Origin of the sequence: Streptomyces rugosispiralis (genome assembly GCF_024505145.1) — a bacterium.
Classification (GTDB): Bacteria; Actinomycetota; Actinomycetes; order Streptomycetales; family Streptomycetaceae; genus Streptomyces; species Streptomyces rugosispiralis.
Genome location: NZ_JANIAA010000019.1, coordinates 1 through 56,325, shown reverse-complemented (window position 1 = coordinate 56,325; position 56,325 = coordinate 1). Strand labels below are relative to the sequence as shown.

Here is a 56,325-nt window from a genome sequence, read left to right as displayed (position 1 = left end):
CGAGCGGCTACCCCACCCTCACCGACGACAAGCTGAACAGCTTCTTCAACGACTCCTCGTTCGGAGTCCCCGCCGACCAGGTCGCCTCGGTGACCAAGCCGCGCGACGACGTCACGATCACCCGCGACAAGAAGACCGGCGTCCCGCACATCCAGGGCACCACCCGCGAGGGCACCGAGTTCGGCGCCGGGTACGCCGCCGCCCAGGACCGGCTGTGGCTGATGGACCTCTTCCGCCACGTGGGCCGCGGCGAGCTGACCTCGTTCGCCGGTGGCGCCCCCGCCAACCAGGGCCTGGAGCAGGACTTCTTCCGCCAGGCGCCGTACACCGAGGAGGACTACCAGGCGCAGATCGACTACATCCTCAGCCACGGCGGAGAGCGCGGCCGCCAGGCGCTGGCCGACGCCCAGGCGTATGTCGACGGCATCAACGCCTACGCCAAGAAGTCCAAGGACGGCCGGTACTTCCCCGGGGAGTACGTGCTCACCGGCCATATCGACGCGATCACCAACGCCGGTGAGATCCAGCCGTTCAAGCTCACCGACCTGATCGCCCTCGCCTCGGTCGTCGGCGCGCTCTTCGGCAACGGCGGGGGCGGCGAGGTGGAGGGCGCGCTCTCGCTGCTCGCCGCCCAGCAGAAGTACGGCCTCGCCGAGGGCGCCAAGGTGTGGGAGTCCTTCCGGGAGCGCAACGACCCGGAGGCGGCGCTGACCGTGCGGGACGGCAGCTTCCCGTACGCCGGGAAGCCCGCCGACCCCAAGGGCACCGCGCTGCCCGACGCCGGCTCGGTCACCCCCGAACAGCTTGTCTACGACCGTGAGGGCGGCGCCGCCACCAAGGCCCGCACCAAGGTCAAGGCCCCCAAGTCGTCGCTGGAGCCGCTGCGCGGCATCTACGACGACGGGGTGCTGCCCCGCGATCTGTTCAGCCGCAAGAAGGGCATGTCCAACGCGCTCGTGGTCTCCGGCAAGTACACCTCGAGCGGCCATCCGGTGGCCGTCTTCGGCCCCCAGACCGGCTACTTCGCCCCGCAGCTGCTGATGCTCCAGGAGATCCAGGGCCCGGGGATCAGCGCCCGCGGCGCCTCCTTCGCGGGGGTCGGGATGTACATCCAGCTCGGCCGGGGCCAGGACTACGCCTGGAGCGCCACCACCTCCGCCCAGGACATCACCGACACCTACGCGGTCGAGCTGTGCTCCCCGGACGGCTCCGCGCCGTCCAGGGACTCCACGTACTACCGCTACCGCGGCGACTGCGTGCCGATGGACAAGCTGGAGCGGCGCAACGCCTGGAAGCCCACCCTCGCCGACTCCACCGCCGCCGGCTCGTACCGGATGCAGGTCTACCGCACCAAGTACGGGCTGGTCACCCATCGCGCGACGGTCGGCGGCAAACCGGTGGCCTACACCATGCTGCGCTCCACCTACCGCCACGAGGCCGACTCCATCATCGGCTTCCAGATGCTCAACGACCCCGGCTATGTGACCGACGCCAAGTCCTTCCAGAGCGCGGCGCAGCACATCAACTACACCTTCAACTGGTTCTACGCCGACTCCCGGCAGACCGGGTACTACAACAGCGGGCTCAACCCGGTGCGCGCCGCGGACGTCGACTCCTCGCTGCCGGTGAAGGCCGAACCCGCCTATGAGTGGCGGGACTTCGACCCGAAGGACAACACCGCGGCCGCCACCCCGCCCGCCGAACACCCCCAGTCCATCGACCAGGACTACTACATCAGCTGGAACAACAAACTGGCCAAGGACTACAGCGCGGCCGGGTTCGGCAACGGCTCGGTGCACCGCGGCAACCTCCTCGACGACCGGGTGCGGGCCCTGGTCCGCAAGGGCGGTGTCACCCGCTCCGCGCTCACCCGGGCCATGGCCGAGGCCGCCGTCACCGATCTGCGCGGCGAGGACGTGCTGCCGGAGCTGCTGAAGGTGGTGCGCTCCCAGCCCATCGACGACCCCCAGTTGGCCACCGCCGTGACTGAGCTGGACTCCTGGCAGTCGGCGGGCGCACAGCGCCATGAGACCAGCGCCGGTTCGCACACCTACGGGCACGCCGACGCGGTACGGATCATGGACGCCTGGTGGCCGCTGCTGGTCGAGGCCGAGTTCAAGTCCGGCCTGGGCGACGGGCTCTGGGACGCGCTGCGCGCCAATCTGGCCGTCGACGAATCGCCCTCGGCCGGACACGGCCCCACCGGCTCGCACGCCGGATCGTCCTTCCAGTACGGCTGGTGGTCCTATGTCGACAAGGATCTGCGCATGGTCCTCGGCGAGGACGTCAAGGGCCCGCTGGCCCGTCCGTACTGCGGCGGCGGGCAGCTCGGCGCCTGCCGTGACGCCCTGCTGACCAGCCTGAAGGCGGCCGTGGGCAAGACCGCCGCCCAGGTCTACCCCGGGGACGACAACTGCTCCGCGGGCGACCAGTGGTGCGCGGACGCCATCATCCAGCGGCCGGTCGGCGGACTCACCCACGACAAGATCAGCTGGCAGAACCGGCCGACCTTCCAGCAGGTCGTGGAGTTCCCGGCGCACCGCTGAGGCCATGAGGGGCGGGGCCTCGCATCCGGCGGGGCCCCGCCCCCGGTCCGCTATCCCGGTCCGTTATCCCGGTCCGCTACCCCGCTCCGATCCGGCCCGCGCGCAGCACCACCCGGGCCAGCTCCTCATGGCAGATGTCGCTGTGCGCCCCCGCCGGTGGCACACCGTGCCGGACGACCTCGGAGACATCGACGCTCACACAGCCCCCGTCCGGGAACGGGCCGTCCAGCGCCTCGGCCAGCTCCAGCCGCGGGCAGCCCTCCACCGCCTGGACGCCGTCGTACCCCAGCGCCCCCCAGCGGATGTCGCCCGGCAGCAGCGAGGCATCGTCCCAGGACACCCGTGACGCCACCGGATACAGCAGCCCCAGCGCGGTGTCATGGCGCGAATGGCAGCACACCAGCGGCCCGCCGACCCGGCGCGGGGCGTCGTGCAGCACCCCGCCGCGGTCGGCGTGCGGCAGCCGCCCGGCGAAGGCGTAGTGCGAGAACGCCCCCTGGAGCAGGGTCATCGACGCCACCGTGGCACCCTCGGCCATCCCGGTCAGCGCGAACGACACCAGCCGGCCGCCGAAGCTGTGGCCGACCAGATGGAGCCGTGGCGCGGGCCGCAGGGCCGCGAGGGCGCCGAGCACCGGCCCGAGGCCCTCGCGCCCGACCGTGCCGGCCCGCCGCTTCATCACGTAGTACGTCCCCTGGCGGAGCAGCTCGTGCGCCCCGTCCCAGAGGCCGCCGAGCCCGCTGTCGAAGCCGGCGCGGTCCTCCGCGTCGGTCTTCCCGCGCGCCTCGGTGAGCGCGGCGGCGAACCGCTCGCAGACCTCCGTCACGTCCTGCCCGAACATCGCCGGTACGCCGTCCTCGTCCGGCTCCGCGTCCGTGTCCGCCGCGTCCCCCGCGCCGCCGGACATTCCGCGCACCCGCACAAGACCGCGCACCAGCACCGCGAACTCGTCCAGCGCCGCCAGCCGTTCCGGCCGCTCGGCGAGCAGCTCCGCGAGGCGCGCCACGATCTGCTGCCGCCCCGGGAAGACCGCGTCCAGCGCCCGGTGGGTGTCCGCGTCCAGCCCCGGCGGCGCGCCGGGCGCCCGCTCCCGGGGTAACCCGCCGAGCGACTCGTCGGCGAACCGCATCGACGGCCACACCACTCCCACATAGCCCGGCCGCGCCGGGCCCGCCTCGCCGAGCAGCCCCGGGAAGGGCGCGAAGAAGCGGTCGTACAGTCGTGTGGCCATCGTCCGGGTGTTGTTCCAGCCGTGCGAGAACACCACCAGATCGGTGAGTTCCTGCTGAGCGGCCTGTTCCAGCAGCCGGTCCCGCTGCCGGGTGTCGACGTCCCCGTCCGCGTCGAATCTCAGCTCCCAGTACGGCCTTACGCTCATCCCCGTCATCGTTCTTTCCCCTCGGATGATCCGATGTGCGTGCATCGTCCCAACTGCCCGGACCGCTGGCCATACGACACGCATACGGTCGCCGTCGGACAATCGGCCAGCCGTTCGACTTACCCGGAATGGGACCGGCGGAACCTGGAATGCCGGACTCCGTCGCCATCCGGCGATAGGGAATTTCCGAATATCCATCGGAAGAATATCGCCGCTGTTCTCGGGATCAGTTCATGACAACTGGCTGCACTATGCTGCGAACGGAAACGTCATTGGGGTGCCGAATACTCTTCGAGCGGAAGGCCGGAATGCCCTTAAAGGATCGATGGCAGTACCCGACGGCGCTGCTGGACACCACGATGGACCAGCTCAGGACGTTGCTCGCGGTCCATGAGGCGGGCACCGCGCTGGGCGCCGCCCGGCTGCTGGGGCGGGAGCAGTCCAGTGTGCAGAAACAACTGGACACGCTGAACCGGAACTTCGGCGTGTTGTGCGGTGAGCCGCTGGTGGTCAAACGGGGGCGCAGTCAGAATGTGCTCTTCACCGCGACCGGGGAGTCGCTCGCCGGACTCGCTCGCGGCACGCTGGAGGACTGGCGGGAGGGGCTGCACGACTGCCGCCGCCGGCTCGGCAGCCGGCTCGTGGTCGGCTCGACCCGTTACACCCTCGGCTTTCTGCTGAATGCCGTGGAGCTGGTCACCGAGGAATTCGACGGCCGGGGCGTCGAGCTCAAGGTCGAGCATGTGCGCACCCGGGATCTGCTCCAGCGGCTCGACGCCAAGGAGCTCGACCTGGTCTGCGGCAGCGTCCTCACCACGGCGGGCCACGACGGCCGGCTCGACGGCTTCGAGGTGATGGAGTGGCGGCGCAGCGGCCTTTCCCTGGTCACCAACCTCGACGCGGAGGAACTGCCCGGACCCTCGGTCCCGGTGGGCGAGCTGCCCCGGCTGCCGCTCGCGGTCTCGGCCGACGGCCTGATACCCGGCTTCCTGCGCGGCTGGTTCGGCGCCCGCTACCGCCAGGAGCTGCACATCGCGGCCGAGATCGACACCGTGCAGTACGGGTTGGAGCTGCTCTCCTCGGGGGTGCTGCGCGGCTGTGTGCTGGTCACCGAGGGCATCGGCGACGCGGTGGCCGACGGACGGATCCGGGCCGGGGCCGGGCTGCGCACCCTGGAGCTGACCGACGGCATGGGGCCGGAGCTGGAAGTGCTGGTCGGGGTGTTCGTACGGGCCGGGGAGCGCACCGCGCAGGACGCCGGCCATCCGCTCAACGTGCTGTGGAGCGCGCTCGCCGGGGAGAACGCGCGGTGGCGCAGCGTCATGCGCAAGGAGCGCCCCGGCCGGTAACCCGCGCGCCGCCGCCGAGCAACCCCCCGGCCGGTAACCCGCGCCGCCGCCGCTGAGCAACCCCCCCCGGCCGGTAACCCGCGCGCCGCCGCTGAGCAACCCCCCGGCCGTCCGCGAGATGGCGGATGTGCCCCTTCCGTTCGCACATACCGACTGGTTAGTCTGCGCTGGGCGGAAGCCGGGCCGGGGCACGATCCGAACCGGGCGGAAGCCGATCCGAGCCGAGCCGATCCGAGGAGCTGCGAATCGTGGGTACCGTGCGTGGGGCGCGAGTAGTGGTCACCGGAGCGGGCGGCGGCATCGGCGCCGCCCTCGCCCGGCGCTTCGCCGCCGAGGGCGCCCGGGTCGTGGTCAACGACCTCGACGCCGCCAAGGCCGCCTCCGTCGCCGGGGAGATCGGCGGGATCTCCGTCCCCGGTGACGCCTCCGGTGTCGTACCCGCGGCGCGCGAGGCGCTGGGCGGCTCCATCGACATCTTCTGCGCCAACGCGGGCGTCGGCCACGACGGCGGCCCCGAGACCGACGACGCGCTGTGGCAGCAGTCCTGGGACGTCAATGTGATGGCCCATGTGCGGGCCGCCCGGGAACTGCTGCCCGAGTGGCTGGAGCGCGGCAGCGGCCGCTTCGTGGCCACCGTCTCCGCCGCCGGGATCCTCACCATGATCGGCTCGGCGCCGTACGCCGTCTCCAAGCACGCCGCGCTCGCCTTCGCCGAATGGCTCTCGGGCACCTACCGCCACCGTGGCATCGGCGTCCACGCCGTCTGCCCGCAGGGGGTGCGCACCGATATGCTCACCGCCTCCGGGACCGCCGGGGAGCTGGTGCTGGCGCCCACCGCGATCGAGCCCGAGCAGGTGGCCGACGCCGTCCTCGCGGGGATCGAGGAAGAGCGCTTCCTGATCCTTCCGCACCCCGAGGTGGCCCGCCACTACACCTCCCGCGCCGGTGACACCGACCGCTGGCTGGGCGGCATCAACAAGCTTCAGCGCAAGCTCGAAGCGCTCGAGGCGGCCTCCGGGACCTCGGGCTGAGGCGCTCCCGTATCTTTCGTATCCCTCCGCCCACCACCCTCACCCCGTCGAGACAGGGCCGCACCCATGACCACGTACCAGGACCAGCCATGGCTCGCTCAGCTCACTGAGAAGCAGCGTCAGAGGATCACCCCGCGGCCGAGTCCGCTGCACGCGTTCCGGGACGCCGTGCGCACCGCCCCCGACCATCCGGCGCTCGCCTACTTCGACGGACGGCTCACCTACCGGGAGGTCGACGAGTTCTCCGACGGCGTGGCCGGTCATCTCGCCGAGCACGGCTTCCGGCCCGGCGACCGTATGGCGATCATGCTCCAGAACACCCCGCACTTCGTGCTCGCGCTGCTGGGGGCGTGGAAGGCGGGCGGTACGGTCGTCCCGGTCAACCCCATGTACAAGGGCGCCGAGCTGGCGCACATCCTCGGTGACGCCGAGGTGAGCGCCCTGGTCTGCTCCCGCCACGGCTGGGAGGACTACATACGCGACACGGCCGCCGCGTCCCCGGTGCGCATCGCGTTCACCGCCGACGGCCGCGACCTCCAGACCCGCGACGACGAGCGGGTGCTGCGCGACCAGCCCATCCCGGTCCCCGGGGACACCGAGGACCTCCTCGCGGCCGCCCGCGCCGGGGCCCGTCCGCCCTCCCTCCCCGCCCCCGGCGCCGATGACATCGCGCTGATCAGCTACACCTCCGGGACCAGTGGCACCCCCAAGGGCGCCACCAACACCCACGGCAACATCTCCTACAACGCCGACCGGCAGCACATCCTCCATGAGCTGCCCACCGGTTCCACGCTCTTCGCGCTGGCCCCGCTGTTCCACATCACCGGCATGGTCTGCGAGCTGTGCGCGTGCATGTCCGGAGCCGGCACCCTGGCCCTGGCCTACCGCTTCGAGACCGGCGTCGTCCTCGACGCCTTCGCCGAGCACCGCCCGCTCTACACCGTGGGCCCCTCCACCGCCTTCATGGCGCTGATGGCCCACCCCCGGGCCACCCGCGACCACTTCTCGTCCTTCCGGATCATCTCCTCCGGCGGCGCCCCGCTGCCGCCCGCGCTGGTCGAGCGGTTCCAGTCCGGCTTCGGCCCGTATCTGCACAACGGCTACGGGCTCACCGAGTGCACCGCGCCCTGCGCCAGCGTCCCGCCCGGGGTCCGCGCCCCCATCGACCCCGTGTCCGGCACCCTCGCCGTCGGCGTCCCCGGCGCCGACACCGTCGTGCGCATCGCGGACGACGAGGGGCGGGACGTGCCGTTCGGCGAGCAGGGCGAGATCGTCGTCCGCGGCCCGATGGTGGTGCCCGGCTACTGGCGGCGCCCGGAGGCGACCGCGGCCGCCCTCCCCGACGGGGAACTGCGCACCGGCGACATCGGTTTCATGGACGAGGGCGGCTGGCTGTACGTGGTCGACCGCAAGAAGGACATGATCAACGCCTCGGGGTTCAAGGTGTGGCCGCGTGAGGTCGAGGACGTGCTCTACACTCACCCCGCCGTGCGGGAGGCGGCCGTCGTCGGCAAACCCGACGCGTACCGCGGCGAGACGGTGAAGGCGTATGTGAGCCTCCGGCCAGGGGCCGAGGTCACACCGGACGAGCTGTCGGCGTACTGTGCGGAGCGGCTGGCCGCGTACAAGTACCCCCGCGAGGTGGAGATCCTGCCCGAGCTGCCGAAGACGACCAGTGGCAAGATCCTCCGGCGGGAACTGCGAGGATGAGAGAGAAGAGGAAGAGAACGGGTGGCGACCATGGCCAGAGCGACGGACGGTGACGGACAGCCGGTGCCACAGCGGCTGCTGGCCGCTGCCACCCGACTCTTCGCGGAGCGGGGCTACGACCGGACCTCCGTACAGGAGATCGTCGAGGCGGCGGGCGTCACGAAGGGCGCGCTCTACCACTACTTCGGCTCCAAGGACGATCTGCTCCACGAGATCTACGGCCGGGTGCTCCGGCTCCAGCAGGAGCGGCTGGACGCCTTCGCGGACGCCGACGCGCCGGTGGAGACGCGGCTGCGGGACGCGGCGGCCGATGTCGTGGTGACCACCATCGAGAACCTCGACGACGCGACCATCTTCTTCCGGTCGATGCACCAACTCAGCCCGGAGAAGCACAAGCAGGTGCGCGCCGAGCGGCGCCGCTACCACGAGCGGTTCCGCGCGCTGATCGAGGAGGGGCAGCGGGCCGGGGTGTTCAGCCCCCGGACCCCGGCGGACCTGGTGGTGGACTACCACTTCGGCTCCGTCCACCACCTGGGCACCTGGTACCGGCCCGGCGGCCGCTGGGCCCCCCAGGAGGTCGCCGACCATCTGGCCGACCTCCTGATGCGCGCACTGCGGCCGTAAAACCAGCCCGTCCAGGGGGCACCTCCCAGCGGTAGCTGGGGGAGCTTGAGGACCGGCGGTCCGGGGGCGGAGCCCCCGGATACGGGTAGGGGCGGGGCGGGGAAACAAACCCCCGCCCCACCTACGCGTACCGCTTCAACTCCCGCCGCGCCAGCGACCGCTGATGCACCTCGTCCGGACCATCCGCCAGCCGCAACGTCCGCGCCGCGGCCCACAGCTCGGCCAGCGGAAAGTCCTGACTCACCCCACCCGCGCCATGCAACTGCACCGCCCGGTCCAGGATCTCCACCACCGTACGCGGCGTCGCGATCTTGATGGCCTGGATCTCGGCGTGCGCCTCGCGGTTGCCCACCGTGTCCATCAGCCAGGCCGTCTTCAGCACCAGCAGCCGCAGCTGCTCGACGGCCACCCGCGCGTCCGCGATCCACTCATGGACCTGCCCCTGCTGGGCGAGCGCCTTGCCGAACGCCTGCCGGGCCACCGCCCGACGGCACATCAGCTCGATACCGCGCTCGGCCATGCCGATCAGCCGCATGCAGTGGTGGATCCGGCCGGGGCCGAGCCGGGCCTGGGCGATGGCGAAACCGCCGCCCTCCTCGCCGATCAGGTTGCTCACCGGCACCCGCGCCCGGTCGAAGACCACCTCGGCGTGGCCGCCGTGGTAGTGGTCCTCGTAGCCGTACACCCGCATCGCCCGCCGCACCTCGACGCCCGGGGTGTCGCGCGGCACCAGCACCATCGACTGCTGACGGCGCACATCGGCGCCCTCCGGGTCGGTCTTGCCCATCACGATGAAGATCTTGCAGTCGGGGTTCATCGCCCCGGAGATGTACCACTTGCGCCCGGTGATGACGTAGTCGTCGCCGTCGCGCTCGATCCGGGTCTCGATATTGGTCGCGTCGGACGAGGCGACCTCCGGCTCGGTCATCGCGAAGGCCGACCGGATCTCGCCCGCGAGCAGCGGCTCCAGCCACTGCTTGCGCTGCCGCTCGTCGCCGAACTGGGCGAGCACCTCCATGTTGCCGGTGTCCGGGGCGGCGCAGTTCAGGGCGGTGGGGGCCAGCTGGGGGCTGCGGCCGGTGATCTCCGCGAGCGGGGCGTACTGGAGATTGGTCAGCCCCGCGCCGTACTCGGCGTCGGGCAGGAAGAGGTTCCACAGCCCCTGGCGGCGGGCCTCGGCCTTGAGCTCCTCGACGATCGGCGGGGTCAGCCAGGGGGAGTCGAGGGCGGCCCGCTGCCCCTCGACGACCGCCTCCGCGGGATGGACGTGCTCGTCCATGAAGGTGAGCAGTTTGGCGCGCAGCTCTTCGGTCCGGGCGTCGAATGCGAAGTCCATGACGGGATCAGCTCTCCTGGAGGGTCTGGAGGGTGGTGAGGCCGCAGTCGATGAAGGCGGGGACGATGTCGCCGATGCGGTCGAAGCCCGCGCCGAGGGTCTGGCCGAGGGTGTAGCGGTAGTGGATGCCCTCGAGGATCACCGCCAGCTTGAAGTAGGCGAAGGCGGTGTACCAGGAGACGCCGCTGACATCGCGCCCCGAACCCTCGGCGTAGCGCTGGATCAGCTCGTCCGTGGCGGGGTGGCCGGGGGCGCCCTGGGTGGAGGAGATGGGGGAGTCGGCGAGATTCGGATGACCGCTGTACATCACGATCAGCCCGAGGTCGGTCAGCGGATCGCCGAGCGTGGACATCTCCCAGTCGAGGATCGCGGTGATCCGGTCGTCGGCGTTCACCAGGACGTTGTCGAGGCGGTAGTCGCCGTGCACGACCGTGGGCGCGGGGGAGACCGGGAGCGTCTTGGCGAGCCGGGTGTGCAGCTCGTCGATCCCGGCCAGCTCACGGCTGCGCGAGGCGGCCAGCTGCTTGCCCCAGCGGCGCAGCTGCCGCTCCAGGAACCCCTCCGGGCGCCCGAAGTCGCCGAGCCCGACCTCGGCCGGGTCGACGGAGTGCAGCGTCACGAGCGTGTCCACGAGGGAGAGCACGACCTCCCGGGTGCGGTCCGGGCCGATCCCGGCGAGCTGTTCCGCGGTGCGGTACGGGGTGCCCTCGACGAACTCCATGACGTAGAAGGGCGATCCGATGACCGACTCGTCCTCGCACAGCAGCACCGGCTCCGGCACCGGCACGGCCGTCGGGTGCAGGGCGCTGATCACCCGGTGCTCCCGCGCCATGTCATGGGCGGTGGCGAGCACATGGCCCAGCGGCGGACGGCGGACCACCCAGCGGGACGTGCCGTCGGTGACCGTGTAGGTGAGATTCGAGCGGCCGCCTTCGATCAGCCCGGCCCTCAGCGGCCCGCGCACCAGGCCCGCGCGTTCGCGATCGAGGTGGGCGCGGAGCCGTTCGAGGTCGAGCCCTGGGGGATTGCCTGCGTTCATCGAACCTCTCTCGTAGTCGTATCCGGGGAACGGGCGGACCGTTCGTCCCGCCTCATGATGCCGACCAGTCGGTATGTAGTCCAGTGGGTCTCGGGTGCGGGGTGTGTGATGTGGGCGTGTGACGTGGGTGTGTGACGTGGGCGTGCGACGCGGCGGTTCGGGGGCTACGAGGCCGGGGCGGGCCCGGCCGGGACCGGACCACCGGGGCGGGGTCTACCGCCCCTGCCGCCCTTGCTGCCCCTGCCGCCCCTGCTCCCGTCGCCGCTCGGCCCGCTCCTGGGCCTCGACCACCGCGTCCGCGTACTCCACGGACCAGGCGCCGAGCGCCGCGACCGGCCCCAGCAGGGTCTCCCCGAGCGGGGTCAGCCCGTACTCGACCCGGGGCGGCGCCTCCGCGTACCGGTGCCGCTCCACCAGCCCGTCGTCCTCCAGACGGCGCAGGGTGTCGTTGAGCACCTTCGCGCTGATGCCGCCGATGGCCTCGCGCAGCTCACCGGGGCGGCGCGGCCCTTCCCGCAGCCCGAAGATCACGACGGCGGTCCAGGTGCGGGCCAGCAGATCGAAGCCCAGCCGCGCCCGGCAGTCGGCGATGAATCCGTCCGGGGCGGTGGGCCGCGATGTCGTGGCCGATTCACTCACTGATGACCTCCTGGCGGCTGTCCTAGCGCATCCGTCGCACACCCCGCGGTGTGCGACGGACTTCCTAGTGTCGCTGCCCTGCGACGGGCGAGGACGAGGAGACCGCGATGCGGATCGGAGTGCTGGGCACGGGCAATATGGCCGACGCGCTGGGGACCCAGTGGGCGCGGGCGGGCCACGAGGTGCTGATCGGCGGCCGCTCGCGGCCGAAGGCGGAGGCGCTGGCCGCGCGGATCGGCCACGGCGCGCGGGCGGGGAGCCTGCGCGAGGCCGCCGGATTCGGTGAGGTGACGCTGCTGGCGGTGGCGTACGAGGGCGTCGAGGCGGCCCTGGCGGCGGCGGGCGCGGCCGAGGGCACGCTGAGCGGCCGGGCGCTGATCGACTGCACCAACGCGATCGTCCCCGGCCGCTTCACCCTCGCCACCGAGGGCGGACCGGGCATGGCCGAGCGGATCGCGGCGCGGGCGGTGGGGGCGCGGGTCGTGAAGGGGTTCTGCCACTGCGCGGACGCGGTGTGGCGGCTGACCCCGCCGGTCTTCGCCGACGGTCCGCTGGGGGTTCCGCTGTGCGGGGACGACGAGGACGCCCTGGAGGCCGTACGGACCCTGGTCCGCGACATGGGCTGCGTACCGCTGGACGCCGGCGGCCTGGAGCGGGCCCGTCTGCTGGAGTCCACCGTGGCGTTTCTGCTGGCCTTCTGGTTCGGCGGCGTGGAGCCGCGCGCCGCGCTGCCGCCGCTGGCGGTGCAGGGGCCGGCGTAGCGGGTGGGGGTGGGGGCGCGGATTGGATCGGTGCGGATTTGCGGTGGCGGTGGGCGAGCAGGAGCGTCGAAGGGGAGGAGTGTCGGGGGGAGGAGCGTCGAAGGGAAGGAGCGGGGCAAGAACCGGCCGGGACGGGGAACCCGCGCAGGAAGCAGGGAGCCTATGCGGGAAGCCGCGAACCCGGCACGAACCGCGAAGACCGCGAGGAGCGCCACCATGAAGGCCATCAGCTACCGCCGCTACGGCGGCCCCGAGGTCCTGGAGTACGGGGAGCGGCCGGAGCCCAAGGTCGGCCCCGACTCCGTGCTGATCAGGGTCAAGGCCGCCGCCGTGAACCCCGTCGACTGGAAGGCGCAGGCCGGATACCTCGAACCGGTCCTGGACGCGGTCTTCCCGGTCATCCCCGGCTGGGACGTCGCGGGGGTCGTGGAGCGGCCGGGCCCGGCGGTGACGGAGTTCCAGCCCGGTGACGAGGTGATCGGGTACGTACGGGAGGACTTCCTCTCCCGGGGCACCTGCGCCGAGTACGTGGCCGCGCCGGTCCGCACCCTCGCCCGCAAACCGCGGAACCTCTCCTTCACGCAAGCCGCGGGCATCCCGCTGGCGGGCCTGACGGCGTACCAGTCGCTGGTGCGGGCGCTGAGGGTCGGTGAGGGCGACACGGTGCTGGTGCACGCGGGGGCGGGCGGGGTCGGCTCGATGGCGGTACAACTGGCCCGGCACATGGGGGCGCGGGTGATCGGCACGGCGGGGGAGCGCAACCACGAGTACCTGCGTGCGCTGGGCGCCGAGCCGACGGTGTACGGGGAGGGCCTGGCCGACCGGGTCCGCACCCTGGCCCCGAACGGGGTGGACGCGGTGCTCGACCTCGTCGGCGGCGACGCGCTCGCCGTCTCCTCCGAACTCCTCGCCCCCGAGGGCCGCCTGGCCTCCATCGCCGACCCCGCGGTACTCGGCCTGGGCGGCCACTACGTCTTCGTCCGCCCCGACCCCGACGACCTCCAGGACCTCACCGACCTCGCCGAACGCGGCGCCCTCGGCGTCGAGGTCTCCGCGGTCTTCCCCCTCCAGAAGACGGCGGACGCGCAGCGTCTGAGCATGGAGGGCCACGTCAGGGGCAAGATCGCCATCACAGTGGACTGAGCGCGGCGGCCTGCGCGCCGGGCTGGGTCCCCGCCCCGCCCCTTCCCGAACAAGGGGCTCCGCCCCTCGACCCCGCCGGGGCTTCGCCCCGGGCTCTGGTCCGGAGTTCGGGTGCGGGCGGGCGTGGTTCGGGTCGGTCTGCGCCTGGCGGGGCTCGGACGGGGTCCGGGGCGGAGCCCCGGTGGGGTCCAAGGGGCGGAGCCCCTTGTATCGGGAAGGGGCGGGGTGGGGAATCGCCCCCCGGCCCCAGCCAGCCGCACCCGCACCCGCCCACCCCTACCGCAGCGTCGCCGCCCCCAGCGCCGCCAGCGCGACCGTGCAGGCGACCGCGGCCGCGGCCGCCCGCGGGGACAGGGCGGGCGGCCGGGGCGCGTGCATGGCCCGGATGCGGCGGTGGGCCAGGGCCAGGAAGGCCAGCCAGGCCAGCACCACCAGGGCCAGGACCACGAGCGAGACCGAGTCGATACCGCTGTGCAGCGTCTGCCGCCCCGCGAGCGAGGCGGCCACCGCGCACGCCAGCGTCGTACGCCGCCACGCCAGCCGCGTCCGCTCCGGCTGAAGGCCGGGGTCCCGGTCCCGCGTTCGGGATCCGTCGGTCCCATTCCCCTCCGGCATCGCCTCACACCTCCTGGCTCACCCGCCCCACCCGAAGGCGGCCACGATCACCATCAGCAGTGCGACCACCCCGACCGCGAGCCCCAGCGCGATCGGGAAGCGGGACGTCGGCAGGTCCTCGCCGCGTCGCATGGCCCGCTCGCAGCGCACCCAGTGGCTGATGGCGCGCAGGGCGCACAGCGCGCCGGCCGCCAGCAGAATGAGCGCCAGCGCGATCCGCAGCGGGCGGCCGGTCCCGGGGAGGAACTGGTCGACCGCGAACCCGCCGCCCACCAGCGCCATCGCGGTGCGCAGCCACGCCAGGAAGGTCCGTTCGTTGGCGAGCGAGAAGCGGTAGTCGGGGGTGCTCCCCTCCTCCCGCAGCCGCTCGGGCGCGAACCACAGCCGGATGTCCGAGAGCGCCGAGGCGCGGCCGTCGCCACGCGGCCCGGTGTGGCGGGAAGGCTCGGAGGGCCCGGAAGAGTCCGTCACCTTTCGACCTTCTCACGGCGCCACTCCACCAGCCGCCGGTACGCCTCCCACCCGTCCGGCACCCACTCCCACTCCGGCAGCCGCCGCGTCAGCTCCTCCTCGGTGAGGAACGCGTGCCAGGCGACCTCCTCGGCCTGCGGATCGACCGGCAGTTCGCAGCGCACCTCGTAGACCCGGCTCCACCAGGTGTGCTCGGGCGTCTCGTAGAGGAACGAGAACAGCGGTACGGGCGCGGGCAGCCCCCGCACCCCCAGCTCCTCCTCCGCCTCGCGCAGCGCCGCCTCGTCGTAGCCCTCGCCCGCGCCGACGACCCCGCCGACGAACATGTCGTACAGCGACGGGAAGACCAGCTTCTCGGCGGTGCGGCGATGGACGAAGATCCGGCCCTGGGCGTCCCGGGCCTGGATGAAGACGCAGCGGTGGCGGAGCCGGTGGGCCATGGCGTCACCGCGTCGGGCCCGGCCCACCACGCGGTCCCGCTCGTCCACGATGTCCAGCAGTTCGTCGGCGGAAAGCGGTTCCTGATCAGGCATACCGCCATACAAGCAGATCGGGGGCGTGGTCAGCGCCGGTGGCCCCCGCCGTAGCCGCCCCCGTACTCGCCGCCGTAGCCCCCGCCGTAGCCGTTCCCGCCGCCGTAGCCCCCGCCGTAGCCGTTGCCGCCGCCATGGCCGCCGCCGTAACCGTCCCCGTAACCGCCGCCCTGCCCCTGCCCCTGCCCCTGCCCCTGCCCCGGCCCGTACGGCCCGGAGCCGCCGTCCTGGCCGCCTTGCCTCGCCTGCTGCTCGGCCCAGCTGTCGAACGCCTCCACCGCGTCCTGCCAGTCGTCGTACTGCCCCGGTCCCCGGGACGACCAGCCCGGCCAGGACGGCGTGGAGCGGCCCTTGCCGGACGACGACGCCGGGGGCTTGTCCGGCGTGGTGTCGCCGGCCGGGGCCTGAGCGGTCGGCGCGGCGGTGGCCGGCGGCTGCGGTTCGGGCTTCTCGGCGCGGGCGCCGCGCAGCGGGGTCTCGCCCTTCGCCGCCTCGGCGTACGGGACGGCCTGGCCCTCGGGCTCGTCCGGCGCGGCCGTCGAGCTGTCGTGGCCGGAGGCGGCCGTCGCCTGACGGGCGTCCTTGCCCATGAGCATGAAGAGCGCGGTGGCCGCGCCGGTGGCCGACAGCAGAATCGCCCCGGCGGCCGCCTTGCGCCGGTTGTCCGCCGGGCGGCGGCGGGCGTGCCGGGGCCCGATCACCTCGCCGCGTAGCACCTGTGCCTCGTCCGCGGGCGGCCCGGCTTCGAGGGGCTGTGGGCCGGGCGTGATGAGCGTCGGGTTCACCACACGACGTTCGACATCGGGCCTCGGCCCTGAGTGCTCAACGGAGCGGTCAGCCATGGTCGATGATGATGCCCGTTTGGCCGAACCCTGTCCAATGTCGGTGAACGAATGTGACCCTTTCTTCCACGCCCAGGTTGCGCGGAGGAAGTTGACCATTCGGCACGGGTACGGCGGCGGCGGGAAACCGCTCCCACGCCCCGGGTTGACGCCGTACTAGCCGGTAGGCAGGATCGGCGGTCATGGCTCCGGCGGTACACCGTCGGCACACCGCCGGTGGCCGTCGGCGGGCTCACGAGAACGGGACACCACACCATGGCGTACGACGCGGATGTCATCGTGGTCGGCGCGGGGCTCGCGGGCCTCGCCGCCACCGCCGAGCTGGCCGACGCCGGCCGCAAGGTGATCCTGCTCGACCAGGAGCCCGAGCAGTCGCTCGGCGGCCAGGCCCACTGGTCCTTCGGCGGCCTCTTCCTCGTCGACTCGCCCGAGCAGCGCCGCCTGCGCGTCCGCGACAGCCACGAACTCGCCTGGCAGGACTGGCTGGGCACGGCCGGGTTCGACCGCGAGGAGGACCACTGGCCGCGCCGCTGGGCCGAGGCGTACGTGGACTTCGCGGCGGGCGAGAAGCGGTCCTGGCTGCACGCCCAGGGGCTGCGGCTGTTCCCGCTGGTCGGCTGGGCCGAGCGCGGCGGCTACGACGCGACCGGACACGGCAACTCCGTCCCCCGCTTCCACATCACCTGGGGTACCGGCCCCGGCATCGTCGCCCCCTTCGAGCGGCGGGTGCGGGCGGCCGTCGCCCGCGGCCTGGTCGAGCTGCGCTTCCGGCACCGGGTGACGGGGCTGGCCCGCAGCGCGGGCACGGTCGACACCGTCACCGGCGACATCCTGGAGCCCAGCCGGGCCGAGCGCGGCTCGCCCAGCAGCCGTGAGGTCACCGGCGCCTTCGAACTGCGCGCCCAGGCCGTGATCATCACCTCCGGCGGCATCGGCGGCAATCACGACCTCGTCCGCGCCAACTGGCCCGAGCGGCTCGGCTCCCCGCCCGAGCGGATGATCTCCGGGGTCCCGGCCCATGTGGACGGCCGGATGCTCGGCATCGCCGAGGGGGCCGGCGGACGGATCATCAACCGCGACCGGATGTGGCACTACACCGAGGGCATCCAGAACTGGAACCCCATCTGGCCCCGGCACGGCATCCGCATCCTGCCCGGCCCGTCCTCCCTGTGGTTCGACGCGCGCGGCAAGCGGTTGCCGGTGCCGCTGTTCCCCGGTTTCGACACCCTCGGCACGCTCGAGCACATCATGCGGACCGGCCACGACCACACCTGGTTCGTGCTCACCCGGAAGATCATCGAGAAGGAGTTCGCGCTCTCCGGCTCCGAGCAGAACCCGGACCTCACCGGCAAGAGCGTCCGCGATGTGATCGGCCGCGGGCGGGCCGGGGCGCCGGGCCCGGTCCAGGCGTTCATGGACCACGGCGCGGACTTCATCGTCGAGCGGTCGCTGCCGGCGCTGGTCCGGCGGATGAACGAGCTCACCAAGGAGCCGCTGATCGACGAGGCCGAACTGCGGCGGGAGATCGTCGCCCGGGACCGCGAGATCGCCAACCCCTACACCAAGGACCTCCAGGTCACCGCCCTGCGCGGGACCCGCAAGTACATCGCCGACCGCCTCATCCGCACCGCCGCCCCGCACCGCATCCTCGACCCCAAGGCGGGCCCGCTGATCGCCGTGCGGCTGCACATCCTGACCCGTAAGACCCTCGGCGGCCTCGAGACCGACCTCTCCTCCCGCGTCCTGACCGAGGGCGGCGAACCGCTGCCCGGCGTCTACGCGGCCGGGGAGGCGGCGGGCTTCGGCGGCGGCGGGGTGCACGGGTACCGCTCCCTGGAGGGCACGTTCCTGGGCGGCTGTCTCTTCTCGGGCCGTACGGCGGGCCGGGCGGCGGCCGAGGCGGTGGGGTAGCCCGGCATCGAGGCGGTGGGGTCGCCCGGCGCCGCTCCACTCGCCCACGGCCGCCGGCTCCAGAGTCTTACCGAAGTCTGACGAATCCCGGCAGGAGATGGCGCACCACCCCCGCCCGGTGCTCTCATCGATCCATGGACCCCAACACCGGTGCCGGATCGGACGGCGACGGCACGCCCGTCGGCCGGCGCCTCGTCCTCGGCATGCTGGGCCTCGGCGCGGGCGCGATGGCCGCGGCCCCCTGGCTCCAGGGCAGGCTGGAGACCGCCCTGGGCGCGGTGGCCGACAAGGACCCGACGGGGGTGACCGGACTCCTCCCCAACGGCGGCGGCTTCCGCTACTACTCCGTCACCTCCTCCGTGCCCCACAAGGACGCCGACAGCTACCGCCTCACCGTCGACGGGCTCGTCGACAAGCCCGGCGCGTACCGCCTCGCCGATCTGCGTGCGCTGCCGCAGACCCGCCTGGTGCGCGATGTCCAGTGCGTCACCGGCTGGCGGGTGCCCGAGACCCCGTTCGAGGGGGTGCGGCTGTCGGCGCTGCTCGACGCCGCCGGGGTGCGCCGAGGCGCCAAGGCGGTCCGCTTCACCTGCTTCGACGGCGCGTACAGCGAGAGCCTGACCCTCGACCAGGCGCGGCGGCCGGATGTGCTGGTCACGCTGAAGCTGCGGGACAAGCCGCTCGGCCACTCCCACGGCGGGCCGGTGCGGCTGTATGTGGCGCCGATGTACTTCTACAAGTCGGCGAAATGGCTCTCCGGTATCACCGTCACGGATGAGGTGCGGCCCGGTTATTGGGAGGAGCGGGGCTATGACGTCGACGCCTGGGTCGGCAGGTCGAACGGACGCGACGATGACCCCACCGCCTGAGCGGACGGCGGCGGCCCCGCCGCCCCGGGCCGGGGACCGGGACGGCGGCTCCCGGGTGCTCCGGTTCAGCCCCGCCGAGCGCTGGATCCACCGCACCACGGCACTCCTGCTGGGCGCGTGCGTGGTCAGCGCGGCCTGTCTCTATCTGCCCGCGCTCGCCGAACTCGTCGGACGGCGTGCGCTCGTCGTCACCGTCCATGAGTGGACCGGCATCCTGACGCCCCTCCCGGCCCTGCTCGGCCTCGTCTCCCGGGCCTTCCGCGCCGACCTCACCCGCCTCAACCGCTTCGGCCCGCACGACCGCCGCTGGCTGCGCGCGGCGCTGCGGCGCGACCACCGGCCGCAGGAGCGCCCGGCGGGGAAGTTCAACGCCGGGCAGAAGCTGTACGCGGGGTACATCGCGGGCGCGGTGCTGGTGATGGCGGGCACCGGGCTGCTGATGTGGTTCACCGGTCTGGCCCCGCTGGTGTGGCGCACCAGCGCCACCTTCGTCCACGACTGGCTGGCGCTGGCCATCGGCATCGTCCTGCTCGGCCATATCGGCAAGGCGCTCGCCGATCCGGAGGCCCGGCGCGGGATGCGCACCGGCCGGGTCGAGCGGGCGTGGGCGGCCCGGGAGCACCCGCTGTGGCGTACGGACGAGGACGCGCGGGAGCGCCGGGAGCGCCGGGAGCGCTGAGGGGGCCGCTGAGGGGGCCGCTCAGGGGGCACCGAAGCGCCGAGGACGCCGGGACTCCCGGGACGGCCACCGGGACTCCCCGGGACGGCCACCCGGACCGGGGACGCGGGCCCCAAACCGGTGGCCACGATCGCCGCGTCCACTGAACCCGCGACACCCGGTGCCATGATGCGTCGCATGCGAGAGAAAGGTGCAAGAACATCCGTTATGCGGCTTTGGCTGCATGCCGCGGTATGTCTCGCGGTGATGCTTCCGCTGAGTGGGTGCCGCATGTTCGAGTCCCCGCTGCGGCGCGGCGGGCTCTGGGTGAACCCGGACAGCCCCGCCGCCCGGCAGGCTCATGAGCGAGAACACGAGGGGAAGAACGGCGACGCCGCGCTCATCCGGCAGATCGCCCAGCAGCCCGTCGCGGAGTGGTTCGGCCCCGCGCCGCCCCGGGAACGGGCCCGCTCCATCACCGAATCGGCGGCGCGGACCGGCTCCACCCCGGTTCTGGTGGCCTATCACATCCCGTACCGCGACTGTGGCCGGTACTCGGCGGGCGGCGCGCGGAACCGCATGGCCTACCGGTGGTGGATCGAGCAGTTCACGCTCGGCATCGGCGATCGCAGGGCGATCGTCGTCCTGGAGCCCGACGCGGTGGCCCAACTGGTCGACGGCTGTGTGCCGCGCAAGCTGCGCAAGGCCCGGCTGGAGATGCTGCGCGACGCGGTCGCCCTGTTCGCCGCGCTGCCCCACGTCCGGGTGTACCTGGACGCGGGGAACCCGGGCTGGATCAAGAAACCCGCCCGGCTGGTGCGCCCGCTGCGCGAGGCCGGTATCGAGCAGGCGGACGGCTTCGCGCTGAACGTCTCCAACTTCCAGCCGACCCGCCGCACCAAGGCGTACGGCCATCGGCTCTCCACCGCCCTCGACAAGGCCCACTTCGTCATCGACACCAGCCGCAACGGCAACGGCCCGCTGCGGGACCACGGCGCGGCCCGGCACGGCATCCGGGCGCGGGACTCCTGGTGCAACCCGCCGGGGCGGGCGCTGGGCGAGCCGCCCAGCACCCACACCGGGGATCCCCTCGTGGACGCCTATCTGTGGATCAAACGGCCCGGGGAGTCCGACGGCACCTGCAACGGCGGCCCTCCGGCGGGCCACTGGTGGACCAAGTACGCCCTCGACCTGGCCCGGAACGCCCCCCACTAAGCGCTCCGCTGGGAGTGCCCCCTGACCTGCCGCCGATCGGCTGCGGCGCCGTAGTGGCCGGTCGCGCAGTTCCCCGCGCCCCTTCGGGGCGCGGACCTCGGCCGGACGGTCACAGCGCGCAGACCGGCGCCTTCTCCTTCTCCCTGTCCTTGTCCTTCGGTGGCGCGCAGGGGCTGGCCGCGTCGCGCGCCGTCGGCACCGTGCCGCGCGCCGGACGCTTCCGGTCGCGGCGCAGCAGCCCCACCGACCAGATCGCCACCGGAGCCAGACACAGGGCCAGGGCGAGCACCGCCCAGATCCGCATCACCGCATGGGTGTGCCCCAGGAAGAACGAGGCGGTCAGCGAGGAGCCGAACACCCCGGCCCACAGCAGATGGATACGGAACGTGGTGAGCCGGTCGGGGCTGGACGAGTCGCCCTTGGGCGTGACCACGAACCGGCTGGTGCGCCGCAGCAGCGCGTCGCACAGCGACTTGGCGTAGATCGGGGCGGACAGCGCCGAGAGCAGCATCCCGGCCAGCCCGCCGGAGCCCTCCGGCTCATGCGGGGAGACATTGTGCCGCCGGTTCCAGACGTACAGCCCGATCTGGAGCATCGCCGCGTCGCTGTAGAGCATCATCCACATCTCGGCCGGGATGTGGATCCCGGCGGCGCCCAGCACCAGGAACAGTGCGCACGACAGCGCGGAGAGGAGCCAGTTGACCGCGGTCATCGGGTAGTACGCGATCATCAGCGAGTAGTTCAGCAGCTTGCCGGGCGACAGGGTGAACAGGCCCTTCCAGAACTGCTTGAGCACGGTCTCGTAGGTGCCGCGGCTCCACCGCATCTGCTGGGTGAAGAAGTCCGTCCAGGTGCTCGGACCCTCGCCGACCGCGAGCACGTCGGGCGTGTAGACCGAGCGCCACTTCTTCCTGGTCGCCGGGTTGCGGTGGCGGTGCAGCTCGAAGCCGGTGGCCATGTCCTCGGTGATCGAGTCGTACAGCCCGCCGATCGAGCGCAGCGCGCTGATCCGCACCGCGTTGTTGGTGCCCACGAACATCGCGCCGCCATAGGCGTTTCCGGCCCGCTGGATCAGTGCGTGGAAAAGGAACTGCTGGCTTTCGGCGGCCTTGGTGACCGGGGTGTCGTAATTCCCGTAGACCTGCGGTCCCACCACGAAGGCGATATCCGGATCCCGGAAGTAACCCAGCATGCGCTCCAGGAAGTTGGGCAGCGGCACATGGTCGGTGTCCACACACGCCATGAATTCATAGGCGTCGCCGTGCGCGTCCAGCCAGGCGTTGTAATTCCCGTGCTTGGTCCGCGCCCGGAAAGCGCCCTTCGGCTGATTCCACTTCTCGACGCCCTTGCGGGAGAAGTGCCGTACGCCCAGCCGCTTGCACAGCGCCTTGACCTCGTCGTCGTCCCCCTCGTCGAGCAGCCAGACGTCCAGCGGTCCGGTGTGCCGGATCCGCACCGCCCCCTCCAGCGTGGCCCGGACCATCGCGATCGGCTCCTTGCCGGGCACGAAGCTGGTCAGGAACGCCACCCGGGTCCCCGGCTCGGCCACCACCGGCACCGGATCCCGCGCCACCAGCGTGGCATGGGCGTTGGAGACGACCGTGAACAGGCGAAACCCCTCGATCAGCGCGATCGAGACCAGCATCGCCAGGTCCGCGGCCCGCTGCCACCCCGGCGCGTAGTCGCGCTCCACCCAGTGGTCCGGGTGCAGCAGCCACACCAGCAGCACCGCCGAGCACACCGGCGCCGCGCACAGCAGCAGCGCGGCACGGATCCGGTGCGGCTCCTGCGCCAGCAGGCTCCGGCAGCGCACCCGGTAGGGGCGTTCCGTGGGGGCCTTGGTCAGCGGGCCCGCCAGTTCGCTGTACCGCTTGTACTCGTACACCGGAGTGGGACGGTGACGCGGGACGCGGGAATCCGACGCGGTACGCGCGGGCGGCGGGCCGGCCACGGCGCGTGCGGTGGTTTTCCGGGGGGAATCTCTGACGGGGGTCGGTGCAGACATCTGGGCACTCCCGCGGGGGCTGGCTCGAACCGAATGTCGCGCCACGATGACCCATACGGGCCATATTCTTCAGGTCATCGCGCGAGATGAGAAGGTAACAATCCCATGGGGCATGAGCGTGTACATCGGATATTCGGCGCGCCTTTGTTGACGGTCCGTAAGGCAGCCACTCCGACGGCCCAGCGGCGCGCGTCTTACGTGATTTACATCCCGCCGTCTGGCAGGGTCGGCACCGATCGAAGCCCATCGGAATACGGAGGATGGGGCGCAGTCGCCCGATGAGAGTCCTGCACATCATCTCCCGCCTCGGGGCCGGAGGAGCCGAACAGCAACTGCGGCTGCTGCTGCGCCATATGCCGGTGCGCTGTGACGTCATCGCCCTCTCGGGCCCCGGCGCCACCGCGCACGGCATCCGCGCGGACGGCATCCCGGTCACCCATCTGCCCCTGGGCGACGGGCGTGAGCGGCAGCTCACCACCGTGCCCAGGCTGGTGCGGATCATCCGGTCCGGCGGCTACGACCTGGTGCACACCCATCTGTACCGGGCGTGTGTGCTCGGCCGGATCGCCGCCCGGCTGGCCGGGGTGCGGGCGGTGATCGCCACCGAACACAGCCTGGGCGAGCGGCGGATCGACGGCCGTCCGCTCAACGCCGCCCGCCGTACTCGCTATCTCGCCGCCGAGCGGCTTGGCTCGGCCACCGTCGCCGTCTCGGCCGCCGTCGCCGACCGGCTGCGCGACTGGGGCGTGCCCAACCGCCGGATCCATCTGGTGCCCAACGGGATCGACGCCCGCCACTTCCGCTTCGAGCCGACCGCGCGGGCGGCCGCCCGCGCCCGCCTCGGCATCCCCGAACGGGCCTTCGTGGTGGGCGGGGTGGGCCGGCTGGTGGCGGACAAGCGGTTCGACACGGCGGTGCGTGCCGTCGCCGAGGTGCCGGACGCCCGGCTGCTGCTGGTCGGCGAGGGCCCCGAGCGTCCCGCGCTCGAGGACCTGGCCGCCCGGCTCGGCGTGGCCGACCGGGTCCGGCTGCTGGGGGAGCGGGACGGCGCGGTGGCCCCGGCCGACGACCGGCCCGCGGGGCTGCCCGCGCTGCTGGCCGCCATGGACGTCCTGGTCTCGCCGTCCGCCGAGGAGGCGTTCGGCCTCGCGGCGCTGGAGGGGCTCGCGGCCGGGCTGCCGGTGCTGCACACCGTCTGCCCCGCCCTCGACGAACTCCCCGACGGTGCCGCGCCCGGCGCCCGCCGCATCGCCTCCGGCCCGGCCGCCCTCGCCGCCGCCCTGCGCGCACAGGCCGCCCAGGGCCCGCTGCGCTTCCCGGTCCCGGACGCCGTCGACCGCTACGACATCGCCCGCGGCGCCCGCCGTCTGATGGACCTCTACGACCGCACCACCACCTGCGGCCCGGACGGCTGTCTGCGGGTGCCGCCGGTCAGCCGGATGCCGCGGCGCGGCGCGCCCGCGGGCTGAGACGGCCCATGTGACGGGCGCTCAGCCGCGCGGCACGGCCCCGCCGTTGCCATCGGGGGCCGGGACCAGGCCGCGCGGCAGCTCCGGCACATGCCGCGGATCGGGGCGGTTGCCGGTGCCCGCGCGGCAGGGAGAGACGACGCGGGGGAACATGCCTTCAGCGTCCCCGCCCGGAAAGCGAAAATCGAGTCAGCTCTTGCTGCCCGAGGCGTTGGCCACGCTTGATGCCGACGCGCGGTGCTCCCGCGGGCTCAGGCCGCGCTCGCGCTTGAAGGCGGCGCTGAGGGCGAACGCGCTGCCGTAGCCGACCCGCCGGGCCACCGCCGCCAGGGTGTGCTCCGGATCCCGGAGCAGATCCGCCGCGAGCGCCAGCCGCCAGCCGGTCAGATACGCCATGGGCGGCTCGCCCACCAGCGCGGTGAAGCGGCGGGCCAGCGCCGCCCGCGAGACACCCGTCTCGGCGGCGAGCCCGGCCACCGTCCACGGATGGGCCGGGTTGTTCTGCAGCAGCCGCAGGGCACGGCCCACCACCGGGTCGCCCAGCGCCCGGTACCAGCCGGGCGCCCGGCCCTCCGGCCGGGAGAACCAGGCCCGCAGCACCGAGATCAGCAGCAGATCCAGCAGCCGGTCCAGGACCGCCTCCTGCCCGGCCTCGTCCTTGACGATCTCCGCGCCGAGCCAGGGCATCAGGGGGCAGTCCCACACCTCGCCGTCCAGGGCCAGCAGCGGGGGCAGCGCGTCCAGCAGCCGCCCGCTGATCTCGCCGTCCAGCAGATAGCTGCCGATGAGCATCACGGCCGAGCCGTCCGGGCTGTTGCCCCAGGTGCGCACCCCCAGCGCCATCGCCTCGGCCAGATCGGCGCCGTCCGCCGTACGGCACACCTCACCGGGGAGGATCCACGCCTGGGGCGCGGTCGCCGGGTCGTCGGCGACCGTGTACGGATCGGGGCCGCGCGCGATCACCACGTCCCCCGGGCGCAGCCGTACCGCCTCGCCCGCGTCCGGCACCACCCACGCCTCGCCGCGCGCCATGGTCATCACACACAGCGGGGCCCGGTCCTCGATTCGCACGGCCCAGGGCGGCTCCATCACGACCCGCAGCAGAAAGGCCCCCCGGGCCCGTGGGCCGTCCAGCAGACTCGCCAGCGCGTCCATGGCGCACAGCGTAGACGCTCGCGCATGCGGTGGAGCCTCTCGGCCATGGCCCGTCTCATGGCCCGCCAGTTGACTGTCCGTATGACGACACAGCGCACGGAAACACAGCGCACGGAAACACAGCCCACGGAATCAGAGCCCACGGAATCAGAGCCCTCGCGGTCGCAGGTCACGCCTTCACGGCCCACCGGGCGCACGACCGTCCTGGTGCTCGGCGGCACCGGCAAGACCGGCCGCCGGGTCGCGGACCGGCTGAGCCGGGCCGGACACCCGGTGCGGATCGGCTCCCGGTCCGGTGAGACGCCGTTCGACTGGGAGGACCCGCGCACCTGGGAGGCCGCGCTGGACGGGGCCGCCGCCGCGTACATCGCCTACTACCCGGACGTCTGCGACCCGGGCGCCGCCGCCACCCTCCGCGCCTTCGCCGCACGGGCGGCCGAGCACGGCATCCGGCGGCTGGTGCTGCTCTCCGCCCGGGGCGTGGCGGCGGCGCTGCCCGCCGAGGAGGCGGTGCGGGTGCCGGGCGTGGCGGCGACCGTGCTGCGGGCGAGCTGGTTCTTCCAGAACTTCGACGAGGGCATTCTGCGCGACGGGGTGCTCGACGGCGAGATCGTCTTCCCGGCCGGGGACGTCAAGGAGCCCTTCGTGGACGCCGACGACATCGCCGCGGTCGCGGTCGCGGCGCTGACCGGGGACGGGCCCGGAGACCGGACGTACGAGATCACCGGGCCGCGGCTGCTGACCTTCGCCGAGGCGGCCGCGGAGATCGCCGGGGCGACCGGCCGCGCGGTGCGCTATGCGCCGGTCTCCGCCGAGAGCTACGGGGCCGCGCTGGTGCGCGACCACGGGCTGCCGGACGACCTGGGGGCGTTCCTGACCGACCTCTTCGCCACCTTGCTGGACGGGCGCAACGCGCATCTGACGGACGACGTCCACCGCGTCCTGGGACGCGCGCCCCAGGACTTCGCCGACTACGCGCGCCGGGCCGCGCGGGGCGGGGCCTGGACCGGCTGAGGCGCGGCGGACACCGCCGCCCGCCGGGGCGTCCGCCTTCCGCGAGGGGTCAGGGGAGTGGCTGTTCGGTCCAGATGCACTTCCCGTTGGACGTGTAGCGGGTGCCCCAGCGCTGGGAGAGGGCCGAGACCAGCTGGAGCCCGCGCCCGCCCTCGTCGGTCTCCGAGGCATGGCGGATCCGGGGTGTGGTCAAGGAGCCGTCGGTCACCTCGCAGATCAGCCCCTCGCCGCGCAGCAGCCGCAGCCCGATGGGGCCCTTGCCGTGCCGGATCGCGTTCCCGACCAACTCGCTGACCAGCAGCTCCGCGGTGGGGGTGAGCGGACCCAGCTCCCAGTGGGTCAGCTGGTCCCGGACGTGATCGCGGGCCTCGCCCGCGGCGATCGGCCCCTCGGACAGCGGCCATGCGGCGATGTGGTCGGGGGCGAGCGCATGGGTGCGGGCGATGAGCAGTGCCGCGTCATCGGCGGTGAGCTGCTTCTCCGGCAGCAACTCGGCCAGCACCTGGTCGCACAGCCGCTCCAGCGACGCGTTCTCGTCCCGGCCCCCGTCGCGGCCCCCGTCGCGCAGGGCATCCCCCGGACCGGGTGTCCGGGCCGCGCCGGCCAGCGCGCTCGCCAGGTGCCCCATCCCGCGGTCGATGTCCCGGGCGGCGGATTCCACCAGGCCGTCGGTGTACAGCACCAGCAGACTGCCCTCCTCCAGACTCACCTGGGTGGTCTCGAACGGCGGCTGGGCCGCGCCCAGCGGTGGATCGGGGGCGCCGCCGGCGAAGTGGACCGGGTGGCCGGGGCGTACGACGGCCGGCGGGGGATGTCCGGCGCTGGAGTAGACGCAGGTGGCGCAGGCCGGGTCGTACACGGCGTACAGGCAGGTCGCGTAGAGGTTGTCGCCCAGCTCGTTCACCACGTCGTTGAGGCGGGTGAGCAACTCGGCGGGCGGGAATTCCAGTTCGGCCAGGGTGTTCACGGCGGTGCGCAGCCGGCCCATGGTGGCCGCCTCGGACAGCCCGTGCCCCATCACATCGCCGATGACCAGGGCCACCCGGGCGCCGGACAGCGGGATCACGTCGTACCAGTCACCGCCCACCTCGATGCCCTCGCTGGCGGGCAGATAGCGTGCGGCGGTGGTGACCGAGGACAGCGACGGCAGAGCGCGGGGCAGCAGCCCACGCTGGAGTTCCTTGGCCCTGGTGTGCTCCATGTCGTACAGCCGGGCGCGCTCGATGGCCTGCGCCATCAGCCCGCTGAGCGCGGTGAGCAGGGCCCGCTCCTCCGCGTCGAGCCGGCGCGGCTCGGCGAAGGCGACCACCGAGCAGCCGATGTTCCGGCCGGAGACGATCAACGGCAGAAAGGCCCATGCCTGCTTCTGCGCCGCGGCGGGCCGCCCGGCCATGGCGGGGTAGCGCGCGATGTACTCCTCGACCGACTCGACGAAGGCCGGCGCCCCGGTGTGGTGCACTTCCGCGACCGGCGACACATCGAGGACCGGGACCCCGTCGAGCGACTCCAGGAAGGGCTGCGGATAGCCGACGGCCCCGGCGATCCGGATCACGCTGCCCTCGATGAGCTGCACCACGATCCCCGAGGCGCCGAACGGCGGCAGCACCCGGTCGGCGATGGCGTTCACCACGTCGCGCATCGTCAGCGCCTGCGCGAGAGCGTCGGTCAGCTCGCCGATCCGCGCGGTGCGCTCGGCCGCCGCGTGCTCGGCCGCGGCCCGCTCCGCCTCCCGCGCCCGGCTCGCGGTGATGTCGGCGGCGTAGACCGTGAGCCCGTTCGGCACCGGGACCAGCCGCATGGAGTACCAGCGCTGATTGGTGGGCCAGCGCACCTCGAACCCGACCGGGGTGCCGCTCTCGGCGGCCCGCCGGTAGCGGCCCCGCAGGTCCGGCTCGGCGTCGTCGACGCTCAGCCGGGTGAAGGCGTCCCACAGCGTCCGGCCGAGCGTCGTCCGAGCGGCGCCGAGCAGCCGCTCCGCCTCGCCGTTGACGAAGGTGATGCGCCAGTCGCCGTCGACCGCGAAGAACGCGTCGCTCATATGCCAGAGCGCCTGGCTCACCTGGTCGTCGGCCGGCAAAGTGGCGGTGCCGTCCCGGTCCGGGCCGGGAGGGTCCTCCCGCAGCCGTGGGCCGACCCACGCGGCCAGCGCCTCGACGGCCGCCGCCCGCTCCGGTGCGGGCCGCTCGGCCGGGACCATCAGCACCGACAGCGCGCCGGTGACCCCCTCAGCGGTGATCAGCGGAACCGCCAGCAGCCCGCTTCCGGCGGGCAGCGCCGGGCCCGTGCCGTCCCCGGCGCCCCGGGCCGGGGCCCACACCGGTGCACCCCGGGACATCGCGCGGGCCGGGGCGCTGGTGCCGTCCGGCTCGACCTCGGCCCAGTCCCGGGCGACCGTACGGATCAGCCCGTGCACCGCCGTGAGCAGCGGTGGCCGGTCGCCGGGGCCGCGCAGATGCACCATGCCGCCGAGACCGCCGGTCTCCGTCACGGCGTGGTCGAGTGCGAATCCGAGCAGATCGGGACCGCTCAGGCCGTCACCCGCCTCGGTGATCACGCGTATCCGTGCGGCGATGGCCTCGTCCATGCCCATGGGGAAAATTTACTCCCTCGGCGGTGCATTCCAGATAATGCGCTAATTCATCGGGCGGCGGTCCACCGGGGTCAGCGGGGACCAGACGGGCAGTGTGCTGCGGCGCGGGCCCGACCAGGGGGCCGGGACCGCGTCGATGTCCCGCGCCAGCCGGTAGGCGAGCGTCTCGTAGTTGACCCGCCAGCCGCGGAAGTGCGCTTCAGCCCGCTCACCGCGGCCTCCAGCAGCCCGTAGCCGATCATGAAGGAGAGCAGCCGGCCCAGCAGGGTGATCACGATGGACACCGGCGCCACCGGGGCCGGCACCCGGTCCACCGCGCATCCGTTCCGCCCACGTCATTTCGTGAACATCTCGGGGTGCTCGCGGACGAACTCCCGCACCCCGGTCGCGGGCCTTCCCGTGATCGTCTCGATGTCGTCGGTCCAGCGGTCGTAGCGGTTCTCCGCGTGCAGCCGCGCCATCGTGGCCAGGTGGTCGAAGAGGTGGCCGGGCAGGCCCAGCGCCTTCAGGTCGTGGTTGACCCAGGCCTCGTAGGAGACGTCCACATAGGAGACCGGCCGGCCGAGCGCGTCGGCGAACTCCTCGGCCATGGTGGTCATGTCGACCGAGGCCGGGCCGGTCAGATGGTAGGTCCTGCCGATATGGGAGGAGGGGTCCACCAGGATCGCCGCCACCACCGCGGCGACGTCCCGCGCCGCGACCGGCGAGGTGCGCCCGGTGCCGAACGGCAGCCGGATCGTGCCCTCCTCGGCGATGGAGCGGTAGGCGAAGTTCGTGAAGATCGGATTCTCCATGAAGATGGTGGGCCGGAGATGGGTGACCGGCAGCCCGGACCAGTCGAGCGCCTGCTCGGCGAGCCAGTGCTCCCGCTGCTGCGTCGATTCCGAGGTGCTGGTGAGATCCATCTGGGAGACCGTCATCTGCGACATGTTGACCAGCGCGTCCAGCCGCGCGTAGTCGCGGGCGACCGCCGCCGTCGTCACCGTCGCCTCCAGGTACTTCGGCGAGACGCTCATGCCGAAGTACATCCGCCCGCAGCCGTCCAGCACGCGGGCCACATCCGGGGCCCGGGTCAGATCGCCCGCCACCACCTCCGCGCCCGTGGCGCGCAGGGCCTCGGCCCGCTCGCCCTCGCGGTGGACCATGGCGCGCACGGGCAGCTCGCGCCGCCGCAACTCCTCCACCACGGTGCGGCCGACGGCCCCGACGCTCCCCGCGGCGCCGGTCACCAGGATCGGTGGACCGGGCATGGCTAGGACACCAACTTGTCGAGCGTGATGGGCAGTTCGCGGATCCGGACCCCGGTGGCGTGGTGCACGGCGTTGGCGATGGCCGCGGCGGTGCCCGTGATGCCCACCTCACCGAGGCCCTTGGCCCCCATGGGGTTGGTGTACGGATCGGACTCGTCCAGCCAGTGGGCCTCGACCGAGTGCACATCGGCGGCGGAGGCGATGTGGTACTGGGCGAAGTCCTGGTTGACCACATGGCCGAACCGCGGGTCCAGCACACTGTGTTCGTACAGCGCCATCGAGATCCCCTGGGTCATCCCGCCGATCAGCTGGGAGCGGGCGGTCTTGGGGTTGATGACCCGGCCCACGTCGAACATCCCCAGCAGCCGGGCCACCCGCACCTCGCCGGTGTCCTCGTCCACCCGTACCTCGGCGAACTGGGCGCCGAAGCTGTGCATCGCATGGCGCTCGGCCTCCGGATCGCCGCCGGACAGCTCCGCGGTCACCTCCAGCCCCTCCGGCGGCGCGATACCGCCGTGCTCGGCCTGGAGCCGGGCCCGCATCCGGTCCGCCGCCTCCCAGATCGCGATGGACCAGCTGTTGATGCCGGCCGAGAACCCGGCGACCGACGCGGCCGGCAGCGCCGAGTCCCCGATCCGCATCTCCACCTGCCCTACGGGTACGCTCAGCGCGTCCGCGGCGATCTGGGTGAGCGCCGTCCAGGTGCCGGTGCCCAGGTCGGCGGCGGCGATCCGGACCGTGTAGTGGCCGTCCGGGGCGAGCCGGATCGTGGCCGCGTTGCCGGGGAAGCGGGGGGAGGGGTACGTCGAGGCGGCCACGCCGGTGCCCACCAGCCAGCGCCCCTCGCGGTGTGAACGGGGGACCGGATCGCGCCGGTCCCAGCCGGCCCGGCGGGCGCCCTCGCGCAGACAGTCCGTCAGATGGCGGCTGGAGAACGGCAGCCCGGACTCCGGATGCACCTCCGGCTCATTGCGGATCCGGAACTCCACCGGGTCGAGACCGCAGGCGATCGCCATCTCGTCCAGCGCCGACTCCAGCGCGAACATCCCCTGCGCCTCGCCCGGCGCCCGCATGATCGTGGGCACCGGGACATCCAGCGGGGCCAGCCGGTGGGTGGTGCGCCGGTGCGGCGCCGCGTACATCATCCGGGAGCAGACGGCCACCTGCTCCGCGTACCCCTTGGCCTTGGCGGTCTGCTCGATCACCTCGTGGCAGAGCGCGGTCAGCCTGCCGTCCCGGCCGGCGCCCAGCCGGATCCGCTGGATCGACGCCGGGCGGTAGCCGACCAGGGCGAACATCTGCTGCCGGGTCAGCGAGAACTTGACCGGCCGCCGGACCATCCGGGCCGCCATCGCGGCGAGCACGGCGTACGAATGGGGGTAGACCTTCGAGCCGAAGGCGCCCCCGACATGCGGGGAGATCACCCGCACCCGCCCCGGCTCAAGACCCAGCACCCCGGAGATCAGGGCCTGGCTCATGGAGGCGCCCTGGGTGGAGCAGCGCACGATCAGCTCACCGTCCAGCCAGGTGACGACGGCGGTGTGCGGTTCCATCGGGTTGTTGTGGTACATCGGCGTGGCGTACGTGGCGTCCACCATGGTCGGCGACGCGGCCAGCGCCGTGTCCACGTCCCCCAGCGCGCTGTCGGCGGGCGAGCCGTCCTGGAGCTCTCCGCCGCCCGAGCCGAAGGCGGCGGCGTGCACCGGGGAGTAGAGGTCGCCGCGGTCGGCGCGCAGCACCACATCGGGGGGCCGGCTCTCGTAGTCCACGCGGACGAGCCCCGCCGCGCGGCGCGCGGTCTCCAGGCTCTCGGCGACCACCGCCCCGATGAACTGGCCGCGCCAGGCGACCTCGTCGGACTGCAGCACCGCGAGCTCCGGATCCTCCGGCCGGGTCAGCGTGGGCGCGTTGAGATGGCTGAGCACCGCCAGCACCCCCGGCTCCGCCTCCGCGAGCGCGCCGTCCAGCCCGGTGACCCGCCCGGCGGCGATCGTGGACTGCAGCGGATACAGATAGACGGGCTGGTCGAGGGGCCATTCATAGGCGTAGGTGGCGGTGCCGGTGACCTTCTGCGCCCCGTCGATACGGTCCATCGGGGTGCCGATGGCGCGGGGGCGTGCCGTGACGTCGCTCATCGCGCCTCCTCCAGCAGCTCCAGCAGGGTGCTGACCATCGTGTTCAGGGCGAGCGGGACCTTGAAGGCGTTGCCCGGCAGCGGTCGCGCCGCGACCAGCTCGGCGGCGGCCGCGTCCACGAAGCTGCCCCGCGTGGCGGGCGCGCCGCGCAGCATCGCCTCGGCCGTGGTGGCCCGCCAGGGCTTGTGCGCCACCCCGCCCAGCGCGATGCGCGCGTCCCGTATCGCCCCGCCGGTGACCTCCAGCGTGGCGGCGACCGAGACCAGCGCGAAGGCGTACGAGGCACGGTCGCGCACCTTGCGGTAGCGGGAGCGGGTCGCGGAGTGCGGGGGCGCCAGCTCCACCCCGGTGATCAGCTCGCCGCGCCGCAGGACGGTGTCGCGCTCGGGGGCGTCCTCCGGCAGCCGGTGCAGCCGGGTCACCGGGATCCGCCGCTCGGCGGCCGGGCCGGCCACCGTCACCACCGCGTCCAGCGCGGCCAGTGCGACGGCCATGTCGGAGGGGTGGGTGGCCACACAGGAGGGGGAGGCGCCCAGGATCGCCATATCGCGCTGATAGCCCTGCGCCGCCGAGCAGCCCGAGCCCGGTACGCGCTTGTTGCAGGGCGTGGTGACGTTCTGGAAGTACGGGCAGCGGGTGCGCTGCAGCAGATTGCCGCCGGTGGTGGCGAGGTTGCGCAGCTGGCCCGAGGCGCCCGAGAGCAGCGCCTGGGAGAGCACCGGATAGCGCCGCCGGACCCGCGGGTCGGCGGCCAGATCGCTGTTGGGCACCGCCGCGCCGATCCGCAGACCCCCGTCGGGCAGCTCCTCGATCCGGTCCGAGGTGAGCCGCCGGACGTCGATCAGCACCTCCGGGGTCGTCACCTCGAGACGCATCAGATCGACCAGATTGGTGCCCCCGGCCAGATAGGCCGCATCGGCCTCCCGCACCAGGGTGGCGACGGCCGCCGGTACCTCATCGGCGCGTTCGTAGCGAAAGGGCTTCATCGGTGCGCCACCTCCGCGATCGCCGGGACGATGTTCGCGTACGCGGCGCAGCGGCACAGATTGCCGCTCATCCGCTCGGCGATCTCCTCGTCGTCGAGCACCACATCGGTGGCGCCCGGGTCCTTGCTCACCGCGCTGGGCCAGCCCTCCCCGGCCTCCTGGAGCATCCCGGCGGCCGAGACGATCTGACCGGGCGTGCAGTAGCCGCACTGGAAGGCGTCATGGGCGATGAACGACCGCTGGAGCGGATGCAGCTCACCGTCGGCGAGCCCGGCCGCCGTGACGATGTCCGCGCCCTGGTGGGCGACGGCCAGCGCGAGGCAGCCGAGGATCCGGCGGCCGTCGAGCAGCAGGGTGCAGGCGCCGCACTGTCCGTGGTCGCAGCCCTTCTTGGGGCTGGTGTTCCCCAGCCGTTCGCGCAGGGCGTCCAGCAGCGTCGTGCGGGTGTCGACGGTGAGGCGGTGCTCGGTCCCGTCCACTCGGAGCTCGATCTCCAGGTCCATGGTCCCTACCCTTGATCGTCGTCCTTCGGAACGTCACGCGGCACCCCCATTCTCGGACATATGGGCGCTGATCGCCCGTTCGGCGGTATGGTCACGCCGGAACTCCGTACCGATACGGGCCGCGGCCCACGCCCGGCCGACACCGGTGGACCAGACCGCGGCCCGGGGCCAGGACCTCCTTCAGGTGCGCTGGATCACGGCCTCCAGATGGGGCAGATAGTGGTCCATGCGGTCCCGCTTGGTGAGCAGATACGGGAGGTTCTCCTGGTGCGGAGTCATCAGCAGCGGCACCTGCTCGCTGACCCGGACGCCGTGCCGCAGCAGCGCGTCCCGCTTCTGGGGGTTGTTGGACAGCAGCCGCACGGAGCGCACCTCGAGGTCGTGCAGCACATCGGCCGCCACCTTGTAGTCGCGGGCGTCCGCCGGCAGGCCGAGGGCGAGGTTGGCCTCGACGGTGTCCAGCCCCTCGGACTGGAGCTTCATCGCCTGGAGCTTGGCGAGCAGCCCGATCCCGCGCCCCTCATGGCCCCTCAGATACACCAGGACGCCCCGGCCTTCGGCCACGATCGCCTTCAGCGCGGCGGAGAGCTGGTCGCCGCACTCGCAGTGACGGGAGCCGAACGCGTCTCCGGTGAGGCACTCGGAATGCAGCCGGGTAAGCGCTTCCTCCCCGCCGACATCGCCGTATACCAGCGCTATTTGTTCATCACCGCGCACGAGGTCCCGATAGCCGATCGCGAGAAAGTCGCCATGGGTCGTGGCCAGCCGGACATTCACCACTCGTTCGACATCCGAGGTGCGGGCGTCGACATCGAACACGCCATCACTTTCTGTCATGTCCCGATCTTATCTGGAAAACCACCGCCCTTGTACAGGAGAATGGGAAAGCCACAGCAACAAGCTGTCCGGCCGACACATGAAAGGTTCACGAGATATGAGCGGTTCGGGAACGCGCCCGCAGGCCGGCATGGTGTTGCCGACACGGACGACGGAGGAAGTGCGGGCCGACCGGGCCGATGTCGCCGTTCTTCCCGTGGGCAGCTTCGAACAACACGGCGCATTTCTCCCACTGGTGACCGACACGGTCATCGCCTGCACGGTCGCAGGGCAGATCGCGGCCGCGTACCCGGTGCTCCAGCTGCCCCCGGTGACGGTCTCCTGCTCCCATGAACACGCCGCCTGGCCAGGCACGGTGTCGATTTCCGCGGCCACCCTCTACGCCGTCGTCCGCGATATCGCGGACTCACTCAGGCGCTCGGGTATACGCGGTCTGATTCTGGTGAACGGACACGGCGGAAATTACGTACTGCGCAACATCGTTCAGGAATCCGCGGGCACGGACTTCCGCATGGCGCTATTCCCCGGATCGGCCGACTGGGAGACCGCAAGGACACGCGCCGGAGTACGCACCCCGAGCAACAGCGATATGCACGCGGGCGAACTGGAGACATCGATCCTCCTGCATGCCCATCCGGAACTCGTAAGGCCCGGTCATGAAACCTCCGACTGGATATCCGACGATCGGAAACATTTGCTCACCCTCGGTATGTCCGCCTATACCGAGTCCGGGGTCGTCGGCCGTCCGTCCAGGGCGTCCGCGGATAAGGGAAGGGAACTCCTGGCCGGGCTCGTCGACTGCTTCGCCGAGTATCTTTCCCTGGTCGGTGCCGAGAAGGAGGCGTGATGACCTTCCTGGAGACGGAAGAGGCGTGGGAGCGGCTGCGCTCCGTCCGGACCGAGGCGGCCGCCGGGGCCGCCGGTCTGGTCCGGGGCCCGGACGGCCGGTGGCGGTGGAGCGAGGCCGCCTCGCCGGAGGCCCGGCTCCTGGTCGACCGCTATCTCCCGCTGTGCCTGGCCGGGCCGCGGCTGACCATCGCTCAGCTCGGCCAGAGCCTGGACGGGTTCATCGCCACCCGCACCGGCGACGCCGATTACGTCACCGGCGAGGAGGACCGCCGCCATCTCCACCGGCTGCGCGCCCTCGCCGACGCGGTGGTCGTCGGGGCCGGCACCGCACTCGCGGACGACCCCCAGCTGACCGTGCGCGCGTGCGCGGGCGCCCACCCGGTGCGGGTCGTGCTCGATCCGCGCGGACGGGTGCCGCTCGACCGACGGGTGTTCACCGATGGCTCAGCTCCGACCCTGTGGGTGGTGGGCACCACCGGTGAGCGCCGGCCGGCGCCGCCGGACGGCGTGGACGTGCTGACGCTCGACGACCCGGACGCCTTTGCCCCCCACCACCTGGTGCGGGCGCTTCGGCGGCGCGGACTCGGCCGGGTACTCGTCGAGGGCGGCGGCGTCACCGTGTCGCGCTTCCTGCACGCGCGGGCGCTGCACCGGCTCTACGTCACCGTGGCCCCGGTCCTGCTCGGCGACGGCATCCCCGGGCTGCGCTTCGACGGGACGACGGTCATGCGGGACGCGCTCCGCCCGCCGGTCCGCCGCGACACCCTCGGCGAGGACACCCTCTTCGAACTCGACCTGTCGGCCGCGCAGCCGGCCGTAACCCTGGACGGCCAGCACCACGGCACCGGGGAGGCTCGCGGCGAAGGTGAGCACCCCGTAGACCACGGCCACGGTCAGCCCCTGACCGGCGCCGAGGCCCGCGGCGCCGAAGGCCCAGGCGGTCACGCCCTCGCGGGGGCCCCAGCCGCCGACGTTCAGCGGCAGGGCCATGGCGATCAGGGCGAGCACCATCAGGGGCAGCAGCTCGGTCAGCGGAGCGTCTGACCCCGCCACCCGCGCGGCCAGTACGAACGTCGTCAGATGCCCGGCCAGCACCACCACCGAGGAGATCACCACCCCCGGCCAGCTGCCCCGGGCCAGCAGCCCGCGGCGCGCCTCGACGAGCGCGCCGCGGACCGCGCCCCGCCGCCCGGCCACCGGCGCCGCGTGGCGGCGGCGCCGGACGGCCACCACCGCGAGGAGCGACAGGACGCCCCCCGCGGCCAGTGCCCATGCCGTGGCCGGTCCGCCGATCAGCCGACCGGTGTGTTCCAGGGCCAGGGACGGGTGGGCCAGCAGAATCGCCACCCCGACCGCGATCAGCACCACCTGGCCCGCGACCCGTTCCAGCACCACCGCGCGCACGCCCCGGCCGACATCCCCCGCGTCCCGCCCGTGCCGCACCGCGCGGTGCACATCGCCGAGCACCCCGCCGGGCAGCGCGGCGTTGAGGAACAGCGCGCGGTAGTAGTCGGCGACGGCGGGGCCCAGCGGCAGCCGGATCCGCAGCCCGCGCGCCACCAGGCACCAGCGCCAGGCGCTGAAGACCGTGGTGAGCAGGCCGAGGCCGACCGCAGCCAGCAGGGTGAGCCCGTCGATGGTGCGCAAGGCCCCAACGAAGGCCCCGGTGCCCAGCCGCCACAGCACCACCCCGAGGATGGCGACGCCCGCGGCCGTCCCGAGCCGGGCCCGCAGCGCGCCGGTCACGCGGCCGCCCCCAGCGTGCGGGGCGCGGGCAGCGCCAGCAGATCGTGGTGGTGCACCACCACCCGCAGCGCGCCCGCCGCGGCGATCGCCAGCCGGCGGCGCAGATACGCCTCGGCGTGCGCGCCGAGCTCCGGCCGGTGCTCCACGGCCGCGCCCACCCAGCCCCGCAGCCACTCGGCCGTCAGCGCGGAGTGCTCGGCGCCCAGCACCCAGGGGCTGGCGTGGGTCCGTACCGTCGCGCCGTGCCGGGCGAACGCCTCGGAGGCCACCGCCATCGCGTCGGGGCCCACCAGACCGCCGCGCCGCTGATGGGCGTTGAACGCCTCGGTGATCTCGGCGTCCATCGGGTCGGCCGGGGCGAGCTCGACCCGCCCCACCACGGACAGCGCCAGCAGCGCCGGGCACTCCGCCTCGGCGCAGGCCGCGGCGATCCCGTCCACCTCCTCCGGGGTGAGCACGTCCAGCAGCGCGGACGCCGTCACCAGCGAGGCGCCGTCCAGCGTGCTCGCGGTCAGCCGGGAGAGGTCGCCGCGCCGCGTCGCGATGGTGATGCGGCTGCCGTCGGTGGCCGCCCGGGGCATCCGCACCGCCGCCCGGTCCAGCAGCTCGGGGTCGCGGTCGTGCAGGATCCACAGCTGCGGGCCGCTCAGCCGGGGCGCCAGCCAGCGGCCCATGGAGCCGGTGCCGCAGCCCAGGTCGTGGATCACCAGCGGCGGGCCGGCCAGCTGGGGGGCGAGCGCCTCGAGGAGTTCGGGGGAGCGGGCCGCCGCGTCGGCGCTCTCCCGCAGCTCCAGCCAGTCGGGGGTGTAACGCGGTACGTCGGTCGTCTTCACGCGGCCCTCCGCGGTTCGTCTCGGAGCTGTTCCAGCGCACCGGCCAGATTGCGGGTGGTGTTCTCCCACCCGGCCAGCGCGGTGCGCCGCTCGTGCGCGGCGGCGGTGAGCCGGCGGCGCGCACCGGGGTCGCCCAGCCAGCGGCGCAGCGCCGCCGTGAGGGCGTCGGGGTCGTCCGGGTCGACGAGGATGCCCGGCACCCTGCCGTCGGGCGCCTGCCCGACCGCCTCCGGGACCCCGCCGACGGCCGTGGCCAGCACCGGGATCCCCCGGGCGAGCGCCTCGGTCACCGCCATGCCGTAGGTCTCGGCGTACGAGGCGAGCACCATCGCGTCGGCGGAGGCGTAGCCGGTGTCCAGCTCGGCGCCGGTCCTCGGGCCGAGCAGATGCACCCGGTCGGCCACGCCCAGCTTCTCGACCAGCTCCCGGAGCCGGTCGGCGTACTCCGGGTCCTGCGCGAGCGATCCCACGCAGTCGCAGCTCCAGGGCAGGTCATCGATCCGCGCGAGCGCCTCGACCAGCCGCAGCTGCCCCTTGCGCGGGGTCACCGAGGCCACGCACAGCAGCCGTGAGCCGTCGCCGCCCGAGGAGGCGAGCGGTGCGATGTCGGCGCCGGGCGCCGCCACATGGACCCGGTCCGGGACCAGCCCATGCAGATCCACCAGCCGCCCGGCCGCCCAGGCGCTGGTGGCCACCACCGTCCGCACCGCGCGCAGCGTCCGGCCCTCCAGCGCCCTCAGATCCTCGGCCCGGCCGGGTGCCAGCCCCGTCTCGTCGCCCAGCGGCAGATGCACCAGCACCGACAGCCGCAGCCGCTGGGCCTGCGGAACGACGATGTAGGGGAGCGCACAGGCCACCAGCCCGTCGAGCAGGACGAGCGTGCCGTCCGCCAGCGCGGTCAGCAGCCGGGCCAGCTCGGCGCGGGCCGCCGGGCCCGGCTGGGGCCAGTCGCCCGCGATGGCGTGCTCCTCGACCCGCCAGCCGGAGCCGGGCAGATCCCGGCAGATCCGCCGGTCGTAGACGTTGCCGCCGCTCGGCGCGGCCGGGTCGGCCACGCCGCCGGGCATCACGAAGTGCACCGTGCGCGGTGCGGCCGGGCTCATAGGGCACGCTCGTAACTCGCCCAGGCGATATGCGACTCGTGCAGGGTGACGGTGATCCCGGACAGGCCCCGGGCGCCCTCGCCCAGCGCCCCCGAGCCCACCCGGTCGGCGAGGCGGTCGGCGATCACCTTGGCGAGGAACTCGGTGGAGGTGTTGATCCCCTGGAAATCGGATTCGTCGTCGAGGTTGCGATAGCTGAGCGCGCCGCACACCTCCCCCAGCTCACGGGTGGCCAGGCCGATGTCGACGACGATGTTGTCGTCGTCCAACTCGGCACGGCGGAAGGTGGCGTCCACGAGGAACGTCGCCCCGTGCAACCGCTGCGCGGGTCCGAAGACCTCGCCGCGAAAACTGTGAGCGATCATGATGTGATCGCGAACGGTGATGCTGAACAACGGATGACCCTCCAGATACGGCGCGTCGGGCCCTCGGCCGGGGCACGCCCACTAGTACGGCCGTCGCGTTCCCCGTGTTCAGACGGATGACACGGCAGATTCCGCGGCGTAGCGAACTCGGTGGCACAGCCCCGGAATCTCGCCCGAGGCGAGCCTCGGAAGCACCTCGGGAAGCTCCTCGAAACCGCATTCTCCGGTGACGAGGGCGTCGAAGGCGGGATCGGCGAGCAGTTCGAGCGCCAGCGCCATCCGGTCGCCGTAGGAGCGCCGGGCGCCCCGGGCCGGGGACACCGTCCCCACCTGGCTGCTGCGCACCGTCAGCCGCCGGGAGTGGAACGCCTCGCCCAGCGGCAGACCGATCCGCCGGTCCCCGTACCAGCTCAGCTCCAGTACGGTGCCCTCCGGGGCGAGGAGCTCGAGCGAGCGCGCGAGCCCCTGCTCGGTGGCGCTGGCGTGCACCACCAGATCGAGGTCGCCCGCCGCCTCCCCGGGGAGCGCGAAGTCCACCCCGAGCGCCCGCGCGACCTCCGCGCGTGCCGGCTCGGCGTCCACCAGTTGCACCCGTACGGCCGGGAACCGGGACAGCACCGCCGCGACGGAGGCCCCCACCATCCCCGCCCCCACCACCGCGATCCGGTCGCCCAGCAGGGGCGCGGCGTCCCACGCGGCGTTCACCGCGGTCTCCACCGTCCCCGCCAGCACCGCGCGCGGCGCGGGCACGCCCTCGGGCACCGGGGTCACCGCGCTCGCCGGGACCACATAGCGGGTCTGATGCGGATAGAGGGAGAAGACGGTGCGCCCGCGCAGGGACGCCGGCCCCTCCTCGACCAGACCCACATTGAGATAGCCGTACTTCACCGGTCCCGGGAACTCGCCGTCCTGGAACGGGGCGCGCATCGCGCCGTACTGGCTCTCCGGTACGCCACCGCGGAAGACCAGGGTCTCCGTACCGCGGCTCACGGCGGAGCACAGCGTGCGCACCACCACGTCCTCGGGTCCGGGTTCGTCCAGGTCCACCTCCCGTATCTCGCCGTGGCCGGGGGAGCGGAGCCAGAAGGCACGGGCGGTGCGCGTCATACGACGTTCTCCTGAGAGGCTGAACAATCGGACGGTGGCCCACGTACGGATGACCATGAAGCCGCGAATACGGTACGCGGCACCCATCCACTCCGCCACACAGCCCGGAGGGTGCACGGTGGCCCTGAACAATCCCTACAACACGACGCTGTTGCGCAACGAGACAGCCGCCGGCGCGGCCGCGCAGCTGCTGTTGCTCGGCCTGCTCGGCACGGCGCTCGACCTGGGACCCGCGGGCTGGCTGACCGGCCTGGCCTTCGCGGTCGCCACCTGGGCGGTGCTCACCCGCGCGCTACAGCGGTCCTGGCTCGCCTCCTTCGGCGCGGCCAACCGCGTCACCCTGGCGCGGGCCACGCTCGTCGGCGGGGTGACCGCGCTGGTCGCCGACTCCTTCGAGAGCCCGACGCCGGTCACCGCCCTGGTGTCCCTCACCGCGGTCGCGCTGATCCTCGACGCGGTCGACGGACAGGTGGCGCGCCGCACCGGCACCTCGTCCTCCCTGGGCGCGCGGTTCGACATGGAGGTCGACGCCGTCCTCATCCTGGTGCTCAGCATCTATGTGGCCACCTTCCTCGGCCCCTGGGTGCTGCTGATCGGCGCGATGCGCTACGCCTTCGTCGCCGCCGCATGGGTGCTGCCCTGGCTGAACGGCCGGCTTCCCCCGAGCACGGCCCGCAAGACGGTGGCCGCGCTCCAGGGCGTCCTGCTGCTGATCGTCGGCGCCGATGTGCTCCCGTATCCGGTGGCCTTCGGCGCCGCCCTGCTGGCCCTGGCCCTGCTCAGCTGGTCCTTCGCCCGCGACATCAGGTGGCTGTGGCGCACCCGGGCGAGCCGGGCGCGGTGAGCCCGGCGGCGCCGACGAGCCCGCCGATCGCTGCCGGGGCCCGCTACCAGGGGAGAGCGCCCTCGATGTCGAAGTAGCCTCCGGTCGGGCCGTCCGGGCCCACCATCGCCATCCGGACGATGATCTCGGCGCCCTCCTCGACGGTCTGGTGGCCGGTGTGCGCGTTGAGGTCCGTCGCGGTGTAGCCGGGCTCCACGGCGTTGATCCGCATCTCCGGGAACGCCTTCGCGTACTGCACGGTGACCATGTTGACCGTGGTCTTCGACGCCGGATACGCGACCCCCGGGTAGGCGTGCGTGGGGGTGTCCGGGGTGGAGACCCGCTCCAGCGAGGCCAGCCCGCTGCTGACATTGACCACGACCGGCGCGGCGGACCGCCGCAGCAGCGGCAGGAAGGCATGGGTCACCCGGACCACGCCGAAGACGTTCGTCTCGAACACCTCCCTCATCATGTCGGCGGTGACCTCCGCGGCGCCGATCACCCCGCCGTCCGGCGTCCGCGCCTCGATACCGGCGTTGTTGATCAGTACATCCAGTCCGCCGTCGGCCTCGACGGCCTTCGCGGCGGCGGTCACGGACGCGTCATCGGTGACATCGAGGACGACCAGCCGCGCCCCCAGCCGCTCGGCGGCTTGGCGTCCGCGCTCGGCGTCCCGGCTGCCCAGATAGACGGTGTGGCCCGCGGCGATCAGGCGGCGGGCGGTCTCGAAGCCGAGACCCTTGTTCGCTCCGGTGATGAGTGTTGTCGTCATGTCTCCAGGCTGCGTCCGGGCCGGGCGGTCAGCCAGGTGCTCTGTCTTCCTGGGACCGCGGGTACCAGGCTCGTCCGCGGCCGGCGGTGCAGACTGGTGACCATGGCGACCACGGAGTTCGGACAGGCGGTACGGCGCTGGCGGGACCGGGTCCCACCGGAGGCCGCCGGACTGCCGGCCGGTGGGCAGCGGCGCGCGGCCGGGCTGCGCCGTGAGGAGCTGGCCCTGCTCGCCGGGATCTCCGTCGACTACATCACCCGCCTCGAACAGGGCCGGGCCTCCCATCCCTCGACCCAGGTCGTCGAGGCCCTGGCCAGGGCCCTGCGGCTGTCGGCGGCCGAGCGCGCCCATCTGTTCCGGCTGGCCGGGCTGGCCCCACCGGGCCCGGAGACGGTTCCGGCGTACATCACCCCGAGCGTCCAGCGGCTGCTGGACCGGCTGACCGGAACGCCCGTGGCGGTGAGCGACGCGTCCTGGACGCTGCTCATGGCCAATCCGCCGTACGTGGCCCTGAGAGGCGATCCGTCCCGGTGGCGCGGCAACGAGCGCAATGGCGTCTGGCGCCATTTCGTCAGCGAGGACACCGGCTCCCGGCAGACGCACGAGGCCCGGAGCGAGTTCCAGGCCGCCCTGGTCGCCGACCTCCGTACGGCCGCCGCCCGCTACCCGGCCGACCAGCGGCTGCGGCGGCTGGTCGCGGAGCTGCGCGCGAACAGCGAGCGGTTCGCCGAGCTGTGGGACTCCGGCAGGGTCGGCCACCACGAGGCGTCGCGCAAGACCATCGACCATCCACGGGTGGGCCCGCTGACGCTGGACTGCGATGTGCTCACCGTGGCGGGCAGCGATCTCCGCATCGTGGTCTACACCGCAGAGCCGGGCACCGAGGACGCCGAACGCCTCGCCCTCCTCACGGTGCTCGGCACCCAGACACTCACCGGCTAGCGGCGCCCGTCGCACGGTGCCGCCCGCGGCGGGCTGTTCCCCTCCCCGCCCCTTCCCACAACTGGGGCTCCGCCCCAGCCCCCGGCGGTGTCGCGGGTGGTGTGGTCGGGGTCCTGGTTGGTGAGCTGATCGCGGCGGCGGTCGGCTCTTTGCCCGTCGGGGTCCGTCGCACGGTGCCGCCCGCGGCGGGCTGTTCCCCTCCCCGCCCCTTCCCACAACTGGGGCTCCGCCCCAGCCCCCGGCCGGTGACTGATCGCGGCGGCGGTCGGCTTGTCGGCCCCTGGGGGCCAGGGGGAGCGAACCCCGGGGCTCCGCCCCGGTCCCCGGCCGGGCGGCCCAGGTGCGGGCGGGCGTCCGCCCGGGTCATCCGCCGCGTCGGCGTGCCGGCCGCGATCAGCCGCCGGTGCGGGTGTTCACGGCTCGACGGTCGGCTCGTCGATCCCCGGGGTCCAGGGGCGGAGCCCCTGCCACGCGGCGGAGCCGCATCTGGGCACCGCGGGAAGGGGCGGGGAGGGGAAAGATCCGCCGGTCCCGCCGCTCGCGCACGACGGTCCGGGGCGGCCCGGGGTGGCCCGGGGTGGCGCCGGGCGGTACGGAGGCACCCTCGCACCCCCGAATCTGGCGATGAGATTTTCATATTTGCGTAATTGGATCGCTGCGTTCCGTAAGATTTTAGGCTCATCCGATGCACGAACCGGCGTTGGTACGCGCTATCTGAACAGAGGGCGCAACACCGCGCACTCGCGGGGCGTGTGGGGGCCACCCCCGTACGACGAACAGAAGGACAGCGAAGTCCGGTGAATCTTCAAACCGTGGTGAACGTCGTCACCGCCGTACTCGTCACCCGAGTATTCGGCAGTGACGCCATCGCCCTCCTGCGCCGCGCGGCCGCGATGGGAGTCCGCGTCGGCGTATCGGAACTGCATCGCAACAACCCGGAGGGAGGGGAGCGGTGACCAACGACTTCCCGCGCTCGCGCGAGATCACCTCGATGACCACCGGACTCCCCGCCGACTTCCGTGCCTTCCACCAGCTCCACCGGAAGGCGTACATCGACCGGGCCATGGTCTACCTCGGCAACCACGCGGACGCCGAAGAGGCCGTCGACGCCGCCTTCGAACAACTCCTGCGCTGCTGGCCCAGGGTGCTGACCATGGAGAACCCGGCCGCCTACGCCTGGAAGGTCATGAAGAACCGGGTCATCGACCTCGCCCGGGCCCGCAACCGGGGCCCCGCCCTCCTGGACAACGCGACCTTCGAGACCGCGATCCTCAAGGACGCGGTCGACCCCATCGCCGCCCTGGAGGAGAGCCTGAACCTCTATCAGGCGATCAAGAAACTCCCCGAGCGCCAGCAGGACGTGGTCATCCTGCTCCACTGCCGCGGCTACAGCGTCGCCGAGACCGCCACCCACCTCGGCATCACCGAGGCCGGCGTCCGCTCCACCGCCCGCTACGCCCGCCGCCGTCTGCAACAACTCCTGGCCAAGGACAACCGATGACCTCACCCATTGACCGCATCCTCGCACGGGCCCTGCTCAACCCCGCCCCTCCCATCGACTTCGAGGCCGCCGAGGCCCGGCTCGCCGCCCGCCACGCCAACCCCGGTGGCACCCCGCCCCAGGAGCGCCCCCCACAACAGGCCCGACGGACCGCCGCGGCCACCGGAGCCGCGGCGCCGGGCGCGGATGAGCGGATGGCGCAGGACCTGCACACCCTGTGCGAGGCGATCATCGCCCGCCCCGACGCCCTGACCCAGCTGCGGGACTTCCTCACCCGCCGCATCCTCGAACCGCCCGGCTCCCGGGTTCTGGGATGCGTGCTCCAACTGGCCGGGCATGAGGACCACGCCCAGTTCTGGTGGCAGTTCGCCGCCGGGGCCGGCGACCCCGCCGCCGCGTACTGCCTCTACCTCCACCACATGGCCCTGGGCGAGGACGGCCAGGCGCACGCATGGCTCGAGTGGTGGCACGAGCAGGCGGGCAACGACATCCCGCCGGTCACCGACACCGTGGAGGACTGGACCGCCACCGACCACGAGATGGCCGCCGCCCTCCGCATCCTGCACGGCCTGAAGAGGGGACAGGAGGTGCCGCCCGCCACCAGGGCGGTCATCCACTACGTCGCCGAGGCCGTCGACTTCACCGACGACCCCGACATCGACCTCCCGCTGCCGGAGCCGGGGTTCGCCGACCGTATCGAGGACCTCACCACCACCAAGACCCCCACGGACGCCGCGCCTCCCGCCGACCGTGCCGTGCTGCCGGAGCGGCCGCGCAGCGGGTCGCCCGCGTAGCGGCCATGGCACAAAGAGCCGGCGGCCGGAGAATGTCTCCGGCCGCCGACTCCCGTACCCGAAGGCGCAGAACTCCTCGGCGCGCCAGCTTCGGCTCGGCGCGCCACCCTCAGCGCTGGGCCACCAGATCCCTGAGCGCGACGTTCAGCTCGAGGACGTTCACCCGCGGCTCGCCGATGAACCCGATCGTGCGCCCCTCGGTGTGGTCCTCGATCAGCCTCTCCACCTGGCCGACGGACAGCCCGTTCCGCTCCGCGACCCGGTGGACCTGGATCTTCGCGTACCGCGGGGAGATGTCCGGGTCCAGACCTGAGCCGGAGGACGTCACCGCCTCGGCGGGGACCTGGGACGGCTTGACGGTGTAGCCGGGCACCGAGTTGTCCCTGACGACCGCGGCCCTGGCGTCCCGCACCTGCCGGAGGAGGTCCTTGCTGTCGGCGGAGAGGTTGGTGGCTCCGGACAGCAGCAGCTTGTACCGCGTGTTGACGCTGTTGCTGCCGAGGCCGTTCGCCGGGCGTCCCTGGAACCACCTCAGATCGGGGTCCGGGGTCTCCTGCCCCTTCTTCAGCGGCAGGTGGTACGACTGCCCGATCAGCGAGGAGCCGACGACCTTGCCGTGCGCCGTGATCTCGGAGCCGTTCGCCTTGTCGTGGAACAGCCCCTGGGCGACGCCGGTGACCACCAGCGGGTAGATGACGCCCGTGACCAGGGTCAGCATCAGCAGGGCGCGCAGCCCGGCGCCGAACAGCCGGACGGTGTTCGTGACGGAATGGTTCATGGCGATCAGCCGATCCCGGGGATGAGGGAGATGAGGATGTCGATGATCTTGATGCCGACGAAGGGCGCGATCAGGCCGCCGAGACCGTAGATCCCGAGGTTGCGCCGCAGCATCCGGTCCGCGCTCATCGGCCGGTAGCGCACGCCCCGCAGGGCCAGCGGCACCAGCGCGATGATGATCAGCGCGTTGAAGACGACCGCGGAGAGGATCGCCGAGTCCGGCGAGGACAGCTGCATGATGTTCAGCTTGTCCAGGCCCGGGTAGACCGCCGCGAACAGCGCCGGGATGATCGCGAAGTACTTCGCGACATCGTTGGCGATGGAGAAGGTGGTCAGCGCGCCCCGGGTGATCAGCAACTGCTTGCCGATCTCCACGATCTCGATCAGCTTGGTCGGGTTGGAGTCGAGGTCGACCATGTTGCCGGCCTCCTTGGCGGCCGACGTACCGGTGTTCATCGCCACCCCGACGTCCGCCTGCGCCAGCGCCGGGGCGTCGTTGGTGCCGTCGCCGGTCATCGCGACCAGCTTGCCGCCCGCCTGCTCCCGCTTGATCAGGGCCATCTTGTCCTCGGGCGTGGCCTCGGCGAGGAAGTCGTCGACGCCCGCCTCCTCGGCGATCGCCTTGGCCGTCAGCGGGTTGTCACCCGTGATCATGACGGTCTTGATGCCCATGCGGCGCAGCTCGTCGAACCGCTCCCGCATGCCCTCCTTGACCACGTCCTTGAGGTGGATGACGCCCAGGACCCGGGCCCCGTCGGCATCGTCCACCGCCACCAGCAGCGGGGTGCCACCGGCCGCGGAGATCCGCTGGGCGATCCGGTCCGCGTCCTCGGCGACCGTACCGCCCCGCTCCCGGACCCAGGCGACGACCGAACCGGCCGCCCCCTTGCGGATCTTCCGCTTGTCGACGTCCACACCCGACATCCGGGTCTGCGCGGTGAACTCGACCCACTCGGCGCCCACCAGCTCGCCCTGGTGGCGCTCGCGCAGCCCGTACGCCTCCTTCGCCAGGACGACGACGGACCGGCCCTCGGGCGTCTCGTCGGCCAGCGAGGACAGCTGGGCGGCGTCCGCCACCTCGGCCTCGGTGGTGCCGCGCACCGGCACGAACTCCGCCGCCTGCCGATTGCCCAGGGTGATGGTGCCGGTCTTGTCCAGCAGCAGCGTGGAGACGTCACCGGCGGCCTCGACCGCCCGGCCCGACATCGCCAGCACATTGCGCTGCACCAGCCGGTCCATGCCCGCGATGCCGATCGCCGACAGCAGCGCGCCGATCGTCGTCGGGATCAGACAGACCAGCAGCGCCACCAGCACCACCATCGTCAGATGTGAGCCCGCGTAACCCGCGAACGCCGGCAGCGTGGCGCAGGCGAGCAGGAACACGATGGTCAGCGAGGCGAGCAGGATGTTCAGCGCGATCTCGTTGGGCGTCTTCTGCCGCGCGGCGCCCTCCACCAGGTTGATCATCCGGTCGATGAAGGTCTCGCCCGGCTTGGTGGTGATCCTGATGACGATGCGGTCGGACAGCACCTTCGTCCCGCCGGTCACGGCCGAACGGTCGCCGCCGGACTCCCGGATGACCGGCGCCGACTCGCCGGTGATCGCCGACTCGTCGACCGAGGCGACGCCCTCGACGACATCGCCGTCGCCGGGGATGACATCACCGGCCTCGCAGACCACCAGATCACCGATGGTCAGCCCGGTGCCGGGGATCCGCTCCTCCGAGCCGTCCCTGACCAGCCGTCGCGCGACGGTGTCGGTCTTGGCCTTGCGCAGGGTGTCGGCCTGCGCCTTGCCACGGCCCTCGGCGACCGCCTCCGCCAGATTGGCGAAGATCACGGTCAGCCACAGCCAGGCGCTGATCGCCCAGCCGAACCAGTCGCCCGGGTCGGTGAACGAGAACGCGGTGGTCAGTACGGACCCGACCAGCACGACGAACATCACGGGCGACTTCACCATCACCCGCGGGTCCAGCTTGCGGAAGGCGTCCGGCAGCGACCTGAGCAGCTGCCGGGGGTCGAAGAGGCCGGCGCCGACGCGGTCCTCGGCCGGGGTGTGCCCGCTGGGAACGCCGCCGTGCGGCGCCCTGGTCGGAGTGGCAGTGGACATGGAGTCCTCGTGGTTTCCTGTGCGGGTGGTCATCACGCCAGCCCTTCGGCCAGCGGGCCCAGCGCCAGCGCCGGGAAGTACGTCAGACCGGTGATGATCAGGATCGCGCCCACCAACAACCCGGTGAACAGCGGCTTTTCGGTGCGCAGGGTGCCCGCGGTGGCCGGGACCGGCCGCTGCCCGGCGAGCGAGCCCGCGAGCGCCAGTACGAAGACCATGGGCACGAAGCGGCCGAGCAGCATCGCGAGCCCGGTCGTGGTGTTGTACCAGTCGGTGTTCGCGTTCAGGCCCGCGAAGGCCGAGCCGTTGTTGTTGGAGGCGGAGGTGAAGGCGTACAGCACCTCGGAGAAGCCGTGCGCACCGGAGTTGAGCATCGAGTTCGGCGGCGTCGGCAGGGCCACGGAGGCGGCGGTGAAGATCAGCACCAGCGCCGGGGTGACCAGGATGTAGCAGGCCGCCAGCTTGATCTCCCGGGAACCGATCTTCTTGCCCAGATACTCGGGCGTACGGCCGACCATCAGCCCGGCGATGAACACCGCGATGATCGCCATGATCAGCATTCCGTAGAGCCCGGAGCCCACCCCGCCGGGCGCGATCTCGCCCAGCATCATGCCGAGCATGGTGATGCCGCCGCCCAGCCCGGTGAAGGAGGAGTGGAAGGAGTCCACCGCTCCGGTCGAGGTGAGCGTGGTCGACACCCCGAAGAGCGCCGAGGCGCCGACCCCGAACCGGGTCTCCTTGCCCTCCATCGCACCACCGGAGGCCTGCAGCGCCGGGCCGTGGTGGGCGAACTCGGTCCACATCAGCAGGGCGACGAAGCCGACCCAGATGGTGACCATGGTCGCCAGGATCGCGTAACCCTGCTTGACCGAGCCGACCATGACACCGAAGGCGCGGGTCAGCGCCAGCGGGATGACCAGGATCAGGAAGATCTCGAAGAGGTTGGTGAACGGGGTCGGGTTCTCGAACGGGTGGGCGCTGTTGGCGTTGAAGTAACCGCCGCCGTTGGTGCCCAGTTCCTTGATGGCCTCCTGCGAGGCCACGGCGCCGCCGTTCCACTGCTGCGAGCCGCCCATGAACTGGCCCACCTCGTGGATGCCGGAGAAGTTCTGGATCGCCCCGCAGGCGACCAGCACCACGGCGGCGACCGCCGCCACCGGCACCAGCACGCGGACCGTGCCGCGCACCAGATCCGCCCAGAAGTTCCCGAGCTCACCGGTGCGGGAGCGCGCGAAACCACGTACCAGCGCCACCGCGACGGCGATGCCCACCGCCGCCGACACGAAGTTCTGCACGGCCAGCCCGGCGGTCTGCACGACGTGGCCCATGGCCTGCTCGCCCGCGTACGACTGCCAGTTGGTGTTCGTCACGAAGGACGCGGCCGTGTCGAAGGCCTGCGCGGGCTCGATCGAGGAGAACCCGAGCGAACCGGGCAGGCTGCCCTGCAGCCGCTGCAGCAGATAGAGGAAGAGCACCCCGGCCGCCGAGAAGGCCAGCACCCCGCGCAGATACGCGGTCCAGCGCATCTCCGTGTCGGGGTTGGCACCGATGCCCTGGTAGATCCACTTCTCCACGCGCAGATGCTTCTCGGAGGAGTAGACCCTGGCCAGGTAGTTGCCGAGGGGGACGTAGGCGAGCGCCAGCGCCCCTATGAGGGCGAGCAGCTGAAGCACGCCGGCGAGTACGGGACCCATTTCTGTTCTCAGAACCTCTCCGGGAAGATCAGGGCGAGGACGAGATAGCCCAGCAGGGCGACGGCCACGATCAGGCCGACGACGTTTTCGGCGGTCACAGCTTCGTCACCCCTTTGGCGACAAAGGCCACCAGCGCGAACACCGCGATGGTGACGACGACGAAGGCCACATCGGCCATCGCGAGCTCCTGGAAAGAGGTCGGAGGAGATCCGCGAACGCGGATCGAACGGACAACGCAAGAAGGAAACCCCGTTCCATGGCCGGATCCGGGCGTCGTTGACGGGTCCCATACGGCGATCGGCGCGCCTTTGACGCGGCTCTTACGGGCGCCGCGGCGAGGGGTGGCCGGAACCGATCGTTCTGCCGCCGTAGGCGGGCGGCACGACGAACACCCGCGCCCGGCGGGAAGCCGGAGGCGGGTGTCACGGTGTGTGTGGCGTCCGAGGGGGCGGGTCTCGGCCGAGTTGGTGTTCGCGTGACGCCATTCCGGCCCAAGCGGCGGGCCGAGAGGGCCGGAATGGCGTCACGGGCGCGTCGTCGGCTATCCGGCGGCTCCGGGCGGACCGGGATTGTCGAGGGTGAGCGCCGTGCAGCGCACCCCGCCCCCGCCCTTGCGCAGTTCGGTGGTGTCCAGGTCCACCACCGTAAGGCCGCGTTCCCGCAGGACAGCGCCGAGGCGCGGCGCGCCCCGCGTCATGGTCACCGTGGTGCCGTCGCTGACCAGGTTGAGCGCGAAGGCCTGGGCGTCCTCGGCGCCGACCTCGATGAGCTCCAGGCCCAGGTCCTTCAGCCGGCCCCGGCTTTCGGTCTCCAGGGCCGGGGGGTGGTAGGCCAGGGTGTGCTCGTCGATGACGGCGACGGCCAGATCGAGGTCGTACCACTTCTCGCTGACGGTCCGCAGCGGCACCACCTCGTGGCCGAACAACTCGGCCAGGAAGCCGTGCATCCGCCGGTCCGTTCGCCGTCCGTACCCGGTCAGCAGGAAGCGGCCGCAGACCAGGGCGTCACCCTGGCCGCTGAAGGCGTACGGCGCGTCGAAGACGTCGAACTCGTTCTCCTTGAGCCAGGAGTGGAAGTACGGGATCTCCTCCAGCCGGGCGGCCGGGGGGTTGCCCAGCACGGCGCGACGATCGCAGACGAACGCCCCGTTGGCCGTGTAGACCATGTCCGGGCATTCCGGGGCCGACTTCATCGTGCGTACCGTACGGCCGGCCGACCGGTGCGCCGCGGCGATCGCCTCGTGCTCGGCGAGGGCCGCACCGCTATCGGGCTGGCAACTGCGGTCCATGTAGGGGTTTATCTCGTAGCTGATCCTGAAGTGCGTGGCGTCGGACATGAGCAGGTCGCGGTTCATCAGGTCTCCGACCGATAGGAAGGGGTGATGGGCGAGGCGACGATGCGGTGAAGGTGCGCGCGGGGTCCCCGGACGGTCGTGTGCGCCGAGAGGCGACAGCGGAGAGCCGATAGGAAGATCCGCGGAACTCGACGGGACATCAACCGGGCGTGAGCGTGGCGTCATCGCGTCGTCAGGGAGGCGTCAGCGTACGGAGAGCGGGGCTCTCTTCTCCTCCTCGCGCTCGGCGTCCGCATGGCCGGGCTCTGTCTCGGCGAGGGCCTGCCGGGCCGCGCTGTCCAATGTGACCAGCACCCATTTGTCGAAGTCGAAGCCACATTGCTCGGCGGCCCTGCGCCATTGGGTGAGCCGGTCGCCCGGAACGGGGAGCCGCTGGATGTTCGACTCGTCCTTGCAGTTCCGTCCTTCTTCGCCCTGGGCGTCGCGAATGGAATTCCGCAGTTGCTTGGTGCTCCAGTTCTCCCGCTCGGCTCGGTCGAGCCACCGTTCCTGCTCGTCCACCGGAAGGGAGGCGACTTCGGCGTGGTGCTGGAAACTCAGCCGGGACCGGCGTCGACTCAGTTCGAATCGCCTGGACACCCAGGCGTAATTGCGCAGCGTTTGGTACTGTAACCCGGCCGCCCGGACACCCCGCTGATAGCGGTCGGCGAAATGGTCCTTCCCGTAGACCAGCCAGTCACCCAGCCACCAGACCGAGGAATTGATGAGCCGGGATATCTGCAGTCCGGCGCGCTGCCAATCCTCGAAGGTCAGCTCGGCGGGCATCTGAAGTCCGACGCCCGTGGTGAGCACCTGGCTGCGGCCCAGGTCACGGGCTCCGTTGGCCCGGCGCTGCTCCGACCGCAGTGGCAGTGACTTTCTGGACGGCGCGTGTTTCGTGTCCTGAGTTTCCGTTTTCGCGTCCATTGCATCCCCCATTTTGTTGTGAACGGACGGTTTCTGGACCAGGAGTGGATTCCGCTGTTCGGTCGGTGAAGTTATCGGTGCCGCGGCCCTCCGGGGGTGCTGGTCCGACCATGGGACCTGCACGTGTCGGGGGCGGTGCGCGGGTGCTGCGGCGGGCGGAAAGAAAGCCGCCGGTTTGTCACGCCGAGCTTGAAGATCAACCGCGCGCCCAGAGGATCGATCATGAGAACTCGAGACCAGTCCTCGCCAGCAGAATGTAACCCATATCGCGAAGGCAACGTAACCCATATTGCGCCACAGCGGTACCATTGTGGTGTCCTTCCTGTCCCTGGCGCCGGGCGACGGGAAGGCAGTGCGCGAGGGAATGGAAGCGAGGGATGGTGGAAATGGGGGGATGTAGACCGGTTATCGTCCCCGCCGCCATGCTCGGACGCTCACCGCGGAATATCTGGCTCCGGGAGCGGTTCGCCAGGGGGTCTGATCGTGATGACGCCATCTCGTGGGCAGAGTGACTCACCTGATGGGACACGGTTGTGCCATAATGCAGCCATGGAAATGCGGCCTTACGTAGACGAGCTCTGTCACGAGTTCATGGATGCCGCCGCCGGAGGCGGTGACGACGCTCGTGCGCTCGCCGAGCGGCTCGTCGGGCCGCTCGAGAAGGCCACCCGGCTCACCCTCCTGAAGGCGCTGTCCGCGGCCGCTGACGAGATCACCCGCGACTTGGCGCCCGGCTCCGTGGATGTCCGGCTGCGCGGGCTCGACCCCAACTTCGTCGTCACGCTGCCTCCCGCCGACGAGCCGTACGAAGGCGAGGGGGAGGACTACGAGTTCGCGACGGGCGGGACTCCGGCCCCCCGGCCCGCCGAGGGCGCGGTCGGAGAGGTCGCCGGCGGTACCGCGCGGATCAACTTCCGTCCCCCGGAGCACCTCAAGGGCCTGATCGACGAGGCCGCCGGCAAGCAGGGTCTCTCGGTGAACGCCTGGCTCGTCCGGGCCTGCAATGCCGTGCTGGCGTCCGAGAGCCACCGCGGTGAGCGGCGCGCCCCCCGGGGCGGGCAGCGCTACTCCGGCTGGGTTCGCTGACCTGTGCCGGATCCTCGCCGCCCCGAGCGGAGACGCGCTGCGACCTCATCAAGAGAGTAGAGACATGCCCGCCTACGAGACCCCCGAACCGATCTCCGTCACCATCGAGTTGCCCGTGGGGGACATCCGGATCGTCGCGAGCGACCGCGCGGACACCGTGGTCACGGTGGTGCCGACGGATGCCACAAGGGATTCCGACGCCAAGGCCGCCGAGCGGGTCTCTGTCGACTACTCGGGTGGCCGACTGCTTGTCAAGGCCCCCAAGCAGTACCTTCCGTTCGGCCACAGCGGGTCGAGCGACGTGCGCATTGAGATGCCGGCCGGGTCGCGGCTGCGGGGCGCGGTCGGTTCTGCCGCGCTGCGCTGCGACGGCCGGCTCGGTATGTGCCACTTCAAGTCCGGGATGGGCGACATCGAGCTGGAGGAGACGGACGGCCTGTACCTGGAGGCGAGCAGTGGCGATGTCACCGTGCGCCGGGTGAACGGCCGCGCCGACGTCACCCTGGGGAGCGGCACCGTGCGGCTGGCCGAACTCGACGGCCCCTCGGTGATCAAGAACACCAACGGGGACGTGTGGGTCGGCGTGGCGCATGACGACGCTCGGCTGACCGCCGCCAACGGTTCGGTGTCCCTCGACCGCGCACACGGCTCGGTCGAGGTGAAGGTCGCCAACGGCAGCATCGGGCTCGGCGAGGTCCAGCGCGGCTCCATCGGCGTCGAGACCGGGGTCGGCGAGTTGGAGGTGGGTATCCGGGAGGGTACCGCCGCTCGGCTCGATCTGCGCACCCGGCGCGGTACCGTACGCAACTACCTCACCTCCGCCGACGGGCCCATGCCCACCGAGGAGACCGTCGAGGTACGGGCCCGCACCTCCATGGGGGACATCGTCATCCGCCGGGCCTGACGTCCCGCCCCTTCGTGGCACATAGGTGCCGAGTGCCCATCGGCTGTTCTCGCGGCATCCCCCGGGCGGCATCCCCCGGGCGGCATCCCCCGGGCGGCATCCCCCGGCATCCCCCGGGCGGCAACTGCCCTCCTCCCGGCCTTCCGCCGACGCCCATTCCCCGCCTTCTGCCAGGTTGCCCCGGCCGGTCTCGTGGCCGTTGCACATGCCTTCCCTCGGGCGGCACTGTCCTGGCGACGGGACACTCCTGGGCGACGGTGACATCGCTTTTTCCTGACGCCTCCAGGGACGCCTTCCTCTCGCTGGACGCCTCGCGTTACGGTGACATTTGCGTCGGGGTGCACAACCGCATTGGCGGGCTTCTCCTCGTATCCCGAGCGCGGCGCCGACACGGAAATACCTCGACTGCGCCTCCAGCATTCACAGTGCTGTGACCGAGCTTTTCTTCAGCATTTTGGTGTCATTCCTGGCCCTGCCGTATGCCACCGAGGACCCGCGGAGGAAGAATGCAAACCGGTACGTGTGCAAGCGGCACGAGTCTGGCCGTGGAGAGTCCCTCCTTGTGGCGGGCCCGTCGCACCGACATGAGGCACCGGCTGATCTGCTTCCCGCACGCGGGTGGCGGTGCCGGCGCCTACGCCGACTGGGCGGACGGTCTGCCCGCCGGGATCGAGGTGACGGCCGTTCAGTTACCTGGCCGTCAGAACCGCGTGGACGAGGAACTGCCCACCCAGGTCGGCCCCCTGGTCCGCTCGATAACCCAGGCGCTCCGACCGCTTCTTGGCTGCTCGTTCTCCTTCTTCGGCCACTCCTGCGGCGCCCTGCTCGCCCACGCGGTGGCGCAGGCGCTGAAGTCCCGCGGACTCCCCCAGCCGGCCCACTTGTTCCTGTCGGCCCAGGCGGAGCCCGGAGAGATCCAGCGGGGGCCGCAGATGCACAAGTTGTCGGCGGAAGCCTTCCGTGCCGAGGTGTTGCGGCTCGGCGGATTCGATGCGGAGATCGTCGGCGACGACGAGGCCATGGACGCTCTGCTGCCCACTGTCCTGGCCGATTTTCGCCTGTGGGAACAGCACCGCATCAGCCCCGCCCCGCGGCTGGACAGCCCCATCACCGCACTGGTCGGCGACCGCGACAGTCGGGTATCCGTAGAAAGTGTCGAAGGGTGGCATGCGTACACAAATGCGAGCTTCGACACCCGGATTTACCCGGGCGGTCATTTCTATTTCTCCGACGCCCGGATCGGCGCCGAACTGTTTACCTTCATCGGTCGAACCCTGCTGGGCTGACGGCTTCCCACAGAACCGGAGGTGGTCTCTTTGTGCTCCATTGACATGGGCGTTCCGTCGCCCCTTTTCGGTGAGTTGAACGAGACAGGTCCGGGCGCTTGTGGTTCGGTCCCGGAGGTGTTTGCCCGGTGTGTTTCCGAGGTGCCGGATGCGGTGGCGGTGGTGTGCGGCGGGCGTTCGGTGACCTATCGGGAGTTGGATGAGTGGTCGGGCCGATTGGCGGGTGTGTTCGCCGGTCGTGGGGTGGGGGCGGAATCGGTGGTGGGGGTCGCGTTGCCGCGGTCGGTGGAGTTGGTCGCGGCGGTGCTGGGTGTGCTGAAAGCCGGAGGCGCGTATTTGCCGGTGGATCCGGAGTATCCGGCGGAGCGGTTGGAGTTCATGCTCGCGGATGCCTTGCCGGTGCTGGTGGTGACTTCTGAGGAGCTGGTGGCCGAGTTGCCTGTCGGCTCGTGTCCTTTCCTCGCGCTGGACGATCCGGACGTGGTCGCGGAGGTCGCGGCGGCTCGGGTGCCCGAGGTGTCGCCGGTTCCGGCGGATGGGCTGGCGTATGTGATGTACACCTCCGGCTCCACCGGGGTTCCCAAGGGGGTGGAGGTCACCCATCGGGCCGTGGTCGGCCTCGCCGGTGATGCCCGTTTTCGGGGTGGTGCGCATGCGCGTGTGCTGTTGCATTCGGCGCAGGCCTTCGACGCGTCGACGTTCGAGTTGTGGGTGCCGTTGCTGGGTGGTGGGTGTGTGGTGGTGGCGCCGCCGGGGAAGC

General features: G+C 72.1%; 51 protein-coding genes and 2 pseudogenes (1 of these 53 only partly in view). 24 read left to right on the top strand and 29 right to left on the bottom strand.

Going from position 1 to position 56,325, the window contains the following annotated elements; genetic code table 11:
• Nucleotides 1–2,546, top strand: the 3' portion of a protein-coding gene (locus NP777_RS25795; protein WP_256652577.1) for a penicillin acylase family protein. It extends 286 nt beyond the left edge of the window; only the last 2,546 of its 2,832 coding nucleotides appear in the window; its start codon lies beyond the left edge, outside the window; its stop codon occupies nt 2,544–2,546.
• A gap of 76 nt (nt 2,547–2,622) precedes the next feature.
• On the opposite strand, the gene NP777_RS25790 is transcribed toward NP777_RS25795, so the two are convergent.
• On the bottom strand, nt 2,623–3,933 hold the full coding sequence (locus tag NP777_RS25790) for a serine-threonine protein kinase (protein WP_256652576.1): 1,311 nt from the start codon (nt 3,931–3,933) through the stop codon (nt 2,623–2,625).
• 299 nt (nt 3,934–4,232) lie between these two features.
• Here NP777_RS25790 and NP777_RS25785 point away from each other — a divergent pair, with 299 nt between their 5' ends.
• From NP777_RS25785 to NP777_RS25770, 4 genes are all read left to right on the top strand, one after another.
• On the top strand, nt 4,233–5,273 hold the full coding sequence (locus NP777_RS25785) for a LysR family transcriptional regulator (protein WP_256652575.1): 1,041 nt from the start codon (nt 4,233–4,235) through the stop codon (nt 5,271–5,273).
• A 248-nt stretch (nt 5,274–5,521) separates the two neighbouring features.
• Nucleotides 5,522–6,304, top strand: a complete 783-nt coding sequence (locus NP777_RS25780) for an SDR family oxidoreductase (protein ID WP_256652574.1) — start codon at nt 5,522–5,524, stop codon at nt 6,302–6,304.
• 66 nt (nt 6,305–6,370) lie between these two features.
• Nucleotides 6,371–8,014, top strand: a complete 1,644-nt coding sequence (locus NP777_RS25775; RefSeq protein ID WP_256652573.1) for a class I adenylate-forming enzyme family protein — start codon at nt 6,371–6,373, stop codon at nt 8,012–8,014.
• A gap of 30 nt (nt 8,015–8,044) precedes the next feature.
• Nucleotides 8,045–8,638: a TetR/AcrR family transcriptional regulator gene (locus NP777_RS25770; protein ID WP_256652572.1), complete on the top strand. Its 594-nt coding sequence runs from the start codon at nt 8,045–8,047 to the stop codon at nt 8,636–8,638.
• Between the two features lie 121 nt (nt 8,639–8,759).
• Here the strand turns inward: NP777_RS25770 and NP777_RS25765 are convergent, their stop codons facing one another.
• From NP777_RS25765 to NP777_RS25755, 3 genes are all read right to left on the bottom strand, one after another.
• Entirely contained in the window at nt 8,760–9,974 is a 1,215-nt protein-coding gene (locus NP777_RS25765) for an acyl-CoA dehydrogenase family protein (protein WP_256652571.1), read from the bottom strand.
• Between the two features lie 7 nt (nt 9,975–9,981).
• On the bottom strand, nt 9,982–11,013 hold the full coding sequence (locus NP777_RS25760; protein WP_256652570.1) for a phosphotransferase family protein: 1,032 nt from the start codon (nt 11,011–11,013) through the stop codon (nt 9,982–9,984).
• 213 nt (nt 11,014–11,226) lie between these two features.
• The gene (locus NP777_RS25755; RefSeq protein ID WP_256652569.1) at nt 11,227–11,652 is read right to left on the bottom strand and encodes a winged helix-turn-helix transcriptional regulator; all 426 of its coding nucleotides are present in this window, start codon (nt 11,650–11,652) and stop codon (nt 11,227–11,229) included.
• Between the two features lie 107 nt (nt 11,653–11,759).
• On the opposite strand from NP777_RS25755, the gene NP777_RS25750 reads away from it, so the two are divergent.
• Together NP777_RS25750 and NP777_RS25745 are read left to right on the top strand one after the other, a co-directional pair.
• The gene (locus NP777_RS25750; RefSeq protein ID WP_256652568.1) at nt 11,760–12,413 is read left to right on the top strand and encodes an NADPH-dependent F420 reductase; all 654 of its coding nucleotides are present in this window, start codon (nt 11,760–11,762) and stop codon (nt 12,411–12,413) included.
• A gap of 216 nt (nt 12,414–12,629) precedes the next feature.
• Nucleotides 12,630–13,556 carry an NADP-dependent oxidoreductase gene (locus NP777_RS25745; protein WP_256652567.1) on the top strand — a complete coding sequence of 309 codons (927 nt, stop codon included), beginning with the start codon at nt 12,630–12,632 and terminating at the stop codon, nt 13,554–13,556.
• Between the two features lie 276 nt (nt 13,557–13,832).
• On the opposite strand, the gene NP777_RS25740 is transcribed toward NP777_RS25745, so the two are convergent.
• The 4 genes from NP777_RS25740 to NP777_RS25725 all read right to left on the bottom strand — a co-directional run bounded on the left by NP777_RS25740 (nt 13,833) and on the right by NP777_RS25725 (nt 15,960).
• Nucleotides 13,833–14,171: a DUF202 domain-containing protein gene (locus NP777_RS25740; RefSeq protein ID WP_256652566.1), complete on the bottom strand. Its 339-nt coding sequence runs from the start codon at nt 14,169–14,171 to the stop codon at nt 13,833–13,835.
• Nucleotides 14,172–14,189: 18 nt separating this feature from the next.
• Nucleotides 14,190–14,561, bottom strand: coding sequence for a YidH family protein (locus NP777_RS25735; RefSeq protein WP_256652664.1), 372 nt, complete (start codon nt 14,559–14,561; stop codon nt 14,190–14,192).
• Between the two features lie 77 nt (nt 14,562–14,638).
• Nucleotides 14,639–15,175: an NUDIX domain-containing protein gene (locus NP777_RS25730; RefSeq protein ID WP_256652565.1), complete on the bottom strand. Its 537-nt coding sequence runs from the start codon at nt 15,173–15,175 to the stop codon at nt 14,639–14,641.
• 29 nt (nt 15,176–15,204) lie between these two features.
• Complete coding sequence (locus NP777_RS25725) at nt 15,205–15,960, bottom strand: hypothetical protein (protein ID WP_256652564.1); 756 nt, start codon at nt 15,958–15,960, stop codon at nt 15,205–15,207.
• Between the two features lie 312 nt (nt 15,961–16,272).
• Between NP777_RS25725 and NP777_RS25720 the strand changes: the two genes are divergently transcribed.
• The 4 genes from NP777_RS25720 to NP777_RS25705 all read left to right on the top strand — a co-directional run bounded on the left by NP777_RS25720 (nt 16,273) and on the right by NP777_RS25705 (nt 20,670).
• Nucleotides 16,273–17,928 (top strand): FAD-binding dehydrogenase, encoded by a 1,656-nt coding sequence (locus NP777_RS25720; RefSeq protein WP_256652563.1) that lies wholly within the window; start codon nt 16,273–16,275, stop codon nt 17,926–17,928.
• 134 nt (nt 17,929–18,062) lie between these two features.
• Entirely contained in the window at nt 18,063–18,797 is a 735-nt protein-coding gene (locus NP777_RS25715) for a molybdopterin-dependent oxidoreductase (protein ID WP_256652562.1), read from the top strand.
• The gene (locus tag NP777_RS25710; RefSeq protein ID WP_391858574.1) at nt 18,781–19,476 is read left to right on the top strand and encodes a cytochrome b/b6 domain-containing protein; all 696 of its coding nucleotides are present in this window, start codon (nt 18,781–18,783) and stop codon (nt 19,474–19,476) included. Before NP777_RS25715 ends, NP777_RS25710 begins: the two co-directional genes overlap by 17 nt.
• 177 nt (nt 19,477–19,653) lie before the next feature.
• Nucleotides 19,654–20,670 (top strand): glycoside hydrolase family 6 protein, encoded by a 1,017-nt coding sequence (locus NP777_RS25705; RefSeq protein ID WP_391858573.1) that lies wholly within the window; start codon nt 19,654–19,656, stop codon nt 20,668–20,670.
• Nucleotides 20,671–20,779: 109 nt separating this feature from the next.
• Here the strand turns inward: NP777_RS25705 and NP777_RS25700 are convergent, their stop codons facing one another.
• The gene (locus NP777_RS25700; protein ID WP_256652559.1) at nt 20,780–22,675 is read right to left on the bottom strand and encodes a glycosyltransferase family 2 protein; all 1,896 of its coding nucleotides are present in this window, start codon (nt 22,673–22,675) and stop codon (nt 20,780–20,782) included.
• Between the two features lie 278 nt (nt 22,676–22,953).
• On the opposite strand from NP777_RS25700, the gene NP777_RS25695 reads away from it, so the two are divergent.
• The gene (locus NP777_RS25695; protein ID WP_256652558.1) at nt 22,954–24,144 is read left to right on the top strand and encodes a glycosyltransferase; all 1,191 of its coding nucleotides are present in this window, start codon (nt 22,954–22,956) and stop codon (nt 24,142–24,144) included.
• Nucleotides 24,145–24,165: 21 nt separating this feature from the next.
• Here the strand turns inward: NP777_RS25695 and NP777_RS25690 are convergent, their stop codons facing one another.
• Both NP777_RS25690 and NP777_RS25685 read right to left on the bottom strand, forming a co-directional pair.
• Nucleotides 24,166–24,297: a hypothetical protein gene (locus NP777_RS25690; RefSeq protein WP_256652557.1), complete on the bottom strand. Its 132-nt coding sequence runs from the start codon at nt 24,295–24,297 to the stop codon at nt 24,166–24,168.
• Nucleotides 24,298–24,333: 36 nt separating this feature from the next.
• Nucleotides 24,334–25,299, bottom strand: a complete 966-nt coding sequence (locus NP777_RS25685; RefSeq protein WP_256652556.1) for an AraC family transcriptional regulator — start codon at nt 25,297–25,299, stop codon at nt 24,334–24,336.
• 207 nt (nt 25,300–25,506) lie between these two features.
• Here NP777_RS25685 and NP777_RS25680 point away from each other — a divergent pair, with 207 nt between their 5' ends.
• Complete coding sequence (locus NP777_RS25680; protein ID WP_308405219.1) at nt 25,507–26,313, top strand: NmrA family transcriptional regulator; 807 nt, start codon at nt 25,507–25,509, stop codon at nt 26,311–26,313.
• Between the two features lie 49 nt (nt 26,314–26,362).
• On the opposite strand, the gene NP777_RS25675 is transcribed toward NP777_RS25680, so the two are convergent.
• The 6 genes from NP777_RS25675 to ribA all read right to left on the bottom strand — a co-directional run bounded on the left by NP777_RS25675 (nt 26,363) and on the right by ribA (nt 34,614).
• Nucleotides 26,363–28,903: a SpoIIE family protein phosphatase gene (locus NP777_RS25675; protein ID WP_256652554.1), complete on the bottom strand. Its 2,541-nt coding sequence runs from the start codon at nt 28,901–28,903 to the stop codon at nt 26,363–26,365.
• A 335-nt stretch (nt 28,904–29,238) separates the two neighbouring features.
• Nucleotides 29,239–30,153 (bottom strand): NAD(P)H-binding protein, encoded by a 915-nt coding sequence (locus NP777_RS25670; protein WP_256652553.1) that lies wholly within the window; start codon nt 30,151–30,153, stop codon nt 29,239–29,241.
• Between the two features lie 2 nt (nt 30,154–30,155).
• Nucleotides 30,156–32,288 (bottom strand): xanthine dehydrogenase family protein molybdopterin-binding subunit, encoded by a 2,133-nt coding sequence (locus NP777_RS25665; protein WP_256652552.1) that lies wholly within the window; start codon nt 32,286–32,288, stop codon nt 30,156–30,158.
• Complete coding sequence (locus NP777_RS25660) at nt 32,285–33,274, bottom strand: FAD binding domain-containing protein (RefSeq protein WP_256652551.1); 990 nt, start codon at nt 33,272–33,274, stop codon at nt 32,285–32,287. Before NP777_RS25660 ends, NP777_RS25665 begins: the two co-directional genes overlap by 4 nt.
• The gene (locus NP777_RS25655; RefSeq protein WP_256652550.1) at nt 33,271–33,777 is read right to left on the bottom strand and encodes a (2Fe-2S)-binding protein; all 507 of its coding nucleotides are present in this window, start codon (nt 33,775–33,777) and stop codon (nt 33,271–33,273) included. Before NP777_RS25655 ends, NP777_RS25660 begins: the two co-directional genes overlap by 4 nt.
• Before the next feature lie 180 nt (nt 33,778–33,957).
• Complete coding sequence (gene ribA / locus NP777_RS25650) at nt 33,958–34,614, bottom strand: GTP cyclohydrolase II (RefSeq protein WP_256652549.1); 657 nt, start codon at nt 34,612–34,614, stop codon at nt 33,958–33,960.
• A 97-nt stretch (nt 34,615–34,711) separates the two neighbouring features.
• On the opposite strand from ribA, the gene NP777_RS25645 reads away from it, so the two are divergent.
• Together NP777_RS25645 and NP777_RS25640 are read left to right on the top strand one after the other, a co-directional pair.
• On the top strand, nt 34,712–35,461 hold the full coding sequence (locus NP777_RS25645) for a creatininase family protein (RefSeq protein WP_256652663.1): 750 nt from the start codon (nt 34,712–34,714) through the stop codon (nt 35,459–35,461).
• Nucleotides 35,461–36,096, top strand: a pseudogene (locus NP777_RS25640) (RibD family protein); the annotation flags it as partial. The gene NP777_RS25645 and the pseudogene NP777_RS25640, both read left to right, overlap by 1 nt.
• Nucleotides 36,097–36,372: 276 nt before the next feature.
• Here the strand turns inward: NP777_RS25640 and NP777_RS25635 are convergent.
• The 5 genes and pseudogenes from NP777_RS25635 to NP777_RS25615 all read right to left on the bottom strand — a co-directional run.
• Nucleotides 36,373–37,149: pseudogene (locus tag NP777_RS25635) on the bottom strand (lysylphosphatidylglycerol synthase transmembrane domain-containing protein); the annotation flags it as partial.
• Between the two features lie 56 nt (nt 37,150–37,205).
• On the bottom strand, nt 37,206–38,042 hold the full coding sequence (locus NP777_RS25630; protein WP_256652548.1) for a class I SAM-dependent methyltransferase: 837 nt from the start codon (nt 38,040–38,042) through the stop codon (nt 37,206–37,208).
• On the bottom strand, nt 38,039–39,145 hold the full coding sequence (locus NP777_RS25625) for a glycosyltransferase family 4 protein (protein WP_256652547.1): 1,107 nt from the start codon (nt 39,143–39,145) through the stop codon (nt 38,039–38,041). The genes NP777_RS25630 and NP777_RS25625 overlap by 4 nt, the downstream gene beginning before the upstream one ends.
• Nucleotides 39,142–39,540 carry a 6-pyruvoyl trahydropterin synthase family protein gene (locus NP777_RS25620; protein WP_256652546.1) on the bottom strand — a complete coding sequence of 133 codons (399 nt, stop codon included), beginning with the start codon at nt 39,538–39,540 and terminating at the stop codon, nt 39,142–39,144. The genes NP777_RS25625 and NP777_RS25620 overlap by 4 nt, the downstream gene beginning before the upstream one ends.
• A gap of 78 nt (nt 39,541–39,618) precedes the next feature.
• Nucleotides 39,619–40,617: a zinc-dependent alcohol dehydrogenase gene (locus tag NP777_RS25615; protein WP_256652545.1), complete on the bottom strand. Its 999-nt coding sequence runs from the start codon at nt 40,615–40,617 to the stop codon at nt 39,619–39,621.
• Nucleotides 40,618–40,735: 118 nt separating this feature from the next.
• On the opposite strand from NP777_RS25615, the gene NP777_RS25610 reads away from it, so the two are divergent.
• Nucleotides 40,736–41,461: a CDP-alcohol phosphatidyltransferase family protein gene (locus NP777_RS25610; RefSeq protein WP_256652544.1), complete on the top strand. Its 726-nt coding sequence runs from the start codon at nt 40,736–40,738 to the stop codon at nt 41,459–41,461.
• A 43-nt stretch (nt 41,462–41,504) separates the two neighbouring features.
• Here NP777_RS25610 and NP777_RS25605 read toward each other — a convergent pair whose 3' ends face one another.
• Entirely contained in the window at nt 41,505–42,212 is a 708-nt protein-coding gene (locus NP777_RS25605) for an SDR family oxidoreductase (RefSeq protein ID WP_256652543.1), read from the bottom strand.
• 102 nt (nt 42,213–42,314) lie between these two features.
• Between NP777_RS25605 and NP777_RS25600 the strand changes: the two genes are divergently transcribed.
• From NP777_RS25600 to NP777_RS25585, 4 genes are all read left to right on the top strand, one after another.
• A complete protein-coding gene (locus NP777_RS25600; RefSeq protein ID WP_256652542.1) occupies nt 42,315–43,154 on the top strand; it encodes a helix-turn-helix transcriptional regulator in 840 nt (279 codons plus the stop codon).
• Between the two features lie 797 nt (nt 43,155–43,951).
• On the top strand, nt 43,952–44,110 hold the full coding sequence (locus NP777_RS25595) for a hypothetical protein (protein WP_198276425.1): 159 nt from the start codon (nt 43,952–43,954) through the stop codon (nt 44,108–44,110).
• Nucleotides 44,107–44,655, top strand: coding sequence for a sigma-70 family RNA polymerase sigma factor (locus NP777_RS25590; RefSeq protein ID WP_256652541.1), 549 nt, complete (start codon nt 44,107–44,109; stop codon nt 44,653–44,655). Before NP777_RS25595 ends, NP777_RS25590 begins: the two co-directional genes overlap by 4 nt.
• Nucleotides 44,652–45,449 carry a hypothetical protein gene (locus NP777_RS25585; protein ID WP_256652540.1) on the top strand — a complete coding sequence of 266 codons (798 nt, stop codon included), beginning with the start codon at nt 44,652–44,654 and terminating at the stop codon, nt 45,447–45,449. The genes NP777_RS25590 and NP777_RS25585 overlap by 4 nt, the downstream gene beginning before the upstream one ends.
• 109 nt (nt 45,450–45,558) lie before the next feature.
• Here the strand turns inward: NP777_RS25585 and NP777_RS25580 are convergent, their stop codons facing one another.
• From NP777_RS25580 to NP777_RS25555, 6 genes are all read right to left on the bottom strand, one after another.
• Nucleotides 45,559–46,227 carry a potassium-transporting ATPase subunit C gene (locus tag NP777_RS25580; RefSeq protein ID WP_256652539.1) on the bottom strand — a complete coding sequence of 223 codons (669 nt, stop codon included), beginning with the start codon at nt 46,225–46,227 and terminating at the stop codon, nt 45,559–45,561.
• Between the two features lie 5 nt (nt 46,228–46,232).
• On the bottom strand, nt 46,233–48,368 hold the full coding sequence (gene kdpB, locus NP777_RS25575; protein WP_256652538.1) for a potassium-transporting ATPase subunit KdpB: 2,136 nt from the start codon (nt 48,366–48,368) through the stop codon (nt 46,233–46,235).
• Nucleotides 48,368–50,029 (bottom strand): potassium-transporting ATPase subunit KdpA, encoded by a 1,662-nt coding sequence (gene kdpA / locus NP777_RS25570; RefSeq protein WP_256652537.1) that lies wholly within the window; start codon nt 50,027–50,029, stop codon nt 48,368–48,370. Before kdpA ends, kdpB begins: the two co-directional genes overlap by 1 nt.
• An 8-nt stretch (nt 50,030–50,037) precedes the next feature.
• Entirely contained in the window at nt 50,038–50,127 is a 90-nt protein-coding gene (gene kdpF / locus NP777_RS25565) for a K(+)-transporting ATPase subunit F (RefSeq protein ID WP_018566520.1), read from the bottom strand.
• 443 nt (nt 50,128–50,570) lie between these two features.
• Nucleotides 50,571–51,383, bottom strand: a complete 813-nt coding sequence (locus NP777_RS25560; RefSeq protein ID WP_256652536.1) for a dimethylarginine dimethylaminohydrolase family protein — start codon at nt 51,381–51,383, stop codon at nt 50,571–50,573.
• 183 nt (nt 51,384–51,566) lie between these two features.
• Nucleotides 51,567–52,289 (bottom strand): LmbU family transcriptional regulator, encoded by a 723-nt coding sequence (locus tag NP777_RS25555; protein WP_256652535.1) that lies wholly within the window; start codon nt 52,287–52,289, stop codon nt 51,567–51,569.
• Nucleotides 52,290–52,838: 549 nt separating this feature from the next.
• Here NP777_RS25555 and NP777_RS25550 point away from each other — a divergent pair.
• The 4 genes from NP777_RS25550 to NP777_RS25535 form a co-directional block, all read left to right on the top strand.
• Complete coding sequence (locus NP777_RS25550) at nt 52,839–53,375, top strand: hypothetical protein (protein WP_256652534.1); 537 nt, start codon at nt 52,839–52,841, stop codon at nt 53,373–53,375.
• Between the two features lie 64 nt (nt 53,376–53,439).
• Nucleotides 53,440–54,279: a DUF4097 family beta strand repeat-containing protein gene (locus NP777_RS25545; protein ID WP_256652533.1), complete on the top strand. Its 840-nt coding sequence runs from the start codon at nt 53,440–53,442 to the stop codon at nt 54,277–54,279.
• 584 nt (nt 54,280–54,863) lie between these two features.
• Nucleotides 54,864–55,565 (top strand): thioesterase II family protein, encoded by a 702-nt coding sequence (locus NP777_RS25540; protein ID WP_256652532.1) that lies wholly within the window; start codon nt 54,864–54,866, stop codon nt 55,563–55,565.
• Between the two features lie 141 nt (nt 55,566–55,706).
• The coding region (locus NP777_RS25535; RefSeq protein WP_256652531.1) for an AMP-binding protein at nt 55,707–56,325 on the top strand (619 nt) is incomplete at its 3' end.

What these genes read in the sequence shown, in the direction of transcription:
- NP777_RS25745 (WP_256652567.1), top strand. Translation starts at nt 12,630, where the DNA reads ATGAAGGCCATCAGCTACCGCCGCTACGGCGGCCCCGAGGTCCTGGAG.
- NP777_RS25670 (WP_256652553.1), bottom strand. Translation starts at nt 30,153, where the DNA reads ATGCCCGGTCCACCGATCCTGGTGACCGGCGCCGCGGGGAGCGTCGGG.
- NP777_RS25655 (WP_256652550.1), bottom strand. Translation starts at nt 33,777, where the DNA reads ATGGACCTGGAGATCGAGCTCCGAGTGGACGGGACCGAGCACCGCCTC.
- NP777_RS25710 (WP_391858574.1), top strand. Translation starts at nt 18,781, where the DNA reads ATGACCCCACCGCCTGAGCGGACGGCGGCGGCCCCGCCGCCCCGGGCC.
- NP777_RS25730 (WP_256652565.1), bottom strand. Translation starts at nt 15,175, where the DNA reads ATGCCTGATCAGGAACCGCTTTCCGCCGACGAACTGCTGGACATCGTG.
- NP777_RS25685 (WP_256652556.1), bottom strand. Translation starts at nt 25,299, where the DNA reads ATGGACGCGCTGGCGAGTCTGCTGGACGGCCCACGGGCCCGGGGGGCC.
- NP777_RS25790 (WP_256652576.1), bottom strand. Translation starts at nt 3,933, where the DNA reads ATGACGGGGATGAGCGTAAGGCCGTACTGGGAGCTGAGATTCGACGCG.
- NP777_RS25585 (WP_256652540.1), top strand. Translation starts at nt 44,652, where the DNA reads ATGACCTCACCCATTGACCGCATCCTCGCACGGGCCCTGCTCAACCCC.
- NP777_RS25765 (WP_256652571.1), bottom strand. Translation starts at nt 9,974, where the DNA reads ATGGACTTCGCATTCGACGCCCGGACCGAAGAGCTGCGCGCCAAACTG.
- NP777_RS25760 (WP_256652570.1), bottom strand. Translation starts at nt 11,013, where the DNA reads ATGAACGCAGGCAATCCCCCAGGGCTCGACCTCGAACGGCTCCGCGCC.
- NP777_RS25545 (WP_256652533.1), top strand. Translation starts at nt 53,440, where the DNA reads ATGCCCGCCTACGAGACCCCCGAACCGATCTCCGTCACCATCGAGTTG.
- NP777_RS25715 (WP_256652562.1), top strand. Translation starts at nt 18,063, where the DNA reads ATGGACCCCAACACCGGTGCCGGATCGGACGGCGACGGCACGCCCGTC.
- NP777_RS25720 (WP_256652563.1), top strand. Translation starts at nt 16,273, where the DNA reads ATGGCGTACGACGCGGATGTCATCGTGGTCGGCGCGGGGCTCGCGGGC.
- NP777_RS25785 (WP_256652575.1), top strand. Translation starts at nt 4,233, where the DNA reads ATGCCCTTAAAGGATCGATGGCAGTACCCGACGGCGCTGCTGGACACC.
- NP777_RS25750 (WP_256652568.1), top strand. Translation starts at nt 11,760, where the DNA reads ATGCGGATCGGAGTGCTGGGCACGGGCAATATGGCCGACGCGCTGGGG.
- NP777_RS25675 (WP_256652554.1), bottom strand. Translation starts at nt 28,903, where the DNA reads ATGGGCATGGACGAGGCCATCGCCGCACGGATACGCGTGATCACCGAG.
- NP777_RS25690 (WP_256652557.1), bottom strand. Translation starts at nt 24,297, where the DNA reads ATGTTCCCCCGCGTCGTCTCTCCCTGCCGCGCGGGCACCGGCAACCGC.
- NP777_RS25775 (WP_256652573.1), top strand. Translation starts at nt 6,371, where the DNA reads ATGACCACGTACCAGGACCAGCCATGGCTCGCTCAGCTCACTGAGAAG.
- NP777_RS25540 (WP_256652532.1), top strand. Translation starts at nt 54,864, where the DNA reads ATGAGGCACCGGCTGATCTGCTTCCCGCACGCGGGTGGCGGTGCCGGC.
- NP777_RS25695 (WP_256652558.1), top strand. Translation starts at nt 22,954, where the DNA reads ATGAGAGTCCTGCACATCATCTCCCGCCTCGGGGCCGGAGGAGCCGAA.
- NP777_RS25605 (WP_256652543.1), bottom strand. Translation starts at nt 42,212, where the DNA reads ATGACGACAACACTCATCACCGGAGCGAACAAGGGTCTCGGCTTCGAG.
- NP777_RS25665 (WP_256652552.1), bottom strand. Translation starts at nt 32,288, where the DNA reads ATGAGCGACGTCACGGCACGCCCCCGCGCCATCGGCACCCCGATGGAC.
- NP777_RS25550 (WP_256652534.1), top strand. Translation starts at nt 52,839, where the DNA reads ATGGAAATGCGGCCTTACGTAGACGAGCTCTGTCACGAGTTCATGGAT.
- NP777_RS25645 (WP_256652663.1), top strand. Translation starts at nt 34,712, where the DNA reads ATGAGCGGTTCGGGAACGCGCCCGCAGGCCGGCATGGTGTTGCCGACA.
- NP777_RS25625 (WP_256652547.1), bottom strand. Translation starts at nt 39,145, where the DNA reads ATGAGCCCGGCCGCACCGCGCACGGTGCACTTCGTGATGCCCGGCGGC.
- NP777_RS25705 (WP_391858573.1), top strand. Translation starts at nt 19,654, where the DNA reads ATGCGAGAGAAAGGTGCAAGAACATCCGTTATGCGGCTTTGGCTGCAT.
- NP777_RS25560 (WP_256652536.1), bottom strand. Translation starts at nt 51,383, where the DNA reads ATGAACCGCGACCTGCTCATGTCCGACGCCACGCACTTCAGGATCAGC.
- kdpA (WP_256652537.1), bottom strand. Translation starts at nt 50,029, where the DNA reads ATGGGTCCCGTACTCGCCGGCGTGCTTCAGCTGCTCGCCCTCATAGGG.
- NP777_RS25600 (WP_256652542.1), top strand. Translation starts at nt 42,315, where the DNA reads ATGGCGACCACGGAGTTCGGACAGGCGGTACGGCGCTGGCGGGACCGG.
- kdpB (WP_256652538.1), bottom strand. Translation starts at nt 48,368, where the DNA reads ATGACCACCCGCACAGGAAACCACGAGGACTCCATGTCCACTGCCACT.
- NP777_RS25660 (WP_256652551.1), bottom strand. Translation starts at nt 33,274, where the DNA reads ATGAAGCCCTTTCGCTACGAACGCGCCGATGAGGTACCGGCGGCCGTC.
- NP777_RS25555 (WP_256652535.1), bottom strand. Translation starts at nt 52,289, where the DNA reads ATGGACGCGAAAACGGAAACTCAGGACACGAAACACGCGCCGTCCAGA.
- NP777_RS25740 (WP_256652566.1), bottom strand. Translation starts at nt 14,171, where the DNA reads ATGCCGGAGGGGAATGGGACCGACGGATCCCGAACGCGGGACCGGGAC.
- NP777_RS25770 (WP_256652572.1), top strand. Translation starts at nt 8,045, where the DNA reads ATGGCCAGAGCGACGGACGGTGACGGACAGCCGGTGCCACAGCGGCTG.
- NP777_RS25700 (WP_256652559.1), bottom strand. Translation starts at nt 22,675, where the DNA reads ATGTCTGCACCGACCCCCGTCAGAGATTCCCCCCGGAAAACCACCGCA.
- ribA (WP_256652549.1), bottom strand. Translation starts at nt 34,614, where the DNA reads ATGACAGAAAGTGATGGCGTGTTCGATGTCGACGCCCGCACCTCGGAT.
- NP777_RS25580 (WP_256652539.1), bottom strand. Translation starts at nt 46,227, where the DNA reads ATGAACCATTCCGTCACGAACACCGTCCGGCTGTTCGGCGCCGGGCTG.
- NP777_RS25615 (WP_256652545.1), bottom strand. Translation starts at nt 40,617, where the DNA reads ATGACGCGCACCGCCCGTGCCTTCTGGCTCCGCTCCCCCGGCCACGGC.